Source organism: Paramesorhizobium deserti (assembly GCF_001558695.1).
GTDB lineage: Bacteria > Pseudomonadota > Alphaproteobacteria > Rhizobiales > Rhizobiaceae > Paramesorhizobium > Paramesorhizobium deserti.
The window spans coordinates 570,406-626,520 of record NZ_LNTU01000023.1 but is presented as its reverse complement, the minus strand read 5'-3'; the positions used below and the strand labels follow the sequence as shown (position 1 = coordinate 626,520).

Annotated in this window: 55 protein-coding genes and 1 tRNA gene (2 of these 56 cut by a window edge); 30 read left to right on the top strand and 26 right to left on the bottom strand. The window is 60.8% G+C overall.

Annotated elements, in window-relative coordinates; all coding sequences use genetic code 11:
* The 3 genes in view from ATN84_RS15860 to ATN84_RS15850 are tightly spaced (at most 24 nt apart) and all read right to left on the bottom strand, a layout consistent with a single transcriptional unit that may run on beyond the window.
* Positions 1 to 217: the beginning of an MlaD family protein gene (locus tag ATN84_RS15860; RefSeq protein ID WP_068882582.1), read on the bottom strand. 779 nt of this gene lie to the left of the window's left edge; only the first 217 of its 996 coding nucleotides appear in the window; its start codon is at positions 215 to 217; its stop codon lies off the left edge, out of view.
* 24 nt (positions 218 to 241) lie between these two features.
* Complete coding sequence (locus ATN84_RS15855; protein ID WP_068882581.1) at positions 242 to 1,090, bottom strand: ABC transporter ATP-binding protein; 849 nt, start codon at positions 1,088 to 1,090, stop codon at positions 242 to 244.
* A 9-nt stretch (positions 1,091 to 1,099) separates the two neighbouring features.
* Complete coding sequence (locus tag ATN84_RS15850) at positions 1,100 to 2,275, bottom strand: ABC transporter permease (RefSeq protein WP_068882580.1); 1,176 nt, start codon at positions 2,273 to 2,275, stop codon at positions 1,100 to 1,102.
* A gap of 69 nt (positions 2,276 to 2,344) precedes the next feature.
* Between ATN84_RS15850 and dgcA the strand changes: the two genes are divergently transcribed.
* Together dgcA and ATN84_RS15840 are read left to right on the top strand one after the other, a co-directional pair.
* Positions 2,345 to 3,328 (top strand): N-acetyl-D-Glu racemase DgcA, encoded by a 984-nt coding sequence (gene dgcA, locus ATN84_RS15845; RefSeq protein ID WP_068882579.1) that lies wholly within the window; start codon positions 2,345 to 2,347, stop codon positions 3,326 to 3,328.
* A gap of 137 nt (positions 3,329 to 3,465) precedes the next feature.
* On the top strand, positions 3,466 to 3,918 hold the full coding sequence (locus tag ATN84_RS15840) for a DoxX family protein (RefSeq protein ID WP_068882578.1): 453 nt from the start codon (positions 3,466 to 3,468) through the stop codon (positions 3,916 to 3,918).
* A gap of 79 nt (positions 3,919 to 3,997) precedes the next feature.
* On the opposite strand, the gene ATN84_RS15835 is transcribed toward ATN84_RS15840, so the two are convergent.
* Together ATN84_RS15835 and ATN84_RS15830 are read right to left on the bottom strand one after the other, a co-directional pair.
* Entirely contained in the window at positions 3,998 to 5,023 is a 1,026-nt protein-coding gene (locus ATN84_RS15835; protein ID WP_068882577.1) for a glycosyltransferase family 4 protein, read from the bottom strand.
* Positions 5,024 to 5,249: 226 nt separating this feature from the next.
* Positions 5,250 to 6,101, bottom strand: coding sequence for a UDP-2,3-diacylglucosamine diphosphatase (locus ATN84_RS15830; RefSeq protein ID WP_068882576.1), 852 nt, complete (start codon positions 6,099 to 6,101; stop codon positions 5,250 to 5,252).
* Between the two features lie 177 nt (positions 6,102 to 6,278).
* On the opposite strand from ATN84_RS15830, the gene ATN84_RS15825 reads away from it, so the two are divergent.
* From ATN84_RS15825 to ATN84_RS15815, 3 genes are all read left to right on the top strand, one after another.
* Positions 6,279 to 7,058 carry an SDR family oxidoreductase gene (locus ATN84_RS15825; RefSeq protein ID WP_068882575.1) on the top strand — a complete coding sequence of 260 codons (780 nt, stop codon included), beginning with the start codon at positions 6,279 to 6,281 and terminating at the stop codon, positions 7,056 to 7,058.
* A 77-nt stretch (positions 7,059 to 7,135) separates the two neighbouring features.
* Positions 7,136 to 9,448 (top strand): NADP-dependent malic enzyme, encoded by a 2,313-nt coding sequence (locus tag ATN84_RS15820; RefSeq protein ID WP_068882574.1) that lies wholly within the window; start codon positions 7,136 to 7,138, stop codon positions 9,446 to 9,448.
* 209 nt (positions 9,449 to 9,657) lie between these two features.
* Positions 9,658 to 10,896, top strand: a complete 1,239-nt coding sequence (locus ATN84_RS15815; protein WP_068882573.1) for a DUF2865 domain-containing protein — start codon at positions 9,658 to 9,660, stop codon at positions 10,894 to 10,896.
* On the opposite strand, the gene gltX is transcribed toward ATN84_RS15815, so the two are convergent.
* The 8 genes from gltX to rpiA form a co-directional block, all read right to left on the bottom strand.
* On the bottom strand, positions 10,814 to 12,187 hold the full coding sequence (gltX, locus tag ATN84_RS15810) for a glutamate--tRNA ligase (RefSeq protein ID WP_068882572.1): 1,374 nt from the start codon (positions 12,185 to 12,187) through the stop codon (positions 10,814 to 10,816). The genes ATN84_RS15815 and gltX overlap by 83 nt on opposite strands.
* Before the next feature lie 103 nt (positions 12,188 to 12,290).
* Entirely contained in the window at positions 12,291 to 13,970 is a 1,680-nt protein-coding gene (locus ATN84_RS15805) for an NAD+ synthase (protein WP_068882711.1), read from the bottom strand.
* A gap of 94 nt (positions 13,971 to 14,064) precedes the next feature.
* A complete protein-coding gene (locus tag ATN84_RS15800) occupies positions 14,065 to 14,415 on the bottom strand; it encodes a diacylglycerol kinase (RefSeq protein ID WP_068882571.1) in 351 nt (116 codons plus the stop codon).
* Positions 14,416 to 14,511: 96 nt separating this feature from the next.
* Complete coding sequence (locus ATN84_RS15795; RefSeq protein WP_068882570.1) at positions 14,512 to 14,919, bottom strand: GFA family protein; 408 nt, start codon at positions 14,917 to 14,919, stop codon at positions 14,512 to 14,514.
* An 87-nt stretch (positions 14,920 to 15,006) separates the two neighbouring features.
* The gene (locus ATN84_RS15790; protein WP_068882569.1) at positions 15,007 to 16,386 is read right to left on the bottom strand and encodes a class II 3-deoxy-7-phosphoheptulonate synthase; all 1,380 of its coding nucleotides are present in this window, start codon (positions 16,384 to 16,386) and stop codon (positions 15,007 to 15,009) included.
* A gap of 196 nt (positions 16,387 to 16,582) precedes the next feature.
* A complete protein-coding gene (gene gor, locus ATN84_RS15785; RefSeq protein WP_068882568.1) occupies positions 16,583 to 17,971 on the bottom strand; it encodes a glutathione-disulfide reductase in 1,389 nt (462 codons plus the stop codon).
* Between the two features lie 113 nt (positions 17,972 to 18,084).
* A complete protein-coding gene (locus tag ATN84_RS15780; RefSeq protein ID WP_068882567.1) occupies positions 18,085 to 18,606 on the bottom strand; it encodes a DUF2059 domain-containing protein in 522 nt (173 codons plus the stop codon).
* A 73-nt stretch (positions 18,607 to 18,679) separates the two neighbouring features.
* Complete coding sequence (gene rpiA / locus ATN84_RS15775) at positions 18,680 to 19,375, bottom strand: ribose-5-phosphate isomerase RpiA (protein WP_068882566.1); 696 nt, start codon at positions 19,373 to 19,375, stop codon at positions 18,680 to 18,682.
* A 183-nt stretch (positions 19,376 to 19,558) separates the two neighbouring features.
* Between rpiA and ATN84_RS15770 the strand changes: the two genes are divergently transcribed.
* Positions 19,559 to 20,242, top strand: coding sequence for an HAD family hydrolase (locus ATN84_RS15770; RefSeq protein ID WP_425287409.1), 684 nt, complete (start codon positions 19,559 to 19,561; stop codon positions 20,240 to 20,242).
* Positions 20,243 to 20,551: 309 nt separating this feature from the next.
* Complete coding sequence (locus ATN84_RS15765) at positions 20,552 to 20,812, top strand: hypothetical protein (protein ID WP_425287408.1); 261 nt, start codon at positions 20,552 to 20,554, stop codon at positions 20,810 to 20,812.
* A 12-nt stretch (positions 20,813 to 20,824) separates the two neighbouring features.
* Here the strand turns inward: ATN84_RS15765 and ATN84_RS15760 are convergent, their stop codons facing one another.
* The 5 genes from ATN84_RS15760 to ATN84_RS15740 form a co-directional block, all read right to left on the bottom strand.
* Positions 20,825 to 21,331: a DUF2165 family protein gene (locus ATN84_RS15760; protein ID WP_068882565.1), complete on the bottom strand. Its 507-nt coding sequence runs from the start codon at positions 21,329 to 21,331 to the stop codon at positions 20,825 to 20,827.
* 134 nt (positions 21,332 to 21,465) lie between these two features.
* On the bottom strand, positions 21,466 to 21,741 hold the full coding sequence (locus ATN84_RS15755; RefSeq protein ID WP_068882564.1) for an HU family DNA-binding protein: 276 nt from the start codon (positions 21,739 to 21,741) through the stop codon (positions 21,466 to 21,468).
* A 181-nt stretch (positions 21,742 to 21,922) separates the two neighbouring features.
* Entirely contained in the window at positions 21,923 to 24,352 is a 2,430-nt protein-coding gene (lon, locus tag ATN84_RS15750) for an endopeptidase La (RefSeq protein WP_068882708.1), read from the bottom strand.
* A 421-nt stretch (positions 24,353 to 24,773) separates the two neighbouring features.
* Complete coding sequence (clpX, locus tag ATN84_RS15745) at positions 24,774 to 26,048, bottom strand: ATP-dependent Clp protease ATP-binding subunit ClpX (protein WP_068882563.1); 1,275 nt, start codon at positions 26,046 to 26,048, stop codon at positions 24,774 to 24,776.
* Positions 26,049 to 26,402: 354 nt separating this feature from the next.
* Positions 26,403 to 27,050, bottom strand: a complete 648-nt coding sequence (locus tag ATN84_RS15740; RefSeq protein WP_068882562.1) for an ATP-dependent Clp protease proteolytic subunit — start codon at positions 27,048 to 27,050, stop codon at positions 26,403 to 26,405.
* 231 nt (positions 27,051 to 27,281) lie between these two features.
* Here ATN84_RS15740 and ATN84_RS15735 point away from each other — a divergent pair, with 231 nt between their 5' ends.
* Entirely contained in the window at positions 27,282 to 29,072 is a 1,791-nt protein-coding gene (locus tag ATN84_RS15735; RefSeq protein WP_068882707.1) for a chloride channel protein, read from the top strand.
* Positions 29,073 to 29,182: 110 nt separating this feature from the next.
* Entirely contained in the window at positions 29,183 to 29,641 is a 459-nt protein-coding gene (locus ATN84_RS15730) for a VirK family protein (RefSeq protein ID WP_161939580.1), read from the top strand.
* 5 nt (positions 29,642 to 29,646) lie between these two features.
* On the opposite strand, the gene ATN84_RS15725 is transcribed toward ATN84_RS15730, so the two are convergent.
* Positions 29,647 to 29,721 (bottom strand) — tRNA-Val (locus tag ATN84_RS15725).
* A 162-nt stretch (positions 29,722 to 29,883) separates the two neighbouring features.
* On the opposite strand from ATN84_RS15725, the gene ATN84_RS27510 reads away from it, so the two are divergent.
* Positions 29,884 to 30,027, top strand: a complete 144-nt coding sequence (locus ATN84_RS27510) for a hypothetical protein (protein WP_201026384.1) — start codon at positions 29,884 to 29,886, stop codon at positions 30,025 to 30,027.
* On the opposite strand, the gene ATN84_RS15720 is transcribed toward ATN84_RS27510, so the two are convergent.
* The gene (locus tag ATN84_RS15720; RefSeq protein ID WP_068882560.1) at positions 30,028 to 30,306 is read right to left on the bottom strand and encodes a hypothetical protein; all 279 of its coding nucleotides are present in this window, start codon (positions 30,304 to 30,306) and stop codon (positions 30,028 to 30,030) included.
* Positions 30,307 to 30,608: 302 nt separating this feature from the next.
* On the opposite strand from ATN84_RS15720, the gene ATN84_RS15715 reads away from it, so the two are divergent.
* The 5 genes from ATN84_RS15715 (at position 30,609) to ATN84_RS15695 (ending at position 35,137) form a co-directional block, all read left to right on the top strand.
* On the top strand, positions 30,609 to 32,021 hold the full coding sequence (locus ATN84_RS15715; protein ID WP_068882559.1) for a circularly permuted type 2 ATP-grasp protein: 1,413 nt from the start codon (positions 30,609 to 30,611) through the stop codon (positions 32,019 to 32,021).
* 81 nt (positions 32,022 to 32,102) lie between these two features.
* Positions 32,103 to 32,444 carry a four helix bundle protein gene (locus ATN84_RS15710; RefSeq protein ID WP_244491110.1) on the top strand — a complete coding sequence of 114 codons (342 nt, stop codon included), beginning with the start codon at positions 32,103 to 32,105 and terminating at the stop codon, positions 32,442 to 32,444.
* A gap of 60 nt (positions 32,445 to 32,504) precedes the next feature.
* Positions 32,505 to 33,446, top strand: a complete 942-nt coding sequence (locus tag ATN84_RS15705) for an alpha-E domain-containing protein (RefSeq protein WP_068882558.1) — start codon at positions 32,505 to 32,507, stop codon at positions 33,444 to 33,446.
* 59 nt (positions 33,447 to 33,505) lie between these two features.
* Positions 33,506 to 34,303 (top strand): transglutaminase family protein, encoded by a 798-nt coding sequence (locus ATN84_RS15700; protein WP_068882705.1) that lies wholly within the window; start codon positions 33,506 to 33,508, stop codon positions 34,301 to 34,303.
* A 105-nt stretch (positions 34,304 to 34,408) separates the two neighbouring features.
* Entirely contained in the window at positions 34,409 to 35,137 is a 729-nt protein-coding gene (locus ATN84_RS15695) for a proteasome-type protease (protein WP_068882557.1), read from the top strand.
* A 30-nt stretch (positions 35,138 to 35,167) separates the two neighbouring features.
* Here ATN84_RS15695 and ATN84_RS15690 read toward each other — a convergent pair whose 3' ends face one another.
* On the bottom strand, positions 35,168 to 37,168 hold the full coding sequence (locus tag ATN84_RS15690) for a L,D-transpeptidase scaffold domain-containing protein (RefSeq protein ID WP_068882556.1): 2,001 nt from the start codon (positions 37,166 to 37,168) through the stop codon (positions 35,168 to 35,170).
* A 285-nt stretch (positions 37,169 to 37,453) separates the two neighbouring features.
* Here ATN84_RS15690 and ATN84_RS15685 point away from each other — a divergent pair, with 285 nt between their 5' ends.
* Complete coding sequence (locus ATN84_RS15685; RefSeq protein WP_201026383.1) at positions 37,454 to 39,073, top strand: fumarate hydratase; 1,620 nt, start codon at positions 37,454 to 37,456, stop codon at positions 39,071 to 39,073.
* Between the two features lie 103 nt (positions 39,074 to 39,176).
* Here ATN84_RS15685 and ATN84_RS15680 read toward each other — a convergent pair whose 3' ends face one another.
* On the bottom strand, positions 39,177 to 40,085 hold the full coding sequence (locus tag ATN84_RS15680; protein WP_068882555.1) for an alpha/beta fold hydrolase: 909 nt from the start codon (positions 40,083 to 40,085) through the stop codon (positions 39,177 to 39,179).
* A 125-nt stretch (positions 40,086 to 40,210) separates the two neighbouring features.
* Here ATN84_RS15680 and ATN84_RS15675 point away from each other — a divergent pair, with 125 nt between their 5' ends.
* Complete coding sequence (locus ATN84_RS15675; RefSeq protein ID WP_068882554.1) at positions 40,211 to 40,675, top strand: MarR family winged helix-turn-helix transcriptional regulator; 465 nt, start codon at positions 40,211 to 40,213, stop codon at positions 40,673 to 40,675.
* A 136-nt stretch (positions 40,676 to 40,811) separates the two neighbouring features.
* Here the strand turns inward: ATN84_RS15675 and ATN84_RS15670 are convergent, their stop codons facing one another.
* Positions 40,812 to 41,420: a pyridoxamine 5'-phosphate oxidase family protein gene (locus ATN84_RS15670; protein WP_068882703.1), complete on the bottom strand. Its 609-nt coding sequence runs from the start codon at positions 41,418 to 41,420 to the stop codon at positions 40,812 to 40,814.
* A 9-nt stretch (positions 41,421 to 41,429) separates the two neighbouring features.
* Positions 41,430 to 41,789: a gamma-butyrobetaine hydroxylase family protein gene (locus tag ATN84_RS15665; RefSeq protein WP_068882553.1), complete on the bottom strand. Its 360-nt coding sequence runs from the start codon at positions 41,787 to 41,789 to the stop codon at positions 41,430 to 41,432.
* A 207-nt stretch (positions 41,790 to 41,996) separates the two neighbouring features.
* Here ATN84_RS15665 and moaA point away from each other — a divergent pair, with 207 nt between their 5' ends.
* From moaA to ATN84_RS15625, 8 genes are all read left to right on the top strand, one after another.
* A complete protein-coding gene (moaA, locus tag ATN84_RS15660; RefSeq protein ID WP_068882702.1) occupies positions 41,997 to 42,986 on the top strand; it encodes a GTP 3',8-cyclase MoaA in 990 nt (329 codons plus the stop codon).
* Positions 42,987 to 43,141: 155 nt separating this feature from the next.
* Positions 43,142 to 44,041: a DMT family transporter gene (locus ATN84_RS15655; protein ID WP_342027685.1), complete on the top strand. Its 900-nt coding sequence runs from the start codon at positions 43,142 to 43,144 to the stop codon at positions 44,039 to 44,041.
* A 1-nt stretch (position 44,042) separates the two neighbouring features.
* Positions 44,043 to 44,702: a molybdenum cofactor guanylyltransferase MobA gene (gene mobA, locus ATN84_RS15650; protein ID WP_068882551.1), complete on the top strand. Its 660-nt coding sequence runs from the start codon at positions 44,043 to 44,045 to the stop codon at positions 44,700 to 44,702.
* Positions 44,699 to 45,205 (top strand): molybdopterin-guanine dinucleotide biosynthesis protein B, encoded by a 507-nt coding sequence (gene mobB / locus ATN84_RS15645; protein WP_068882550.1) that lies wholly within the window; start codon positions 44,699 to 44,701, stop codon positions 45,203 to 45,205. Before mobA ends, mobB begins: the two co-directional genes overlap by 4 nt.
* A gap of 235 nt (positions 45,206 to 45,440) precedes the next feature.
* Complete coding sequence (locus ATN84_RS15640) at positions 45,441 to 46,247, top strand: ABC transporter substrate-binding protein (RefSeq protein WP_068882549.1); 807 nt, start codon at positions 45,441 to 45,443, stop codon at positions 46,245 to 46,247.
* Positions 46,248 to 46,375: 128 nt separating this feature from the next.
* A complete protein-coding gene (locus ATN84_RS15635; RefSeq protein WP_068882548.1) occupies positions 46,376 to 47,101 on the top strand; it encodes an ABC transporter permease in 726 nt (241 codons plus the stop codon).
* Positions 47,101 to 47,931: an ABC transporter permease gene (locus ATN84_RS15630; protein ID WP_068882547.1), complete on the top strand. Its 831-nt coding sequence runs from the start codon at positions 47,101 to 47,103 to the stop codon at positions 47,929 to 47,931. The genes ATN84_RS15635 and ATN84_RS15630 overlap by 1 nt, the downstream gene beginning before the upstream one ends.
* Before the next feature lie 18 nt (positions 47,932 to 47,949).
* Positions 47,950 to 48,570 carry a glutathione S-transferase family protein gene (locus ATN84_RS15625; protein ID WP_068882546.1) on the top strand — a complete coding sequence of 207 codons (621 nt, stop codon included), beginning with the start codon at positions 47,950 to 47,952 and terminating at the stop codon, positions 48,568 to 48,570.
* A gap of 217 nt (positions 48,571 to 48,787) precedes the next feature.
* Here ATN84_RS15625 and ATN84_RS15620 read toward each other — a convergent pair whose 3' ends face one another.
* Positions 48,788 to 51,247 carry a penicillin acylase family protein gene (locus tag ATN84_RS15620; RefSeq protein WP_068882545.1) on the bottom strand — a complete coding sequence of 820 codons (2,460 nt, stop codon included), beginning with the start codon at positions 51,245 to 51,247 and terminating at the stop codon, positions 48,788 to 48,790.
* A 79-nt stretch (positions 51,248 to 51,326) separates the two neighbouring features.
* Here ATN84_RS15620 and ATN84_RS15615 point away from each other — a divergent pair, with 79 nt between their 5' ends.
* Together ATN84_RS15615 and ATN84_RS15610 are read left to right on the top strand one after the other, a co-directional pair.
* Positions 51,327 to 52,196, top strand: a complete 870-nt coding sequence (locus ATN84_RS15615) for an NAD(P)-dependent oxidoreductase (RefSeq protein WP_068882544.1) — start codon at positions 51,327 to 51,329, stop codon at positions 52,194 to 52,196.
* Entirely contained in the window at positions 52,193 to 52,888 is a 696-nt protein-coding gene (locus ATN84_RS15610; RefSeq protein ID WP_068882543.1) for a DNA alkylation repair protein, read from the top strand. Before ATN84_RS15615 ends, ATN84_RS15610 begins: the two co-directional genes overlap by 4 nt.
* A 6-nt stretch (positions 52,889 to 52,894) precedes the next feature.
* Here ATN84_RS15610 and ATN84_RS15605 read toward each other — a convergent pair whose 3' ends face one another.
* Complete coding sequence (locus tag ATN84_RS15605; protein WP_068882542.1) at positions 52,895 to 54,427, bottom strand: HAMP domain-containing sensor histidine kinase; 1,533 nt, start codon at positions 54,425 to 54,427, stop codon at positions 52,895 to 52,897.
* A 163-nt stretch (positions 54,428 to 54,590) separates the two neighbouring features.
* On the opposite strand from ATN84_RS15605, the gene ATN84_RS15600 reads away from it, so the two are divergent.
* The 3 genes from ATN84_RS15600 to ATN84_RS15590 form a co-directional block, all read left to right on the top strand.
* Positions 54,591 to 55,289, top strand: a complete 699-nt coding sequence (locus ATN84_RS15600; protein ID WP_082766313.1) for a thermonuclease family protein — start codon at positions 54,591 to 54,593, stop codon at positions 55,287 to 55,289.
* Positions 55,290 to 55,329: 40 nt separating this feature from the next.
* Positions 55,330 to 55,968, top strand: coding sequence for a uracil-DNA glycosylase family protein (locus ATN84_RS15595; RefSeq protein WP_068882541.1), 639 nt, complete (start codon positions 55,330 to 55,332; stop codon positions 55,966 to 55,968).
* A gap of 94 nt (positions 55,969 to 56,062) precedes the next feature.
* Positions 56,063 to 56,115, top strand: the 5' end (the start) of a protein-coding gene (locus ATN84_RS15590) for an Lrp/AsnC family transcriptional regulator (RefSeq protein ID WP_068882540.1). 427 nt of this gene lie beyond the right edge of the window; the window shows 53 of its 480 coding nt (coding positions 1-53); it begins with the start codon at positions 56,063 to 56,065; the stop codon falls past the right edge of the window.

Sequence of the window (56,115 nt, the reverse complement as noted above, 5' to 3'; positions counted from 1 at the left end):
CGAGCAAAAGCCTGCGCACGTCGCCGACCTTGATGCCGTTGAACAACACCTGTCCGCCCACGGAAAGCCCGGTGACGGTGCCGGGAATGCGCACGTCGAGCTCCACCGTATCGCGGCTTTCGCCATAACGGGCGATCCAGTAGACGAAGCCGAAGGCCGCCAGGCTCACCAGCAGCGTGAAAATTCCCACCAGAACGTAATTGGCTTTGGTTTCCATGATTTATCCAGTGGTTTCCATGTCTTATCCGGCCTGGCGGGGGCCGGTTTCCGCCCGGCGCCTGGTCGGCGCCGCCGGATCGATCTGGCGCGCGCGCTTGCCACGAAAATAGGATTTTACCCAGGGATCATCAACCGTCAGCATATCCTCAATGGTCCCTTCAACCAGAACCCGTTTTTTTCCGAGCACGGCAATGCGGTCGCAAACGGCGAACAGGCTGTCGAGATCGTGTGTAACCATATAGACGGTCAGCCCCATCGTGTCGCGCAGATTGGCGATCAGATCGTCGAATTCGGCCGCGCCGATCGGATCCAGCCCCGAGGTCGGCTCATCGAGAAAGACGACATCGGGATCGAGCGCCAGCGCTCGCGCAAGTGCGGCCCGCTTGATCATGCCGCCCGAAAGCTCGGACGGGAACTTCTCCGCCGTGTCGGGCGTCAGACCGACGAGATCGATCTTCAGTCGCGCCAGTTCATCCATCAGCTTGGGCGACAGATCGAGATACTCGCGCATCGGCACCTGGATATTCTCCAGAACGTTCAGCGAGGAGAAAAGCGCACCATGCTGGAACAGCACGCCCATGCGCATGTCGATCGCCATCTTCTCGGTTTCCGTGACATTATCAATGTTACGGCCGAATATCCTTATCTCACCGGATGCCTTGCGGTTGAGGCCGAGAATGGTGCGCATGAGCACCGATTTACCCGAACCGGATGGACCGATGAAGCCCAATATCTCGCCCGGAAAAATATCAAGGCAAAGCTTGTCGAGAACAGTCTGGCTGCCGAACGAAACGGTGACGTCGCGTACTGAAATCACCGGCTCGCGAGAGCGCTGTGCCTGATCGGGTGCGGGATTGACCACGTCGCTCATCCGGCCATCCTAGAAGTCGATCGCCGCGTAGAACATCGCGAACAGCCCGTCCACGACGATCACCACGAAGATGGATTTAACGACCGACGCGGTAACGCGGCGCCCCAGCGATTCGGCGCTTCCTCCAACTTTCATGCCCTCCACCGAAGCCATGATGCCGATGATCATCGCCATGAACGGCGCCTTGATCAGCCCGGCCAGATAGGTGGAGATATCGATGGCGTCGCGCAGGCGCGCCAGGAACGCGGTCGGTGGAATATGCGAATAGGTCCACACTACGAACCCCGCCCCGACCAGAGCGGCAAGATCGGCGATGATCGTCAGAAGCGGCAATGCGATGACCAGCGCTACCAGACGGGGAAAAACCAGGACGCCGACAGGATTGAGGCCGATGACCGTCAGCGCGTCCGTCTCCTCGCGCATTTTCATCGATCCGATCTCGGCGGTGATCGCGCTGCCCGAGCGCCCCGCCACCATGATAGCGGTCAGAAGAACGCCCAGTTCGCGCAAGACCAGAATGCCGACCAGATCGATGACGAATATCTCCGCCCCGAAATAGCGCAGTTGGAATGCCCCCTGCTGCGCAACGATGCCGCCGACGATCGTCGACATCAGCAGCACGACCGGTATCGCCCCTACCCCCATGCGATCGATCTGGTTGGCGATGGCGGCGAAGTTGATGCCGCTGCCCCGTCCAAGCTTCATCTGCGATCCTCGGATGGTCGCGCCCAGAATATGCATCGACATCATGAAGTCGTCGCGCACCGCATAGGTGAACTTGCCGAGTTCCTCGAGAAAACCGATGAGAAAGAACTGCCGCTTCGGGCGTGTCGCGCGGCCGTTGCGCTCCACCGCTTCGCCGACAGCCTCCAGCAGCGGTCGCCATGCCTCTCGCGCACCGTGCAGCGTGACGCCGATATTGCGCGCCCTGAAGGACTGGCTGATCCTCTCGATCAGCCAGGCACCGGCCGTGTCGAGACCGACGACATTGGTGAGATCGATCGACACGCTCGAAAAGCCGCTCTGGCTCTGCAGCTTGCGCATGGCGTCATCGACTAGGTGAACCCCGTGCGACGTCCAGCGACCGCCGAGCGCGATCGTGGCGCCTTCGGCACCCGTCGTCACCTCGATCCGGGGAGCAGTATCGGGGGCGGCTCTTGAATTGTCCGCAGCGTCGGTCAACATGTCTTATTCTTATCGAGTCTTTCAGGCCGTGTCACTTGACAGTGCAGCCAGCCTAATCCGGGTCAATCAATGCGTATAAATCTGCAAATACAGCGTGATCGCTACCCCATCGCAGGCAAATTTACAATCTCGCGCGGCTCCAAGACCGCAGCCGATGTGCTCGTCTGCACGCTGAGCGACGGCAAATATGAGGGACGCGGCGAATGCGTGCCCTATGCCCGCTACGGCGAGAGCCTCGAAAGCGTCACCGCCGAGATCGGAGCTGTGCGCGAGGCGATCGCCGATGGCGCCGCCCGACACGATCTCCTCCGGCTGATGCGTCCCGGCGCCGCACGCAACGCCGTCGATTGCGCCTTGTGGGACCTGGAAGCCAAGCGGATGGGCAAAAGGGTGGCGGAAGCGATTTCATCCGAGCCCCCTCGCCCATTGACGACCGCGATCACCATTTCCATGGGCACTCCTGAAGCCATGGCCGAGACCGCCCTCGCCCTCTCCAGCCACCCCGTCATCAAGGCGAAAATAGGTGGGGAAAACGATGCAGCCCGCATCCGCGCCGTGGCAAAAGCGGCACCATCGAGCCGAATCATTCTCGATGCCAATGAAGGCTGGACGGAGGAAAACTTCCGCAAGAACATGATGATCGCGGCAGAGGCCGGCATCGCGCTGATCGAGCAGCCGCTCCCCGCCGGCAAGGACGAGCTTCTGGCGGCGACGCCCCGCCCCGTGCCGGTCTGTGCCGACGAAAGCGCCCATACGTCCGAAGGGCTGGAGGCACTGGCCGGGCGCTACGATGCCGTAAACATCAAGCTCGACAAGACGGGCGGGCTGACAGAAGCGCTCGCCATGCGCAAACGCGCCCGCGAGCTGGGGCTCGGCGTCATGGTCGGCTGCATGGTCGGCACCTCGCTCGCCATGGCGCCCGCCGTGCTGCTCGCGCAGGATGCCGATTATGCCGATCTCGACGGTCCGCTGCTTCTCGAACGCGACCGCTCTCCAGGCCTCACTTATCAGGGTACGATCGTCTACCCACCCGAGCCGGATCTGTGGGGCTGACGATTTCGTGATCGCTGGGCCTGGCCACATCAAAACAATTTTACTTGATCTGATTCATCATGTTTTTATCGCCAAAATATGTTGGTGCTGATCATTGCGGCCAACATTGATTGCCGCCAACCTCAGAGGAAAGAACCTTGAGCGATCTCCGTATCAAAAACAGCCCAAAACTCTTCATTCCCACCTTGAACGGTATCTATTCATCGCTGCATGAATTTGCCGAAACGCTGCTGCGTTTCATCGGCGGTGCAGCGCTGGTGACCCACGGTTACGGCAAGATCCTCAATCCGTTCGGCGCGAGCGGAATGGTGGAAAGCCTCGGTTTCTATCCCGGCGCGTTCTGGTCGCCGCTGCTTTCGGCTACGGAGTTTTTCGGCGGCATTCTGCTGGCCATCGGCCTTTTCACCCGTCCGGTGGCCTTTGCGACGCTGATCGTCCTTCTCGTTACCGTATGGTTCCATTGGGGCGTGCAGGGCCAGGGCTATTCGGGCGCGGAAAAATCGATCCTGTGGTCGGCGATCCTCTTCTTCTTCCTCATCCGCGGCGCCAACCGCCATTCGGTCGACGCGAAGATCGGCAAGCAGTTTTAAGGGAATAGGGAAGTAGGGGAATAAGGGAATATGTTTTACGGTAACATACTCCCCTACTCACTTATTCCCCTATCTCCACTCAGGCCGCTTCCACCTCTTCGGAAGCAAGGATCGGCGTCAGCACGCCCTGGAAGATATCGGCGCAATGTTCCCAGGTGAAATCTTCGAGCGCCTTGTCGGGATCGACGCGCCCCATCTTGAGGGCATCAAGGCAGGCCGCACCCAGGTCCTCCGACAGAACGCCCGCGCCTGTCGCCCCGATCACATCGCGCGAACCCGGCACCGGATAGGCCGCCACCGGCAGACCGCAGGCGATCGCTTCGAGCAGCACCAGCCCGAATGTGTCCGTCCGGCTGGGGAAAACGAAGACATCCGAGCCCGCATAATAGCGCGCGAGCTCCCCCCCTTCCTTCTTGCCGGCGAATACCGCATCGGGGTAGCGCGCCTTCAACTCACCGAGGCTCGGCCCGTCACCGACCACAAGTTTCGTCCCCGGCAAGTCGAGCGACAGGAACGCTGACAGGTTCTTCTCCGGCGCGACGCGCCCGACACAGAGAAAGATCGGCCTCGGCAGGCCGAGGTCGACATCCGGCTGCGGGTGGAACAGCGAGCGGTCGACGCCCCTAGTCCAGACCTTCAGATTGGTGAACCCGCGCGCGGCAAGCTCGTCCCGGATCGACGGTGTGGGCACCAGGCTGCACTCGGCGGCATTGTGGAAGCGCCTGAGAAATCCATAGGTCAGCGACAGCGGAACCGGGAAACGCTCATGCAGATATTCCGGAAAGCGCGTGTGGAAGCTGGTGGTGAATTGCCAGCCTTTTTTCAGACAAGCCCGCCGCGCCATAATGCCGAGCGGCCCTTCCGTCGCAATGTGGATATAGGCCGGCTGAAGCTTGGCCAGCGCAGCGCGAACGGCGGCCGGGCTCGTCAGGGCCAGCCGGATCTCCGGATAGGTCGGGCACGGCACAGAACGATAGTCCGACGGCGAAACGATGGTCACGGCATAGCCTCGCGCGCTCATCAGGTCGCGGATATGGGTCAGCGTCCGCACCACGCCGTTGACTTGCGGATGCCATGCGTCTGTGACAATGACCAGACGCTTCATTGGAGCTTTTCACTCCGAAGGAAAAATGCTGGCGGGACAGTACCCCCCTCTGGCTTGCCAGCCATCTCCCCCTCAAGGGGGGAGATTACGCCTTCATCAGTGCGCAATACCAGTTGCTGACGTTGCCAAATGAGCGTCGAGAGCCATGTCAGCCAACCTCCCCCCTTGAGGGGGAGATGTCCGGCAGGACAGAGGGGGGTGCCTAACGATCCCATTAAACGGCCGTCTAGGCGACATTCGCCGGCTTCGGCATGGCTTGGCGCGCCGCGGGGCGGTGGTCCTGCAGGTCGATAACGGGCGCGAAACCGGCCTTTTCACCGATCAGATGCGTCCAGGAGATCAATTCCATGGTGCCGTCGAAATGCTCCACGATTGCCGTGCAGCTTTCGACCCAATCGCCGGTATTGATATATTCCACCCCATCGATGGTTTCCATCGTGGCGTGATGGATATGGCCGCAGATGACACCGTCGACGCCGACGCGGCGCGCCTCCTCCGAAACGACGTCCTGAAACGCGCCGATGAAATTGACCGCCTTCTTCACGCGGAACTTCGCCCATTGCGAAAACGACCAGTAGCGCAGGCCGAGCAGGCGGCGCACCTTGTTCATGACCGTGTTGAAGGTGATGGCCGCGTCATAGGCCCAGTCGCCGAGATAGGCGATGAAACGTGCATTGCGCACCACCACGTCGAACTGGTCGCCATGGATGACCAGGAATTTGCGTCCGTTCGCGGCTTCGTGCACGGTGCGGTTCATCACCTCGATGCCGCCGAAATGCGTACCTTGGAAATCGCGCAGGAACTCGTCGTGGTTGCCGGCGATATAGATGATATTGGCGCCCTTGCGGCTCTTGCGCAGGAGCTTCTGCACCACGTCATTATGCTCCTGCGGCCAGTGCCAGTTGCGCCTGAGCCGCCAGCCATCGACGATATCGCCAACGAGGTAGATCGTTTCCGCATCGTGAAAACGAAGGAAATCGAGGAGAAAATCCGCTTTCGCCCCTTTGGAGCCCAGATGGACATCCGAAATGAAAAGGGTGCGGTATTTCTTTGCGTCTTCGCCTGCGTTCTTGCCCATCGCCAGCTTCCGTCCGTCTTGTGATGGCGTTTAGGCGGCATAAACACGATTCATGTCACAAACGTGTGACGGTCTCTTTCGGTCATCTCGTCGCGGCGGTGCGCCGAAGTGCGTTTTGGCGATTTGCAAAGCGCTTTCTTTGGCCTATCAGAACCCTGAAACAAGATGGAGTTAGCCATGGATCTGGGATTGAAAGGCCGCAAGGCGATCGTCTGCGCATCGAGCAGAGGGCTTGGCAAGGCCTGCGCAATGGCTCTGGCGCAAGCCGGATGCGATCTTGTCATCAACGGCCGCGACGAGAAGGTGCTCGCCGCAACCGCCGAAGAATTGCAACGTGCCACGGGCGTGTCCGTCACGCCGGTCCTGGCCGACGTCTCCACCCCGGAAGGGCAGAAGCAGCTCCTCGCCGCCTGCTCCGAGCCGGATATCCTGGTCAACAACAATGGCGGCCCGCCGCATCGTGATTTCCGTGAACTCGACCGCCAGGCGATCCTCGACGGCGTGACGCAGAACATGGTCACCCCGATCGAGCTGATCAAGGCGGTCATCGACGGTATGGTGGCGCGCGGCTTCGGCCGCATCGTCAATATCACCTCCACTTCGGTCTATAAGCCCATAGCCGGGCTCGACCTCTCCTCGGGCGCCCGCGCCGGGCTCACATCCTTCCTGGCGGGCGTCGCCCGCACCGTCGCAAGGGACAACGTGACGATCAACAACATCCTGCCCGGCGCCTTCGATACGGACCGCCTGCGCAGCGGCATCCGCTTCGGTGCGGAAAAGGCAGGGCTGGACCCGGAAAAGGCGGCGGAACAGCGCATGTCCAGCATCCCGGCCGGACGCTTCGGCGAGCCGGATGAATTCGGCAATGCCTGCGCTTTCCTCTGCTCCAGCCATGCCGGCTATATTACCGGCCAGAACCTGATCATCGACGGCGGAGCCTATCAAAGCGCCTTTTGAGCGGATCGCCTGCCGCCGCCGGCGTGCGGCGGCATATCATCCGCCTCGTATCCCGCCTCTCCGGAAAGTAACGCACCATGAGCAAGACCGACAAACCCGCCCTCTCCGATTTCGAAGAAGCGGCCCTCTTTTTTCACCGCTACCCCAAACCGGGGAAGCTGGAGATCCAGTCGACGAAATCGCTGGGCAACCAGCGCGACCTGGCGCTCGCCTATTCTCCCGGCGTCGCCGCACCCTGTCTGGCCATCCGTGACGACGCCTCGACAGCCGCCGAATACACCGCGCGCAGCAATCTCGTGGCCGTGGTATCCAACGGCACGGCGGTGCTGGGCCTTGGCAATATCGGACCGCTCGCCTCCAAGCCGGTGATGGAAGGCAAGGCGGTTCTGTTCAAGAAATTCGCCGATATCGACGTCTTCGATATCGAGATCGATGCGATGGAGATCAACCGCATCGTCGATGTCGTGGCCGCGCTGGAGCCGACCTTCGGCGGCATCAATCTGGAGGATATCAAGGCGCCGGAATGCTTCGAGGTGGAGGAGCAGCTGCGCGCCAAAATGAAAATCCCGGTCTTCCATGACGACCAGCACGGCACGGCCATCATCGTGGCGGCGGCGATCTTGAATGGGCTGGAGCTGGCCGGCAAGGATATTGCCTCGGCCAAGATCGTCGCATCAGGCGCCGGCGCGGCGGCGCTCGCATGTCTCAATCTTCTCGTCACGCTCGGTGCGAAACGCGAGAATATCTGGATCTGCGATATCGAAGGCGTGGTCTATGAGGGCCGCACCGCGTTGATGGATCGCTGGAAAGCGGTTTACGCGCAAAAGACCGACGCGCGCGTGCTCGCCGACGTGATCGGCGGCGCCGACGTGTTCCTCGGCCTTTCAGCCGCCGGCGTTCTGAAGCCGGAACTCTTGAAGCAGATGGCCGACAAGCCGCTGATCATGGCGCTCGCCAACCCGACGCCGGAAATCATGCCGGAGGAAGCCAGGCAGGCCCGCGCCGACGCGATGATCTGCACCGGGCGGTCGGACTTCCCCAATCAGGTCAACAATGTGCTCTGCTTCCCCTATATCTTCCGCGGCGCGCTCGATGTCGGCGCCATGGCGATCAATGAAGAGATGAAGCTCGCCGCCGTCAAGGCGATCGCAGCCCTCGCCCGCGAGGAGCCGTCGGACGTCGCCGCGCGCGCCTATTCCGGCGAGACGCCGACCTTCGGCCCCGACTATCTCATCCCCTCGCCCTTCGATCAGCGCCTGATCCTGCGCATTGCGCCCGCCGTTGCCAGGGCTGCGATGGAGACGGGCGTCGCCACCCGCCCGATCGAGGATATGGAAGCATATCTCGACAAGCTGAACCGCTTCGTCTTCCGCTCCGGCCTCATCATGAAGCCAGTCTTCACCGCCGCCCGCTCAGCGGAGAAGAAGCGCGTCATCTATGCCGATGGCGAGGACGAGCGCGTGCTGCGCGCTGCCCAGGTGGTTATCGAGGAAGGCGTCGCAATCCCGACGCTGATCGGCCGCCCACAGGTGGTCGAAACCCGGCTCAAGCGCTATGGCTTGAAGATCCGTGCCGGCACCGATTTCGAACTCATCAATCCGGAAGATGATCCGCGCTACCGCGATTATGTCGAGCTCTTCCTGAAATATACCGGACGCCAGGGCGTGACGCCCGAGACGGCGCGCACCATCGTGCGCACCAATTCGACCGCCATCGCGGCGCTGGCCGTCATGCGCGACGAGGCCGATGCCATGATCTGCGGTCTGGAAGGCCGGTTCGAGCGCCATCTGCGCCTGGTCGGTCAGATCATCGGTAAATCGGGCGGCTTGCGCGATTTCTCCGCGCTCAGCCTGCTCATCTCGCAGCGCGGCACCCTTTTCCTGACCGACACTTATGTCACCGTCGATCCGGATGCCGAGGAGATCGCCGAGATGACCATCCTCGCCGCCAACGAAATCCGCCGTTTCGGCATCGAGCCGAAGGCCGCGCTGCTTTCGCATTCGAATTTCGGCTCGAAGGATTCCGAGAGCGCGGAAAAGATGCGCCGTGCCACCGCCATCCTCAGCGAACGTCATCCCGATCTCGAGGTGGACGGCGAAATGCATGGAGACGCCGCGCTGAGCCAAGCCTTGCGCGATCGCGTCTTCCCGGCATCACGGCTGACCGGCGAGGCCAATCTCCTGGTCTTCCCCAACCTCGATGCGGCCAACATCACCCTCAACGTCGTCAAGAGCGTCACCGATGCGCTGCATGTTGGACCGATCCTGCTTGGTGCCGCACGGCCGGCCCATATCCTGACGCCATCGGTCACCTCGCGTGGCATCGTCAATATGACGGCGCTTGCCGTCGTCGAAGCATCTCAACGCCTCGATACGGAAAAACAACTATAAAGCAACTATAAGTCATTCCCTACTTATCAAAGGACTGATTGTTGGTGACATCTTAGGAGAATAAAGTTAGCTTTCACCCCGGAGCGACGGATTCGGGGCAAAACTTGGGAAAATCATCATCAAAGCCTCGATGTTTCGAAGAACTACGGTTTTAACTGCCGGGTTTACCGAAAGATCAGGGTTGACGGATGATGAATAGAATTTTTCTCATGATCGCCATGGCGAGCCTGACGATCGGCGCCGTTGCCGTATCGACAAGCGACGGCAAGGCCGCCTCCGCCGTATGCGCCAAACTGCAGCGGCAGTTGACTTCCGCATCGGGAGGCCGGAGCCGGTCCGCCTCCAGCCCGGCGATCCGCCAATTACAGGGCCAGGTGACCCGCGCTCGCATCGCGGCGCGGCAAGCCGGCTGCACAGGCGGCCTGTTTTCGCGACCCTCCAGCTCGCCGCAATGCACCAGCATCAATGCCTCCATCGATAGACTGCTGGGAAGAATTGCCGAATTGAAACAGGGTGGAGGCGGTGGAGGAGCGGACCGCCAACGCATTCTGGCGGCGTTGAACGCCAATGATTGCAACGCGCCGCAACGCTCCCGCGGTTTGCTCACCAAGCTTTTTGGTGGTTCCAAGGCGCGGGAGGTGGTCGAGGAATCCGCCCCCGCACGCGCCGCTCCATTGGCGTCACGCACCAGGGTTTCCAAAAAAGTTTCCACCACGGTCTCTAGGTCCGCGCGCGACAACGAACGCGCACCGGTGAAACGGAGAAGCCAAAACGTGGCCGCAACCAACGAGGGCGCGGCACCGATGCGAAGCTATACCGTGAAAAGCGGCTACCGCACCCTTTGTGTGCGCACCTGTGACGGCTATTACTTCCCGATATCCTTTTCCACCCAACGCAAATACTTCGCCCGCGACGAGAAGGCCTGCTCCGCCATGTGCCCCGGCACGGAGGTGAAGCTCTACTATCATGACGTCAAGGATGAGGAATCCGAGGACATGGTGTCCGTCGACACCAATATGCCTTATGCGGCGCTGCCGGCGGCCTTCGACTATCGCACGCTGGGAACCAGAACACCGTCGGGATGCACCTGCCAGGCCCCGCAGCAGAGCACGCCCTTCGGCGATCTTTCCGCGCAGGATCAAAGCAGCCCGGGCACGGGCAACTTCACGATGCTGGGCTACAGCGCCGGGCAGAAAGCAGCGGCGGACAAGATGTCCACGTTCATCGGCATCCCGCGCCAGCGCCCCGATCCGGCGGCCGATCCCGAAACCATGCTCAACACCGAAGGCGGGCTCAATAGGGGTGACCTGCTAAGGCTGACGGAAAAGGACTCCTCCGTCGTCACGAGCTCGACGGGAGCGAAGATCAGGGTCGTCGGGCCAACGTTCCTTCCCGACCCAAAACAGGCAAAAGGTCTGCGAGTTCCGGGCCAGCCGGAAGCCCGGTGAGCGCCAAGCGCAGGGGCATGAACAGCGCCTTGCCCTTGCGCCCGCTCTTTTCCTTCACCGCATCGGTCCAGACCTTCCATGTCTGGCGGTCCCATGGCTCCGCCGGCAACAGGTCGAATGCCTCGCGCACGAAGGCGACATCCTCCTGCGACAGGTCAGGAGCGGTTTGAACGCCCTCGTTGACGATCTTCCACCAGAGGGAAGCATCGCTGACGCGACCGAGATTGCCGCGAACGGCGAGCCAGAACGCCTCCGCCTTGTCGCCCTCTATGCCGAGCGCGGCAAGACGCCCGCGCACAGCCTCAAAATCAAGCGCGTGGACAAGCGCGCGATTGAGCGTGTCGAGCTCGGCGGGATCGAATTTGGCCGATGATTTGGATGCCGCCGCCAGTTCAAAATGCTCGGCCAGTACCTGCATGTCGGGCGCGGCGATGACATTTTCCGACGTTCCGATCAGCACGGCGAGCGAAGCGACCGACATGGGCTCGTAGCCCACCTCGCGCAGCGCGCGGATCGAAAGCGCCCCCGTCCGCTTGGAAAGCCCCTCGCCCGAGATGGTGGTCAGCAGGTTATGGTGCCCGAACTGTGGCGGCTCGGCGCCGAGCGCCCGGAAGATGGCGATCTGAGCACCTGTGTTGGTGACGTGATCGTCGCCGCGGATGACATGCGTTACCCCGAGGTCGATATCGTCGACGACGGATGGAAACGTATAGAGATAGCTGCCGTCCTCGCGCACCAGCACCGGATCGGACATCGATGCGAGATCGACCGTCTGCGGCCCGCGCACCAGATCATCCCAATGCACCTCCGTGCGCTCCGGCGAAAACGGATCGTCCTTGAAATTCGGCAGGAGGAAACGCCAATGCGGCTTGCGGCCCTCCGCTTCCAACTTCGCCCGCTCCGCGTCGGTCAGCTTCAACGCCTCGCGCCCGTAGACCGGGGGCAACCGGCGCGCCAGCCGCAATTTGCGCCGGAGCTCGAGCTCTTCCGCCGTCTCGTAGCAGGGATAGAGCAGCCCGGCACTTTTCAGCCTCTCCGCCGCCGCATCATAGATGGCGAAGCGCTTCGACTGGTATTCCACCCTGTCCGGCTTCACGCCGAGCCAGTCGAGATCCTGGGCGATCGCTTCCGCATATTCGCTCTTCGAGCGCTCGATATCGGTATCGTCAAAACGCAGGATGAAACGCCCGCCATTCTTCAGCGCGAACAGCCAGTTGGACAGCGCTGTCCGGGTATTGCCGATATGGATATAGCCCGTCGGAGACGGGGCGAAGCGGACGGTGACGGTCATGATATACCTAAACTAGAGCCTATTACTTTAGCTGGAAACATTGGCGGGACAGAGGGAGCGCCTAGCGATTCCACCAACCAATAATCGCTCCAAGACGTCTAAACTACGACCTATCCCGAAACCGGTTGGTAATCGGATAACGCCGGTCGCGGCCGAAATTCTTCTTGGTGATCTTCACACCCGGCGCGGATTGCCGGCGCTTGTACTCGGCGATGTAAAGCAGATGTTCGACGCGATGCACGGTATCGCGGTCATGGCCGCGCGCGACGATATCATCCACGCCCATCTCGTTCTCCACCAGGCATTCGAGAATATCGTCGAGCACCGGATAAGGCGGCAGCGAATCCTGGTCCGTCTGGTTCTCCCGCAGCTCCGCCGAGGGCGCCTTGTCGATGATGTTCTGCGGAATGACCACGCCCGAAGGCCCGAGCGCTGTCGGCGGCACATGGCTGTTGCGCCAGGCGGACAGCGCATAGACCTGCATCTTGTAGAGATCCTTGATCGGATTGAAGCCGCCGTTCATGTCGCCATAGAGCGTGGCATAGCCCACCGACATCTCGGATTTGTTGCCTGTCGTCACCACCATCGAGCCGAATTTGTTGGAGATCGCCATCAGGATCGTCCCGCGCGTGCGGCTCTGCAAATTCTCCTCGGTGATTCCTTCCTTCATGCCGTCGAAGATCGGCCCCAAGGCCTTCATGAAGCCTTCCACCGGCTCGAAGATCGGCACGATATCGTAGCGGCAGCCGAGGGCGCGCGCGCAGTCCTCGGCATCCTTGAGCGAATCCTTCGACGTATAGCGATAGGGCATCATCACGGCGTGAAGCCGCTCCTCGCCGAGCGCATCGACGGCCAGCGCCGCGCAGAGCGCCGAATCGATGCCGCCGGAAAGACCGAGCACCACATTCTTGAAGCCGTTCTTATTGACGTAGTCGCGCAGGCCCAGCATGCAGGCGCGATAGTCCGCCTCTTCCTTCTCCGGGATTTTCGACATCGGCCCGTCAACGCAGACCCAGCCGTCGCCGTTCCGCTTCCAGGTGATGACCGCCAGTTGCTCCTCGAACTGCGACATCTGGAAGGCAAGCGTCTTGTCGGCATTGATGCCGAAGGAAGCGCCGTCGAAAATAAGTTCGTCCTGTCCGCCGAGCTGGTTGGCGAAAATGAGCGGCAATCCCGTTTCGATCACCTGCCTGATCGCCACTTGATGGCGCACATCCACCTTCGCCCGGTAATAGGGCGAGCCATTGGGAACGAGCAGCAGTTCCGCCCCGCTTTCGCTCAGCGTCTCGCAGACGCCCAGATCGCCCCAGATATCCTCGCAGATCGGAATGCCGATCCGCACCCCCCGGAAATTGACCGGACCCGGCATCGGCCCGGCCAGGAAGACACGCTTTTCGTCGAACTCGCCATAATTCGGCAGATCGACCTTGAAGCGTTCGGCGATCACCTTGCCGCCGTCGAGCACCATCACCGAATTGTGCAGGCCCGTTTCGCGCTTCAGCGGCGTGCCGATGATGACGCCCGGGCCTCCATCGGCCGTATCAGTGGCGAAATCCCGCACCGCCTTCTCGCAAGCCGTCGTGAAGGCGGGCTTGAGCACAAGGTCTTCCGGCGGATAGCCAGAGATGAAAAGCTCGGTGAAGAGGATGAGATCGGCCCCCTGGCGCGCCGCATCGGCGCGCGCCTCGCGGGCTTTGGCGAGATTGGCCTCTATATCGCCGAGCACGGGATCGAGCTGGGCTACGGCGATGCGCAAAATATCGGGAGCGGCAGGCTTGGTCATCATGGGGAAATCTTTAGCGCGGGGGCTTGAGTGTTGCAATCTGGTCTGTGAGGGATTGGGCGCTGAGGAGCTCCGTGTCCGTTTGGAAAACGGATCAGGCCCAGAAGGCTGTGAAAAGCGCATAGCCCCATACCGCTGCCGCCAGGATGATGGAGATCAGCACCGCCAGCGAGCCGCAATCCTTGGCGATCTGGATATCCTTATGAAATTCGCGTGAAAGCGCATTGCAGGCCGCCTCAATGCCGGTATTGAGCACTTCGATCATGATCAGGAACAGGATTGCGCCCGTCATGAGCAGGAACATCAGCGCGCTCTCCGCGATATAAAGCGCCACGGGAATGGAAATGACGAAGAGCGCCAGTTCCTGCTGCACCGCCTTTTCGTGGCGCGCCAGCCAGCGCAGCGCCCGCATCGAATTGATGAAAGCCAGCCAGATGCGATGCATGTCTTCCCCGTCCGTCCGATAAGCCGATTGTGCCTTGTGTAACGCGCCTGAACGAAGGCGCGAAGACGGCTATAGTGGAAAAGCTTTAGGGAAAGATCAAAATCTCGGATAGTTCTCTAGATACTGCGGCAAATCGTCGTTGATGCCGTAATAGTCGCCCTTGTCCGCGGTATAGATATGCTTTTCGCCGCGCAGCCCGCTCGGCTGGTCGAACGCGCCCGCCATGACGGAAACATAGTCGAGTCCGTCATGCTTCCAGAACAGCACAGAGCCGCAGTTCCGGCAAAAGCCGCGGCGCGCCGTCTCGCTGGATTTATACCAGGTGATGTTCTCGGCACCGTCCATGCGGATATTCTCGTCGGCGACATTGGTCGCGGCGTAATGGTGCCCCGACTGCTTGCGGCATTGCGTGCAGTGGCAATAGATGATGCCGCGCAACGGCCCTCGGGTCTCGAAGCGCACCGCCCCGCACAGGCATGATCCGGTGTGATAGTCTTCAGCCAATGACGTCCCCCTCTCCTCGAAATGCAACAGGGCGGGAGTCTAGACTCCCGCCCTGTGATGGCAATCGACAAAAACTGAACGAATGCTTCAGCCGTTCACAACCTTCTTCTGCGGCTGGGCATCCCGCTCCTTCTTCAGAAGCTCGGCGACCAGGAACGCCAGTTCCAGCGCCTGGTCCGCATTGAGGCGCGGGTCGCAATGGGTGTGGTAGCGATCCGACAGGTCCTCCGCCGAGATGGCCCGCGCGCCGCCGGTGCATTCGGTGACGTTCTTGCCCGTCATCTCGATATGGATGCCGCCAGGGTAGCTGCCCTCGCCGCGATGAACCGCGAAGAAGGTCTCCACCTCTTTGAGAATCCGGTCGAACGGCCGCGTCTTGTAGCCATTGGCGGTGATCGTGTTGCCGTGCATGGGATCGCACGACCACACCACCTTGCGCCCTTCCTTCTGCACCGCGCGGATCAGCTTCGGCAGATGATCGGAAACCTTGTCGTAACCGAAACGCGCGATCAGCGTCAGCCGGCCCGGCTCGTTTTCCGGATTGAGAAGGTCGATCAGCTTGAGAAGACCGTCCGGATCGAGCGACGGACCGCATTTCAGGCCGAGCGGGTTCTTGATGCCACGGCAATATTCCACATGCGCATGATCGGGCTGGCGCGTGCGGTCGCCGATCCAGATCATGTGGCCGGAAGTGCCGTACCAGTCGCCGGAGGTGGAATCGACGCGCGTCAGCGCCTCCTCGTAGCCCAGAAGCAGCGCCTCGTGGCTGGTGTAGAAATCCGTCTCGCGCAGCCGGGCATTGCTCTCCGACGTAATGCCGATCGAGCGCATGAAATCCATCGTCTCGGAAATGCGCTTGGCCAGCGCCTCGTAGCGCTCGCCCTGCGGGCTGTTGCCGACGAAGCCAAGCATCCACTGATGCACGTTTTCCAGATTGGCATAGCCGCCCTGCGCGAAGGCACGCAAAAGGTTCAGCGTCGCCGCCGACTGGCGATAGGCCATATCCTGCCGGTTCGGGTCGGGAATACGCGATGCCGCTTCGAAATCGATGCCGTTGATGATGTCGCCGCGATAGGCCGGCAGTTCGACGCCGTCCTTGATCTCGACATCGGACGAGCGCGGCTTGGCGAACTGCCCGGCTATGCGCCCGACCTTCACCACCGGCTGCGAAGCGCCGAATGTCAGCACCACCGCCATCTGCAGGAACACGCGGAAGAAGTCGCGGATATTGTCCGCGCCATGCTCGGCGAAGCTCTCGGCACAGTCCCCGCCCTGCAGGAGGAATGCGCGGCCATCGGCGACTTCACCCAACTGACGGGTGAGCTTGCGCGCCTCGCCTGCAAAAACCAGCGGCGGATACGAACGAAGACGGGACTCCACATCGGCCAGAGCCTGCGCGTCCGGATAAAACGGCACCTGCTTGATCGGCTTGCCTCTCCAGGATTGCGGTGTCCAGTTCTTCGTCATTGCAGCACCTGTTTGCAACTGTCCGCCCATTTTTGCGGAATACCAAGATTGCCCGCGTACCGGATGGTACGCAGGATGCGCTCATATAGAGCAAAGCTGCAGATTATACTAGGCTGGAATCGACCGGATTGCTATCGATCGCGCCACCTACCTCATCCTCCGATCAAGCCCTGAAAGATGACAGTGGCCGCCAAGATCACACCCGCTCGCCTTTCACGATCCGGTAGCTCGGCTGGTACATCGTCACCAGTTCTTCCGATGCCGTCGGATGCACGGCCATGGTGCGATCGAGATCGTCCTTCGTCGCCCCCGATTTCAGCGCAATGCCGAGCAGCTGCGCCATCTCGCCCGCATCGGGACCGAGGATATGCGCGCCGAGCACCTTGCGGCTCAACCCGTCCACCACAAGCTTGGTCAGCATCTTCTCCTGCCGTCCGGAAAGCGTGTTCTTCATCGGCCGGAAATGCGCGCGATAGACTTCCACTTCCAGATATTTCCCGGCCGCCTCTTCTTCCGACAGGCCGACCGTACCGATTTCCGGCTGCGAGAAGACGGCCGTGGCGATCAACTGATGATCGGGCTTCGTCGGATTGTTCTTGAAGGCGGTTTCGAGAAAGCACATCGCTTCATGGATCGCCACCGGGGTCAGTTGCACCCGGTTCGTGACGTCGCCCACCGCCCAGATGTGCGGAACGTTGGTGCGCGAGTAATCGTCGACGTGCACCGCACCCACGACGTCGGTTTCCACGCCGGCCTTCTCCAGCCCGAGATTTTCCGTGTTGGGAATACGCCCGAGCGCCAGCATCGCCTGATCGACGAGCAGTATCTCCCCGCCCGAGAGCATCACGTCGAGCCGTCCGTCGGTGCGCCGCGAGACCCGCTCGAACACTTCTCCGCAAAGCACGCGAATGCCCTTGGCCTCCATCGCCTCATGCAGGAGCCGGCGCAGATCACCGTCGAAACGCTGCAAGATCTCGCGACCGCGATAGACCAGCGTGGTCTCGACGCCGAGCCCGTGGAAGATGTTGGCGAACTCGACAGCGATATAGCCACCGCCGGCAATCACGATCGATTTCGGCAACTCGGCCAGGTGGAACGCCTCGTTGGAGTTGATGCAGAGCTCGTGTCCGGGCAGCGCCAGATGCGGATTGGGCCGCGCGCCCGTGGCAATCAGTATCTGCTCCGCCGTCACCTTCTTCCGCGACGAGACGATCTCGATCGTGTGCTCGTCCACAAGCACGGCCCGGCTGTCGAAAATCTCGACCTTCGAATTATCAAGCCCCTTGCGGTAGAGCCCCTCCAGCCGCGCGATCTCGCGGTCCTTGTTGGCGATCAGCGTCGGCCAGTCGAAGGAGGTCTCACCGACGCTCCAGCCATAACCGGCGGCATCCTCGAAATGCTCGCCGAACTGCGAGGCATAGACGAACAGCTTCTTCGGCACGCAGCCGCGGATGACGCAGGTGCCGCCCATCCGGTATTCCTCGGCAAGCCCGACACGTTTTCCCATGGCGCCCGCCAGACGCCCGGCGCGCACACCGCCAGACCCGCCACCGATGACGAAGAGATCATAATCGTAGGATGCCATGAAAAACCCCGGAACCTTTGAATCGAAATCGGACCAGACATATAGTCTGCCGCAGGAATAAAAAAGCCCGGCCTGATCAGCCGGGCTTTCAATGTCGCGTGAGATGCAGGCGCTTACTGCTGCGGCTGAGCCGCATCTTCCTGCTTGGCAAGAACATCGCCGACCGACTGGGCCAGATCGCGCGCAATGCCGTTCTGCCAGATATTGGCCGCTTTCAGCACTTCGCGGGTGACGATCGGTCCCTCGGAAATCAGCTTCTTGCCCGCCGGCGAACCATAGAATGCCGAGATCGCCTTCAATTCCTCTTCCGAAAACGTGTTGGCGTATGCACGCGCGGCTTCCGTTTCCAAATCGGCGCGGCGCGAGGCAAGGGTCAGTGCCTGCTCATCAACGGTCTTGGTGATCAGATCCTCCAGGTTCGGATCCTTCTGGATCAGCTCCGCCTTGAGCGCCTGCGCGGCACGCGGCAGGATCGCATCGAACTGCTCGGTCGCATCGATCGCGGCGATCGCCTGACGCGCGGCAGCCAGATGGGATTCGGAAATTTCCTGCGCCTGAGCTGCGTGAATACCTGCCATCACGGCCAGCGCCGCCAGGGGCGCAATCAAACGGCGAAAGCCAGTTGCCTGGGTCATAAGGTCGTTACTCCGTTGTCTCTCCAAGCATGATCCCCAAAAGTCGAAGGCTTTTTGGACGAGATCATGCGATTTAAGCTATCGTCATGGTCCGGATACCGCCAGGGCCGGCGATGATCGCGGCGCTGGCCAGCCCCAGGAAAAGTCCATGTTCCACGACGCCCGGAATGGCGTGCAGAGCGCTGGATAAAGCTCTTGTATCGGGAATGCGGCCAAAAGATGCATCGAGGATGTAATGTCCGCCATCCGTGACGAATGGTTCCCCATTCTTTTGCCTCAGGATCACCGGTCCGGCAAGGCCGAGATCTGCGCACGCCTTGGCGATGGCGACCTTAGTCGCCCCGAGGCCGAAACGGTTGACCTCGATGGGCAGCGGGAACCTGCCCAGCGTCTCGACGACTTTCGTCTCGTCGGCGATCACGATCATCTTTTGCGATGCAGCGGCCACGATCTTTTCGCGCAGCAGCGCCCCGCCCCCGCCTTTGATCAGCGACAGCGCGCCGTCCACTTCGTCGGTCCCGTCGATGGCGAGGTCGAGTTCCGGCACCTCGTCGAGCGTGGTCAGCGGAACGCCCAATTCCACGCAAAGCCTGGCGGTGCGTTCGGATGTCGGCACGCCGATGATGGTCAGTCCGGTGGCGACCTTCTCGGCCAGAAGGCGCACGAATTCTTCCGCCGTCGAGCCGGAGCCGATCCCGAGCCGCATGCCATCGCGCACATGGGTCAGTGCTTCGGCTGCCGCCTCGATCTTCAGCTTGCGTGCATCCATGCGCTCTCCCCAATCCCGGTTTGCCGTCCCACGGCTGATTTGCAGCTGCATCTAACATGCGAATGCAAATGCACAAAGCCTGTTTTGCGGCTTATTGACCCGCTTCGTGTCCAGAACTTGAGCGAAGCGACGCGATCCGATACGTGTTATTGCAGAACAATCGTCCTCATCCGGATTTCATCAATGACGAAGCCCATTGTCGTGTTCGACCTCGACGGAACGCTGGTCGATACAGCGCCCGATCTTCTCGACAGCCTCAATCATTGCCTGAGCCAGTCGGGCATGGAGAAGGTCGATCCGACAGCGCTGCGCCGTTTCGTCGGCCATGGCGGGCGGGTCATGATCGAACGCGCCTTCGAAGCGCAGAAAAAGCAGCTGTCGCCCGAACAGCTCGACTGGCTGGTCGGGCTGTTCCTGGAGCATTACGGTGCCCATATGCCCGGCCGTTCTGAGCTCTTCATCGGCGCTGCCGAGGCGATGGACCGGCTCGCGGCGGATGGCTACACGCTCGCTGTCTGCACCAACAAATTCGAGACGCTGTCGGTGAAGCTTTTGACCGAGCTCGGCCATGCCGACCGCTTTGCCGCGATCTGCGGCGGCGACACCTTTAGCTTCCGAAAGCCCGACCCGCGCCATCTCACCGAAACCATCCTGCGCGCCGGCGGCGATCCGGGCCACGCCGTAATGATCGGCGACAGCCGGACCGATATCGATACTGCCAAGGCGGCGGGTATTCCGGTCGTAGCGGTCGATTTCGGCTATACCGATCTTCCGGTCCATACCTTTGAGCCGAGCCGGGTCATCTCGCATTTCGACGAACTGACAGTCGATATGACCAAGGGCCTGATCATGGCGGCAGCGCTTTAAGACCATCACCAGCTGGCACCTATGTCCGACCGCTGGTGGCGTGGCGATGTTCAGGAATGGATCCTCGGGTCTAGCCCGAGGATGACGATTGCAGGGATGGTTTCCGCCAATCGTCAACGTTGAACCGAGCGCAAACCTTTCCAGTCCCTCATCCTCTCCAGTCCGTCATCCTCGGGCTGACCCGAGGATCCATTCCGGAACGGTCCCAATGGAAAACCGCTTCGCAGCTTCGGCACCCTGCCCGAAACATTTCATATAAATACAGCACCAACGGTTCCATCTTGAAGTGAACCATTCTAAGCTCGCGGTATGCGGAACCGACTTGTTCAAATGCTTTTCCTCATGGTCGCAGCCGGCGCGCTCGGCGCCGGTGCTTCACTCGCCGAAGAGAACAAGACCTTGCCTGGCGTGAAACCGCCCAAGGCGATCGTCACCGCCCCGCCTCCCGAACCCGATCAGATGACTGACCCGTCGAAGCCGAACAGCTTCCGGATCGGCAACACCGACGTCACCATATCCGGCAGCATCACCATCGATGTCGGCACGTTCAAATCGCCGTCGCGGCGATAAGCCGTCTAGTTTTCACGCCTCTGCCCTGCCCTCCGCATCAGGCATGCTGACATAGATCAGCACCGCGATGATCGTGATGAAGAAGCGGAAGGCGCTGTCGATGCCGTTCCACTGATGCGACATCCACATGCCGAACCACTCTCCGCCGATCGACATGAAGCCCACCTGCCAGGTGAGGAAGCCGAGCGTCAGTCCGGCAATTGCCCATTTCTTGGCGTTGTTGAAGGCAGCAGCGGGAGCGCCGAGCTTCGTCAGCATCGCATAGGTGCCGATCCAGCACAAAATCGCCGTCAGCGTTTCGGCGGCGATGATCAGGATATAGCCGGCCGTATGAAGTGCCGGACTGGTGATGGCGCGGTATTTGATCGTCGAGTTGGGAAAGATGGTGTCCATGTCGAAGACATGCTGGACGAATTCGTAATTCGTTCCGTAATCGGTGATGTTCCCAAAGGAAACGAGCGATGCGAAAAAAGCGATGGCGGCGACAAGCGCCACCTTGGACAGCCGTGTGATCTGCATTTTCCTCTCCTGAAATCTCGGCCCCGCCAGAGGCGAATCTGTCTCCCATGACCGAATGAGGCTGAAACATCGCCGGAAAAAAGCAATAAAAAAGCCCGGCATCGCTGCCGGGCTTTTTTCGACCCCTTAAGGGATCAGCCGTTGACCGCGTCCTTGAGGCCCTTGCCGGCCGAGAATTTCGGCACGTTGCGGGCGGGAATCGCGACTTCCTTACCCGTCGAAGGGTTACGGCCAGTCGTGGCAGCGCGGTGCGAAACTGAGAAAACGCCGAAGCCCGGGATACGGACATCGCCGCCGGATTTCAGCGTTGCGGTAACCGATTCAATGACGGCATCGACGGCCGAAGCGGCGTCGGTCTTCGTCAGACCAGCCTTTTCCGCAACCGCGGCGACCAATTCGTTCTTGTTCATAGGGGCATTTCCTTTCTCTCAATTGCCGGAACTTGCGACTCGACCGGCACGCGCGGAGTTTATTCGAATCAGTCGGCAAACCAAGTCACGCAAGTCAAAAAACCCCGGAAAACCGGGGTTAAACACAGAAATGCCGGGCAAAATGCCCGGCATTATCGTCAATCTATGAGGGAACGAGGCCTCAATGCGCCACCGTGGAGGCCGTGTCCTCGTCTCCAGCCCCCGGAAGAGGCGTGCCGGAGGTCTCCGGCTCGGTCCACTCGATGGGCTCCGGCATCCGCACCAGCGCATGCTGGAGAACCTCGCCGACACGGCTGACCGGCACGATTTCAAGACCGTTCTTCACATTGTCCGGGATTTCCGCCAGATCCTTGGCGTTCTCTTCCGGGATCAGAACTTTCTTGATGCCGCCGCGCAGCGCCGCAAGCAGTTTCTCCTTCAGCCCGCCAATCGGCAGCACCCTGCCCCGCAGCGTGATCTCGCCGGTCATCGCCACATCCTTGCGGACGGGAATGCCGGTGAGAACCGAAACGATGGCCGTCGCCATGGCGGTGCCGGCAGACGGTCCGTCCTTCGGCGTCGCGCCTTCAGGCACGTGGACGTGGATGTCGCGCTTGTCGAACACCGGCGGCTCGATGCCGAAATCAACCGCCCGCGAGCGGACATAGGATGCCGCCGCCGAGATCGATTCCTTCATCACGTCGCGCAGGTTGCCCGTCACCGTCATGCGGCCCTTGCCGGGCATCATGACGCCTTCGATGGTCAGCAGTTCGCCGCCCACTTCCGTCCAGGCAAGCCCGGTGACCACACCCAGCTGGTCCTCGCCCTCGATCTGGCCGTAGCGGAACTTCTGCACGCCCAGGTAATCGGCAAGGTTGGCTTCCGTGATCTTCACCGTCTTCTTCTTGGTCTTCAGAATCTCGGTGACCGCCTTGCGCGCCAGCTTCATCAGCTCCCGCTCAAGATTACGCACGCCCGCTTCCCGCGTGTAATGGCGGATGACGGCGCGCAGCGCATCCTCGCTGACCGAGAACTCCTTCGGCTGCAGGGCATGATCGCGGATCGCTTTCGGCAGAAGATGCCGCTTGGTGATCTCCAGCTTCTCATCCTCGGTGTAGCCGGCGATACGGATGATCTCCATGCGGTCCATCAGCGGCGCAGGGATGTTCAGCGTATTCGCCGTCGTCACGAACATCACGCTCGACAGGTCGTATTCGACCTCCAGATAGTGGTCCATGAACGTCGAGTTCTGCTCGGGATCGAGCACCTCCAGCAAAGCGGAGGACGGATCGCCGCGGAAATCCTGGCCCATCTTGTCGATCTCGTCGAGAAGGAACAGAGGGTTGGACTTCTTCGCCTTCTTCATCGACTGGATGACCTTGCCGGGCATCGAGCCGATATAGGTGCGACGGTGACCGCGGATCTCGGCCTCGTCACGCACGCCACCCAGCGACATACGGACATACTCACGGCCCGTCGCCTTGGCGATCGAGCGGGCGAGCGAGGTCTTGCCGACGCCGGGAGGTCCGACGAGGCAGAGGATCGGTCCCTTAATCTTGGCCGAGCGCGCCTGCACGGCGAGATATTCGACGATGCGCTCCTTGACCTTGTCGAGGCCGAAATGCTCCTCATCAAGCACTTCCTGAGCATAGTTCAGGTCCTGCTTGACCTTCGACTTCTTGCCCCACGGAATGGAGAGCAGCCAGTCGAGATAGTTGCGCACGACGGTGGCTTCCGCCGACATGGGGCTCATGTTGCGCAGCTTCTTCAGCTCCGCATTGGCCTTCTCGCGCGCTTCCTTCGAGAGCTTGGTCTTGTTGATGCGCTCTTCCAGTTCGGCTGCCTCGTCGCGGCCGTCCTCGCCGTCGCCGAGCTCCTTCTGGATCGCCTTCATCTGCTCGTTCAGGTAATACTCGCGCTGCGTCTTCTCCATCTGGCGCTTGACGCGGCTGCGGATGCGCTTCTCCACCTGAAGCACCGAAATCTCGGCTTCCATGAAGGAGAGCGCCTTTTCCAGCCGTTCGCGCACGGAAAGGATCGAGAGCATCTCCTGCTTCTCGGGAATCTTGATCGCCAGATGCGAGGCCACCGTATCGGCGAGCTTCGAATAATCCTCAATCTGGCTCGCGGCGCCCACGACCTCTGGAGAGATCTTCTTGTTGAGCTTCACGTAGTTTTCGAAATCGGCGACCACCGAGCGGGACAGCGCCTCGATCTCGACCGCGTCCTCTTCCGGCTCTTCGAGCGTGGAAGCATGGGCTTCGTGATAATCCTCGCGGTCGGTGAATTTCGTAATCTTCGCGCGCGCCGTTCCCTCGACCAGCACCTTGACCGTACCGTCGGGGAGCTTCAGGAGCTGTAGCACATTGGCGATGGTGCCGATGTCGTAGATGGCATCAGCCGCCGGATCGTCATCGGCCGCGTTCTTCTGCGTTGCAAGCAGGATCTGCTTGTCCACGCCCATCACTTCCTCGAGTGCGCGGATCGACTTTTCCCGTCCCACGAAAAGCGGGACGATCATATGGGGGAAGACCACGATATCGCGCAGCGGCAGGACTGCATAAAGCCCGTCGTTACCACCCGCCAAAGTCTTCTTCTCTATACCCGTCATCATCAGTCCTTTCTGGAGCATGATCCCGAAAAGTTGCAGACTTTTCGGATGAGATCATGCGGCTAAAGCCCGGAGGCCTTCTGGCCGATTGCCACGCTTGCGCTCCCTCGAACAGTCATCGGCAAGTCACAAACATGCATCAGTATCCACTAATTGGCGACCCGGACGTTCCAATTCAAGCGTTCACACAGAATCGTCGGATCCATCCTGCGCCGCCGTGGCCTCAAGTGCAATCGAAGTGCTGTCCCCGCCCCGATTGTCAGCTTCTTGCGGCATTCAATATATGCTTCGCCCTCTGAATTGGGGCGGAAAAGCAGGATTCCCGGAGTTTTCCAGATCCCTTTTTTCAAGAACTCCGCCCCCTTCATGAAAAAGGGCCGCGATCCGCAGCCCCTCTCACATTTCTTTTACTTGAAAGCCCTCAGGCGGAGGCGTTGCCCTTTTCCTCCTGCCGCTCGGCGTAGATATAGAGCGGGCGGGCGTTGCCGTCCACCACATCGCCCGAAATCACCACTTCCTGCACGCCGTCGAGCGTCGGCAGGTCGAACATGGTGTCGAGGAGGATCTTTTCCATGATCGAACGCAGGCCACGAGCGCCGGTCTTGCGTTCCACAGCCTTGTTGGCGATGGCGCGCAACGCGTCCTCATGGAAGGTCAGCTCGATATTCTCCATCTCGAAGAGACGCTGATACTGCTTGACCAGCGCGTTCTTCGGCTCCGACAGGATCTGCACGAGAGCATCGATATCCAGGTCTTCCAGCGTTGCGATAACAGGCAGACGACCAACGAATTCGGGGATGAGACCGAATTTCAACAGGTCCTCCGGCTCCAGCTCGCGGAAGATCTCGCCGACGCGGCGGTCGTCCACAGCCTTGACGTTGGCGCCGAAGCCGATCGAGGTCTTCTCGCCGCGTGCCGAGATGATCTTGTCGAGGCCGGCGAAAGCGCCGCCGCAGATGAACAGGATATTGGTCGTATCCACCTGCAGGAACTCCTGCTGCGGATGCTTGCGCCCGCCCTGCGGCGGAACGGAAGCGACCGTGCCTTCCATGATCTTCAGCAATGCCTGCTGGACGCCCTCGCCCGACACGTCGCGGGTGATCGACGGGTTGTCCGACTTGCGGCTGATCTTGTCGACCTCGTCGATATAGACGATGCCGCGCTGCGCCCGCTCGACATTATAATCGGCGGCCTGCAGCAGCTTGAGGATGATGTTCTCGACATCCTCGCCGACATAGCCGGCTTCCGTCAGCGTCGTCGCGTCGGCCATGGTGAACGGCACGTCGATGATGCGGGCGAGCGTCTGGGCAAGATAGGTCTTGCCGCAGCCCGTCGGGCCGACGAGCAGAATATTCGACTTTGCCAGCTCGACTTCGTTGTTCTTCGACTGGTGCGCCAGCCGCTTGTAATGATTATGCACGGCGACCGAGAGAACCCGCTTCGCATGGCTCTGCCCGATGACATAATCATCAAGAACGGCCATGATCTCCAGCGGCGTAGGCACCCCCTCGCGCGACTTCACCATCGAGGATTTGTTCTCCTCGCGGATGATGTCCATGCAGAGCTCGACACACTCGTCACAGATAAAGACGGTCGGGCCGGCAATCAGCTTGCGGACCTCATGCTGGCTTTTCCCGCAAAACGAGCAATAGAGCGTATTCTTGGAATCGCCACCATTGTTGCTGACTTTGCTCATTGCAGTTTCCTTTCACTACCGGCCGCACCGCTCTTATCAACGATACCGCCGCAAACCCCGCTGCTCCTTCCGACATCCCGACCGAAAACGACGGATTTGCGGAGCAACCTATTCAGAACCCAAGCTTCTCAGAACCATCGTCACGAAACAAACACAAAACCAGCAACGCGGCAATGAATTCAGTGCATTCTCGCAGGTTACGCCCCTGAAAGCCAATAATCACTTAACGTAGCGGCTGCTGCGCTCCGTACAAGCCCGAAGCTTGGCTGTTTTGTGGCACAACGTCGCACTCCGATGCAGAATCGTACATCGGAGACGCAAAATCGGCTTCAAGCGGGCTAACCTGCAACGGGCTTACTTTGATCCGCCCTCGGTTTTCACCACGCCTTCGATCAGCTCGCGCGATTCGATGACACCGTCGATCAAGCCGAAATCCTTCGATTCCTGTGCTGTCATGAAGTGGTCGCGATCCAGTGTGCGCTCAATCGTGTCATAATCACGGCCGGTGTGCTTCACATAGATTTCATTCAAGCGGCGCTTCAGCTTGATGATGTCCTGGGCGTGACGCTCGATATCCGAGGCCTGGCCCTGGAAACCGCCCGACGGCTGGTGCAGCATGATGCGCGCATTGGGCAATGCGTAACGCATGCCGGTGGCGCCTGCCGTCAGAAGCAGCGAGCCCATGGAAGCCGCCTGCCCCATGCAGAGCGTGGAGACCGGCGGGCGGATGAACTGCATCGTATCGTAGATCGACATGCCGGAGGTCACCACGCCGCCGGGCGAATTGATATACATGTTAATTTCTTTTTTGGGATTTTCCGCTTCGAGGAAGAGGAGCTGCGCGCAAACCAGCGACGCCATGCCGTCTTCGATCGGCCCGGTGATGAAGATGATGCGCTCCTTGAGGAGCCGCGAAAAGATGTCATAGGCCCGCTCGCCACGATTGGTCTGCTCAACGACCATCGGCACGAGGTTCATGGTGGTTTCGATCGGATCTCTCATTGGGGCCTCTAAATCTGGAGATTGCATTTTCGGGTATCGCGGGCCATCGGTGCCCGCATGCCGGATTCGTGGTTGTTCCATACATAAGGTGACGCAGCCACGTTTCGCAAGATGGAGAAATCACCACAGGCACGATGTCGAGAGGCCCTCGCGATGTCGCATTCGGTAAGTTGTCGTTATCGATGACCGCGTTAGATTGGCATAACATCGGATTTGGCAATTGGACCGGTCGTGCTCCTCGAAGCTGATAAGATCATCAACCCGGGCAAGCTCCGCCTTCGCCTCCTCGCCCTGCTCCGCATTCTCAGTGCGCGCGGCATCGTCATCGTGCTTCTGGCCTGCATCGTCGGAGTGTTGGCCGGCGTCTCTGTCATCCTGATCGGCTGGATCGTCAATCAGTTGCACGCCTTCCTCTATGCGATCCCGCCCGGTGCTCGCCTCTCCGAGATGTTTTCTTTGTCCCGGCCCGAAATGGCGCTTGTTCCCGTCATTGGCGGAGCGCTGGTCGGGCTTACCACACTCTATGTCAGGCGCAGGAAGCTGCGCCATCCCATCGACCCGATCGAAGCCAACGCACTCTATGGCGGGCGCATGTCGATGACCGATACGCTGGTCGTCGCCGTCCAGACGATCCTGTCGAGCGGCTTCGGCGCCTCGGTCGGGCTTGAGGCAGCCTATACGCAGGTCGGTTCCGGCATCGCCTCGAAGATCGCCTGCACTATCGGCTTGCGCCGCAGCGACATCCGGCTGCTTGTTGGCTGCGGTGCGGGCGGCGCGATCGCCGCCGCCTTCGGCGCGCCGCTGACCGGCGCATTCTACGGCTTCGAACTCATCATCGGGGTCTATTCGATCGCCAATGTCGCCCCGATGATGGCGGCCGCGGTTTCCGCAACCCTGGTGGCGGGATATTTTGGCGTGACCTCCTTCCCGATCGAGCTGGGGGAGCTGCCTCCGATGCTGGTGGGACAATATCTGCCCTTCCTCTTGCTGGGCCTGGTCGCCGGAGGCCTTTCGATCGCCATCATGCAGCTGGTGACGCTGGTCGAACGGCTCTTTGCCAAGCTGGCGATCAGCAGCACTTTGCGACCGGCGATCGGCGGCTGCCTGGTCGGATTGCTGGCGCTCATGACGCCGCAGGTGCTCTCCAGCGGTCACGGCGCGCTCCACCGCGAACTGGCGATGAATTACGGGCTCTACGTCATCGTCGAACTCTTCCTCCTGAAGCTTCTGGCCTCCGCGGTTTCGATCGGATCGGGATTTCGCGGCGGCCTGTTCTTCGCTTCGCTGTTTCTGGGCGCGCTCGCCGGGAAGATTTTCGCCGAGATCATGATGATTGTCTCGCCTGAAACCGGCATCGATCCCGTCGTCGCGGCGGTGATCGGCATGACGTCGCTTGCCGTGGGTGTCGTGGGCGGGCCACTGACGATGACGTTTCTTGCGCTGGAATCTACCGGCGACCTCACCATCACCGGCGTCGTCCTCGCCGCCTCGATCATGTCGGCGATCCTGGTCAAGGAGACGTTCGGCTATTCCTTCTCGACCTGGCGCTTCCACCTGCGCGGCGAGACCATCCGCAGCGCCCACGACATCAGCTGGATGCGCGACCTCACGGTCGGTCGCATGATGCGCGAAAATATCCGCACCATACCTTGCGACATGACGGTGGCGCAGTTCCGCGAGGAAGTCCCACTGGGTTCCGTCCAGCGGATCATCGCGATTGAAGGAGACAGGGAGTATGTCGGCATGCTGATCGTGGCCGAGGTTCATGCCTTGCGGCCCGATCCGTCAAACGACGAGCGCCCGGTAGCGGAACTGATCAAATATGGCGACGTCATGCTGCTGCCGACGATGAACGTGAAAGTGGCGGCGGAAATGTTCGCCAAGACGGGGAGCGAGGAACTCGCCGTCGTCGACGATTACAAGAGCCGGAAGGTATGCGGCCTCCTGACGGAAGGCTATCTGCTGCGCCGCTATGCGGAGGAACTGGACAAGGTGAGGAAGGATATAGCCGGGGAACGCTGATCGTCCCTCAATCCTGCTACTCATAAGATGCAAGCGAGATTCCGGGATGGCAATCCCTGCGGGCTCGATGGATACTGCTCTTCTTTTGAAACATGCACCGGATTTTCATCATGCATTATTTCAAGCCATTCCTCGCAGCCCTGTTTCTTACCTCCGGGATGACGCAGGCACCGGCAGCCAGTCAGTTCGAGCAGTTGCGGGACCGGTTGCTCGCCGGGCATCCGACGATGTCCATCGTCGATCTAAACCAATGCAAGCAGCAGGCCGGGAAAACGACCGGCGCGGCCAAACCAATTGGCGGCCTGCTCATTCGTAACTTCATGATCACGCCGGCGCCAAATCCCAAAATCGCTTATGCCAACCAGCACCTTACGGTGATGGCTGATGGTCTGCCCATTCTTGAACTCATTCAGTATCGGATCATGCCGGACGACAGAGCGATCATTACGGCGCACAGACTCTCTCCGGAGAACTATAAGCCGCTGTCCGATCCACGGGTCTTTGAATGCCCGCTAGGCACCGGCCTTCATTTTGAGCCGGAAACGGGCGTCATTCCCATGATTAAATGATTGAATGGTGGGCGCGACAGGGATTGAACCTGTGACCCCTCCCGTGTGAAGGGAGTGCTCTCCCGCTGAGCTACGCGCCCGTCCGAAGCCAAGTGGCTGGAAGGTGCGGCGGATATACGTGGGACGGCATGGTCAGTCAAGCGCTGCCTGTCGCACATTTCTCAAGATGAGCGGAACATCACAGGGATTTCGCGGGAACTCTTCCTGTCGCGACCCGTTCTTTCTCGAAAAGAGAGGTCCGCATGACGAAAACAGTCAAAAGCGAGAAGGCGAAGCAGGGAAGATGGGGCACCTCCATCCTCGCCGTTCTGGTCGTTTCCCTGTTGCTGGCATTCATTATATGGGGAATTCTCGAAATCTACGGTCAGATGATCGCGCCGTCCTGATCAGACAGTGCGGGTAGGCTTGCCGTCGAAGTGAACCATGTAACCGGCGGCGATCGCATGCCTTGCGATCAGGATTTCCAGCTCGTCATCGCAAAGCGCGCATTCCGGGAATTTTCGGCGGATATACCCCATGGCCCGGACAAGCGAAACCGGCTGTCGTCTCGTGGGAATTCCGAAAAACAGATAGGTGCGGATTGCAATCGTCAGATCGTATGACGGCGGGTTCCACGATGGATTCCCCGGAACTGCCGCTGGAGCTAGTTCTTGGTCGACATGCATGTCTTCCCTCCCGGAAAATTAGGCTTCATCGATGGCCCTATGGGCAATGCGATCACCGGTCGTGAAGCGCGGATATGAGAGTGAAGTGCGCGGCCGGTGATGCGATGGGCGACTGTCGATAACAAGGCACATTTTGATGGCGCAAATTTGGCCATCGCCCTGCCGGAATATTCACCTCGCCGCGCCAAAATGCTTCAATTTTAGGCGATTATCACCCAGATCGCTCTAAATGGTCGATCGCGCTTGCTTTTTCCGCCGAACGCGCTTGAATGACATCAACAAAATAAAAAAAGGGGACATGAGTGAAGCCATTCGATGAAATGCTTGCTGAAGGTGACGGCGTCCGGCCGCCCTACAAAATTCTGAAAAAATGGCTCGAAACGCAAAATCCTGACAAACTGACGCAGAAGACGGTCGATGCCGAACATGTCTTCCGCAAGACCGGCATCACCTTCGCCGTCTATGGCGATGATCAGGCCGCCGAACGCCTGATCCCGTTCGACATCATCCCGCGCATCATCTCCGGCCGGGAGTGGCGGCGCCTGTCGCAGGGCATCGAACAGCGCGTCATGGCGCTCAACGCCTTTCTCGACGACATTTATCACCGCCAGGAGATCGTGCGCGCCGGGCGTATCCCGAAAGAGCTGATCGCCCATAACGAGGCCTTCGTACCGGAGATGATCGGTTTCCGCCCGCCCGGCAATGTCTATACCCATATCATCGGCGTCGACATCGTGCGCACGGCGGAAAACCAGTTCTACGTGCTGGAGGACAACGCCCGCACGCCATCGGGTGTCTCCTATATGCTGGAGAACCGGGAAACCATGATGCAGCTCTTCCCCGAGCTGTTCCAGCATGTGAAGGTCTGCCCGGTCGAGACCTATCCGCAATTGCTGCGCCAGTCCCTTTCCGCCGTCGCGCCGGCTGCTGCCCGGGGCGCGCCGACGATAGCGGTGCTGACCCCCGGCATCTACAATTCCGCCTATTTCGAACACGCCTTTCTTGCCGACCAGATGGGCGTGGAACTGGTCGAGGGAAGCGATCTGCGCGTCGTCGACGGCAGGGTCGCCATGCGCACGACGGAAGGCTTCCGTCCGATCGACGTGCTCTACCGCCGGGTCGACGACGCCTATCTCGATCCCCTCACCTTCCGCCCGGACTCCACCCTCGGCGTCGCCGGCATCATGGATGTCTACCGCGCCGGCAATATCACCATCGCCAATGCGCCCGGCACCGGCATTGCCGACGACAAGGCGATCTATTCCTATATGCCGGAGATCGTCGAATTCTATACCGGCCGCAAGGCGATCCTCGAAAACGTGCCCACCTGGCGTTGCTCGGAGAAGGACAGCCTCGCCTATGTTCTCGAGCACCTGGAGGAACTCGTGGTGAAGGAGGTTCACGGCTCGGGCGGCTATGGCATGCTCGTCGGCCCCGCCGCGTCCAAGAAGGAGCGCGAGGCCTTCTCTGAAAAGCTCAAAAGCCGGCCGAACAACTACATCGCCCAGCCAACGCTGGCGCTCTCGACCACACCCATCCTCACCGAAAAGGGGCTCGCGCCACGCCATGTCGATCTCCGCCCCTTCGTCCTCGTCTCCGACCGCATCCGCATCACGCCCGGCGGGCTGACCCGCGTCGCCCTCAAAGAAGGCTCGCTGGTGGTGAATTCCAGTCAGGGCGGGGGGACGAAGGATACGTGGGTGTTGGATGATTAAGAGGGGAATAGGGAGTAGGGAATAGTGAGTAGGGGGATTGAGAAAGAAGCTGTCCGGTCGACAGTAAACTCGTATAAGGATTTGCACGTTTGGAAGGCGGCCATCGAGCTTGCCGTAGATTGCTACTCCGCGACAAAGACCTTTCCGACCAGTGAGACGTATGGGATGACCTCGCAACTGCGAAGGTCTTCACCGTCTATCGCCGCCAATATCGCAGAGGGCTACGGACGAGAACATAGAGGCTCATACCTTCAATTCCTTCGAATAGCCCAGGGGTCACTGAAAGAAGTCGAAACGCATCTGATCCTCTGCGGAAGAGTGGGCTTGATGGTTGATACCGTCGTCACACGATTGCTTGTCCAAGCAGATGACCTTGGAAGGATGCTGCGCGCATTGATCCGTAGCCTGCAACAAAGGGCCTGATATGATTGTTTTTCTCCCCTACTCCCTATTCCCTACTCCCTACTCCCCTGAGGCCTTCTGATGCTCCTCGGACGCACCGCAAACGGCCTCTACTGGATGCACCGCTATATCGAGCGGGCCGAAAACATGGCCCGCATCGTCGATGCGGGACTACGAATGGCGCTGACCAAGACCTCTGACGCCCCGGAGGAATGGTCCTCCGTCGTCGTCAGCGCCGGTGCCGCAACCGGCTTCGCGGCCAAGCACCGGACCTATACCGCCGCCACCGTCTCCGATTTCCTCCTGCGTGACACGGACAACCCCTCCAGCGTCATGTCATGCATCGAGGCGGCGCGCTCCAATGCGCGTATGGTGCGCACGGCGCTCACCCGCGAAGCCTGGGAGAGCGTCAACGAAGCCTGGATGGTGCTGAAGAAATCGCTCTGCCGCCCCGTGCCGGAAAGCGACCTGCCGCCGGTTCTCGACCAGATCAAGCGCGAGACGGCGCTGATCCGCGGTGCGTTCCACGGCACGATGCTGAGGAATGAGATCTTCGATTTTGCCCGCATCGGCACCTTCATCGAGCGTGCCGACAACACCGCCCGCATCCTCGACGTCAAATATTACGTGCTTCTGCCCGCCATCTCCTATGTCGGGACGACACTCGACAATTATCAATGGGAATCGATCCTGCGCTCGGTTTCCGCCCATCGCTCCTATCGCTGGGTCTATGACGGCGATTACAAGCCGGCCCACATCGCCGATTATCTCATTCTCAACGGGCGCATGCCGCGCTCGCTGCATTTTTGCTACCGCAATATCGTCGATAATCTCGGCTATCTCGCCGCCGATTACGGCGCGCGCCACGCAGCCCAGGAAACGGCGGAGATGACCCACGAAACGTTGAAAGACAAGAACATCAGCGGGATTTTCGAGACGGGTCTGCACGAATTCCTGTCCGATTTCATCGTCAAGAACAATCGTCTCGGCACGGAAATCGCCGAAGCCTATAATTTCGATTAGCATTTTGCAGCCGGATGAAGTCCGGCGTCGCATAAATGCGACAAAATAACGAGCCTTTCATGCTGCTGACGATCCGCCACATCTCGCGCTATCACTATGATTTCCCCGTGCCCTACGCCGTGCAACGGCTGCGGCTGCGGCCGCAGACGGTGAACGGCCAGAAGGTGCTCGACTGGCAGGTGAGCGTGGACGGCGCCGATCCCGAGGTTTCCTATACCGACGGCTTCGGCAACAAGGTCGATCTTGTTCGCCACGCCCGCAGCGCCCATGACATCGTCATTATCGCGGCCGGACAGGTCGAGACCGAGGACCGGGCCGGCGTTCTGGGCGAGACAGGCGGTTTCGCGCCGCTCTGGCTGTTCTTGCGCCCCACCCCCCTCACCGAGCCGGGCGAAGCCCTGCGGGCCATGGTGACCGATATTCCCGCCGAGGACGACAGGCTGTCCCTCCTGCATACGCTGATGGGCGCCATCCACCGGCAGGTGGCCTATGTCCCCGGCGCGACCCATGTGGGAACCGATGCCGAAAGCGCGCTGAAGAACGGCGAGGGCGTTTGCCAGGATCACGCCCATATCTTCATTTCCGCCGCCCGCCTTCTCGATATTCCGGCGCGCTATGTCTCGGGCTATCTGATGATGGACGGCGTCACGGAGCAGACGGCAAGCCACGCCTGGGCGGAAGCGTATGTGCCGGGTTTGGGCTGGGTGGGTTTCGATGCCGCCAACTGCGTCTGCCCAGGCGAGCGCTATGTCCGCATCGCCAGCGGCCTCGACTATCGTGACGCGGCGCCGATTTCCGGCGTGCGCTTCGGCAATGCCGCCGAGAGGCTTGCGGTCGAAATCAATGTAGAGCAGTAATATCGGCGGCTTGGGCTGTCCCGGTTCCGATGGAATCGGCGAACCGCTGCAACGCCTCGTGTTTTGCGCAAGCGCGGCTTGTCGAAAAGGATTTGGAACTGCGAAATGACGTATTGCGTCGGTTTAAAGATGGATCGCGGCCTGGTCTTCATGTCCGATACAAGGACCAATGCCGGTCTCGACAACATCTCGACCTTCACCAAGATGCACACATGGTCGAAGACCGGCGACCGCGTGATCGTGTTGTTGTCGGCTGGCAATCTCGCCACCACACAGGGCGTCGTGAGCCTCATCGAGGAACGTTCGAAAGCGCCGGATGAGCGTCACCCTTCGGTTTTCGGAACACCGTCGATGTTCCAGACGGCAAGGCTGATCGGCGAAACCGTCAAGGAAGTCATCCGTGAGGCCGCACCGAGCGGCCAGAATGCCGATTCCTTCTCCGCCTCCTTCATCCTGGGCGGGCAGATCAAGGGCGGCGAGCCCCGCCTCTTCTATATCTACCCCGAAGGCAATTTCATCGAATCTTCGGCCGATACCCCCTTCTTCCAGATCGGCGAACACAAATACGGCAAGCCGATCCTCGTGCGCGCCTATAACCCGGCGATGACCTTCGAGGACGCCGTGAAGCTTCTCTTCGTGTCCTTTGATTCGACGCTGAAATCCAACCTTTCAGTCGGTCTGCCGCTCGATATGCAGCTCTATGAGGCAGATTCGCTGAAACTGGGCATCCACAAGCGCGTCGAGCGCACCGACCCCTATTACACGGCTATTTCCGACGGCTGGTCGGAAGCGCTCAAACTCGCCTTCCAAAGCCTGCCGTCGTTCAGTGAGTAGTGAGATAGAAATTTCTACTCACTATCTCACTTAGCTATTCGCCAGTCGTGACTGACGCGTCTTCTCCATCGCCTTGGCGAGATGGGCATCACGCTCATAAACATCGTCATAGTAGCGAATCTTGCCGGTCGAGGCGTCCGGCCAGGCGGTGAAATAGGCGATATAGACGGGGATCTGCTCCGGCACTTTCACGCCGCGCTCGTTCTTGCCGAAATATTTATTGAGGCTCTCCACCGGCACGTCGAGCACGGCGGCGGCCATGTCGCGCGGGCGTTCCAGGCGGATGCAGCCATGGCTCAGCGCCCGCATGTCCCGCTTGAAATAGGATTTGGCCGGCGTATCGTGCATGTAGATGTCATGGCTGTTGGGGAAGAGGATCTTCAATTCGCCCAGCGCATTGTCGAGGCTCGGGGTCTGGCGGATGCCGACACCGCCGCCGCCCGCTGCTACCCGCGACCAGTTGACCGAGCTCGCAGGCACCCGCTTGCCCCCGCTATAGACCTCGTAGCCGTTGCGTTCGAGATAGCCGGGATCGCGCAGGATGCGCGGCATCATCTCATTCAGGACTATGGAGCGCGGCACGCCCCAGGATGGGTTGAACACCACCGTCTGGATCTTGTTGTAGAAGAAATAGGTCTGATGCTGCGGTGAGCCGACCACGACGTTCATCGCCAGCTTCTCCTGCCCGTCCGCGAAATATTGCGCCCGGTAGGCAGGCTGGTTGACGAAGACATAGCGTTTGCCGAAATCGTGCGGCAGCCAGCGCAAACGCTCCATCGCATAAAGGATGCGGTCGCGCTTCACCGCCACGGATTCGCCCTGCAGCGTCGCGATCGTGTTGCGGCCGATCACCCCGTCAGGCGCCTTGCCCGCCTGCTTCTGGTAATCCTTGATCGCCGCCACCAGCGCCGCGTCATAGACGGTGGCTCCCTCATGCTCGGCTAGAACCGCCTCATGCTTTGCCAGATAATCGGCGGGCGCCTTCTTCAGGATCAGCGCCACCACATTGGCGATCTCCGGATTGTCGTCTCCGGGGCGGATCAGCGTGCCGGGCGCAATGCGCACCTGCACCTCGTTTTCCCTATCTTCCAGATCGGCGAGGCTCTTCTTCAGGTCCGCGTACCATTTGTTCTGCGGCTGGAACGAGGCGAGATAGGCGGCCGGATCGTCCGCCACGACCAGTTTCTCCAGCACATCACGGATGTTCACCCGGTTTCTCGGCAGATCATGCATCTCGCTCAGCCGGTCGGCGATGATACGCCCCTCGCCCGCGTCGACGGCATAGCGCAAGGCCCGCGCCGTAAGCGCGACCTCGAATTCGGCCAGCTTCTGCAGGCGCGCCTGCTTGTCCGCCTCATCGAAACCATCCGCCGGGATGATGACGGCGTATTCTTCCGGATCAAGGCCTTCTTCGCCCGCCCTGGCGAAGAACGCGGCCACATCCTTTGCCTTCGGTTCGACCTCCAGGTCCTTCGACCAGAGGAACTTCTGATGTGTGGAATAGAAATCGACGACCGCATCGGCGATTTTCTTTTCGGCGCGCACATCGGTCGTTTTCAGATGCTCGATTGCCTCGGCGAAAACGCTCTCCCCGCCCGAAGGCTCCACCTTCGTCGGCAGGGGCGGCATGCCGGATGTGATCGCATCGATGTCCGACCGGTCTGCATCCTCGGTGGCCGCCGTCATCTGCATGTCGAACTTGGTGAAATCGATCCGGACCAGCGCTTCGGGCTTATAGTCATAGACCTGCGGCCCCTTCACGGTGATCCGTTTGATGGGGGCTGCCGGCTGACTGGCGCTGGCCCGCGGCTGCACCGGAGGAGCGGCGCGCGGCGTCCGAACCGCGGCTGCCGGCCTTGATGGCTGGGCGGGTTCGGCGGGTGGCTGGCTTTGGACCTGGTTTCTCTGTCGGAAGAGTTCCAGAAGCGTACTGGCGGCGAGCGCGTCGGTTGTCGTCAACGCCGTCGAAACGGCAAGCACGACGCCGGTAGCCGCTGCAGCCAGAGCTTTGTTTCTGGAAGGAAAATGCATGATGTCCGCCCGTTGAGTTTTGTCGTGACTGACGGCGATCGCTGAACGTGATTCCGTCGGAAACCCCACCTTTGCGAAAGGGTCGTATAGATTCTTTTAACGGGAAAGCTTTCTTTGCCGGCCGGCGCCCGCTCCCCTTCACATTCGCTTGAGGCGTGACCTTTCTGCATCTCCTCTGGAATGAGCGCGGCGCGATCTGCCGCAGTGGATTTCACCGGTTGGCGCGGATAAAAGCCCCTGCAAGGAGCCGCCCGCAGGGGCAGATTACAAAACGGGGTAATGCAAATGGCTGACGCGATCGCCGCCGATCTCTTTCCTCTGGGCCCGGACGAAACACCCTGGCGCAAGCTCACCGACGACCATGTCTCGGTTGACAGCTTCAAGGGGCAGGAAATCCTCAGCGTCGATGCGGAAGGGTTGCGGCTTCTCTCAGAGACGGCCTTTGCCGATATCAACCATCTCCTGAGCCCCGGGCACCTCCAGCAGCTTGCAAAAATCCTCGAAGACCCGGAGGCGACCGACAATGACCGCTTCGTCGCCTACGATCTCCTGAAGAACGCAAACATCGCCGCTGGCGGCATCCTGCCCATGTGCCAGGACACCGGCACGGCGATCATCATGGGCAAGAAGGGCCGTCGCGTGTGGACCGAAGGCGGCGACGCGGAAGCGTTGGGCGCCGGCGTACTCGATGCCTATGAGAAGAAGAACCTGCGCTATTCGCAACTGGCCCCGCTCTCGATGTTCGAGGAAAAGAACACGAAGAACAATCTGCCGGCACAGATCGACATCTATGAGGAAGGCGAGGACGCATACAAATTCCTCTTCGTGGCCAAAGGTGGCGGCTCGGCCAACAAGACCTTCCTTTACCAGGGCACGCCATCGCTTCTCAGCCACGATCGGATGATCGACTTCCTGAAGGAGAAGATCCTGACGCTCGGCACCGCCGCCTGCCCGCCTTACCATCTGGCCGTGGTGATCGGCGGCACGTCGGCCGAGATGAATCTGAAGACGGTCAAGCTCGCCTCGACGCGCTATCTCGACAACCTTCCCACAAAGGGCTCGGAAAACGGCCATGCCTTCCGCGACCTGGAGATGGAAGCCGAAATCCACAAGCTGACGCAGTCGCTGGGCGTCGGTGCGCAGTTCGGCGGCAAATATTTCTGCCATGACGTGCGCGTCATCCGCCTGCCCCGTCATGGCGCCTCGCTGCCGATCGGCCTCGGCGTCTCCTGCTCGGCAGACCGCCAGGCCAAGGGAAAAATCACCAAGGACGGCATTTTCCTGGAACAACTCGAGACCAATCCGGCAAAGTACATGCCCGATATCGACGAGGAAAAGCTTTCCTCGCACGTCGTAAAGATCGATCTGAACCAGCCGATGAGCGCGATTCTGAGCGAACTCTCGAAACACCCCGTAAAGACGAGGCTTTCGCTCTCCGGCCCGATCATCGTCGCCCGCGATCTGGCACATGCGAAGATCCGCGAGCGGCTGGAACGCGGCGAGCCGATGCCGGACTATTTCAAGAACCACCCGATCTATTATGCCGGCCCGGCCAAAACGCCGGCGGGCTACGCCTCCGGCTCCTTCGGCCCGACGACGGCGGGCCGCATGGATTCCTATGTCGACCAGTTCCAATCCTTCGGCGGTTCAATGGTGATGCTCGCAAAGGGCAACCGCTCGCGCCAGGTGCGCGAGGCCTGCGGGCGGCACGGTGGGTTCTATCTCGGCTCCATCGGCGGTCCCGCCGCGCGTCTCGCGCAGGACTGCATCAGACAAGTCGAAGTGGTCGAATATACCGAACTCGGCATGGAGGCGATCTGGCGCATCGAAGTCGAAGACTTCCCCGCCTTCACCGTCATCGACGACAAGGGCAATGATTTCTTCAAGGAATTGAATCTGGGGTGAGGTTATCGGGCGTTCTGGTTCCCCGGTTTGCTTCAGTAGATCAACGGAAATACTAGCGGGACAGCGCGCCCCTCTGTCCTGCCAGCATATCCGATTTGAAAGGCTACGCCGCCGCCACCGCCTCATCCCCCGCCACGAACCGCGCCACCCGCGCGGCCACCTCCGGACTGGCGATGATTCGCCAGTGACCGAGCCCGTCCGCCCAGTGGAGCGTGATGTGCGACCCTGCCTTGGCCTTTGCTTCCGCCGATTTCGCCGGCACCTCCTTGTCGTCACGGGCGTGGATCACCAGCGCGGGGATTTTCAGATACCGCAGGTGCTGGTCCGTATCGAAAGCGGAGAGTGGCTGGCATGCGATCCGCAGCACTTCGTCATCCATGGCGTTGCGCACCTCCGGCCGCAGCCCGACCATCCTGCCGAAACCGTCGAAGACCTCGGTCATCGAGTGCGGCGCGGCGATGGTGACGAGCCTTTCCGGCTTGCGCGCCCGGTAGCAGGGAACAGCCCCTGCCGCCACATTGACGATGACGGCGCCGCCGAAGGAATGGCCGATCATGGCGTGAAAAGGCCCATATTGCCGCCAGGCGGCATCCACCGCCGCGATCGCCTGCACCATGTTGAGCGCCCTGCCCGGCGAGGCGCCATGCCCCGGCAAATCGATGGAGACGACCCGCTCGCCCGCCTTGAGCAGCGCATCGATGATGGCGAGCATGTCGGCCGTGCGCGAGCCCCAGCCATGAACGACAAGGGAAGTCCTCGCCGAGGGCGTGGGTTTGTCAGGCTCGAAAAGATGAGACGTGAACAGGCCCCGGTCGATTGCCAGGTCCAGACGCCGCGCCTTGCGCATCTTGGCCTCGGCGCGTGCCAGCTTTTCCGCATGGGACTTGGTTTTCGGCTTGCGATCCGGCGTGCGGCAGAAAAGCCTGAAGGCGGCGCGGCCTGCTTGCTTTGGCGCGACCCGGCCATAGATATCGAAACCGAGACGGGTGACCTGGAAGACGAAGGGTGTCATAGTCGAAATCCCCTGAAGCAAGTCCAGGAAAAGTGCGAAGCGGTTTTCCCGGGAAAAACAGGAACCGTTTTCCCAGCGGACTTGTGCCGAAAAAAATGTTCAACTATGAACAATATTGTACAAGAATGAACAAAAAGCAAGACGTACCGAAACCGCTTCCCTGGGACAATCCGCGCTTCAAGAACTGGGTCGCGATGATGCGTGCCGAAAAGGCAGTGGGGCGCGCACTGAGCCGTGCGCTCGCGCCCCTCGATCTCAAGATCGCGCAGCTCGACGCCATGATCAATCTCTACCGCCATCCCGGCCAGTCGCAGCACGACCTCGCCCGCCGGCTGCTGGTCGGACGCTCCAACATCACCATGCTCCTGCCGCAACTCGAGACGCAGGGGCTTCTGCGGCGCGAGGGCGACCGCAAGGACAAGCGCGTGATGCGCCTCTACCTGACCGACGAGGGCGAGAAGAAACTGATGCAGGCGCTTGAGGTCTATACCGCACTGATCGACCGCGTGCTGAACCAGTCCACCCCCGAGCAATGCGACATGATGGGCGACATGATGCGCCGCATCACCGAAATGCTGAAGGAGGACTAGGTCGTTCTACCGAAAAACGAGCGGTTTTCCGTTTGAAGCGTTCCGGGATGGATCCTCGCCACTCCACCAGCACTCAGACCCAAGGCCATTGCTATTTAAACGGCCACGACACTATCAAGACAGCCGCTAATGGCGCCTACCACATCGTCGCCTTGGCCCGCTCCAGCCAAGCCGCGTCGTAAGCTTCGCCGTCGAAACCGGTGCTGGCGCGCTTCAGCATCTGGCCTGGAGTCGGCAAACTCTTGGGATCGACATGCTTTTCCGCGTTCCACAGCTCCGAGCGATGGATTGCTCGCGCGCACTGGAAATAGACCGCTTCGACATCGATGATCATCACGGATCGCGCTGCCTTTCCTTCCACGGCAAAGGAAGCGCACAATTCCGGATCGACCGAGACCGAGGCGCGGCCGTTGAGGCGCAGCGTGGTGCCTGAGCCGGGCACGAGAAAGAGCAGGCCGGCCCTGCCGTCGCGGATGATGTTCTTCAATGAATCGGCGCGATTGTTGCCGTGCCGGTCCGGCATCATCAAAGTGCGCTCATCATGGATGCGGACGAAGCCTGCGAGATCGCCGCGCGGCGAGCAGTCCAGCCCCTCCGGCCCTGATGTCGCCAAGGCGACGAAGGGCGAAGCCTCTATGAAAGCCGCGTATTCGGGGATGATATGGTCTAACTCCTTAACGAGCGATGTCTCGCCCGGCTTGCCGTAGAGCGCTTCGAGTTCCTCAACCGTCCTGATGATCGTCATATCCATCCCTCACCGCTCGCGACTGAGCCCTTTTTCCGCCAATTCATCGAGATAGGCCTGCCAGCGGTTTTCTTTTTCGCGGCCGAGTTCCCTGAGATAGGTCCAGCTGAAAAGCCCGGTATCGTGCATGTCGTCGAACGTGATGCGGACGGCATAATTGCCGACCGGTTCCATCTTCAGGATGGCCACATTGATCTTGCCGGGCACCGTCACCCGCTGTTCCGGCGAGTGGCCCTGCACTTCCGCCGATGGCGACAACACGCGCAGCATCTCGGCGGCAAGCGCATAGACCTCGCCATTGTCGAAACTGATCGTCAGTGTCCTGCGATCAGGCGAAACACGCAATTCCCTGGGCCAGACTTCGGCCATGACGCTCTCCTGCTTCCCACCCGGCAATTTTCCCTGTGATAGGCGGAATGAGCCCGGGCAGCAAGCCGTTCCCCACGGCCTCTTGACCGGCTTGTGACTGGACACATCCCGGCCGGCATCTTATCTCTGTTCAAGGAGGAGCAATTCTTGGACGAGACGACAGTGAATCATCCGGCAGATCAGAATGTCTTGAGCGCCGAAACGCCGATGATCGACCCCTTCGGCCGGGCGATCACTTACTTACGCGTCTCGGTGACGGACCGTTGCGATTTCCGCTGCACCTATTGCATGGCGGAAAACATGACCTTCCTGCCGAAGAAGGACCTGCTTTCGCTCGAAGAGCTCGACCGGCTCTGCACCGTCTTCATCGAGAAGGGCGTGCGCAAATTGCGGTTGACCGGCGGTGAGCCGCTGGTCCGCAAGAACATCATGCATCTGATCCGCGAGCTCTCGCGCCACCTTCGCTCCGGCGCGCTCGAAGAGCTGACCCTGACTACCAATGGGTCGCAGCTTGCCCGCCATGCAGCGGAACTTGCCGATTGTGGCGTGAAGCGCATCAATGTCTCGCTCGACACGCTCGATGCCGACAAGTTCCGCACCATCACCCGCTGGGGTGAGCTTGGCCGTGTTCTCGAAGGCATCGACGCCGCCCAGGCCGCCGGGATCAAGGTCAAGATCAATGCCGTGGCGCTGAAAGGCTTCAACGAGCATGAAATCCCGGAGATGATCCGCTGGGCCCATGGCCGCGGCATGGACATGACGCTGATCGAGACAATGCCGATGGGCGAGATCGATCTCGATCGCACCGACCAGTATCTGCCACTTTCCATGCTGCGCGCCTCGCTCGCCCGAGAATTCACCCTGACGGACATTCCCTATAAGACCGGCGGCCCCGCCCGCTATGTCGAACTCGGCGAAACCGGCGGCAGGCTCGGCTTCATCACGCCGATGACGCATAATTTCTGCGAAAGCTGCAACCGTGTGCGCATCACCTGCACGGGCACGCTCTTCATGTGCCTCGGCCAGGAGGATGCGGCGGATCTGCGTGCACCGCTGCGGGCTTCCGAGGGCAATGAGCTTCTTTCCCAGGTGATCGACGAGGCCATCGGCCGCAAGCCCAAGGGCCACGACTTCGTCATAGACCGCCGCCACAACCGCCCCGCCGTATCGCGCCACATGAGCGTTACCGGCGGTTGATTCCGCGACAACCTGTCCCAGCGGCGGAAAAACTTATCTTTCGCATCCCGCGATGACAAAATTCCGGTCGCGCGGAACCGCGACGCGCGATAAATGGATGATCAACCGGAATCATCATCGTGGCGCTTTCCCCCAACGTCCGCAGCTGTATTTTCATGATGCTCGCCATGGCGAGTTTCACCGTCAACGATTCCATCACCAAATATCTCTCCGAAAGCATGAATACCGGCCAGATCATGCTTTTGCGGGGCCTCCTCGCCACAACGGTAATCCTGCTCATCGCGCGGCAGCGCAGGGCCCTGATCCCGGTGCGCAAGGCGCTGCACCCGATGATCCTGCTGCGCGCCTTCGGCGAGATGGGCGCGACCATCGCCTATCTCGTCGCACTGGCGCACCTGCCTCTGGCTTTCACCTCGGCCGTCTTCCAGTCCGTCCCTCTCGCCGTCACCATGTGCGCCGCCCTGTTCCTCAAGGAGCAGGTCGGCTGGCGGCGCTGGCTGGCGATCACCATCGGCTTTGTCGGCGTCCTGATCATAGTGCGTCCGGGCACCGACGGCATAAGCCCCTATGCCCTTCTGCTTCTGGCAGGCGTCGCCTTCACCGCCTGCCGCGACCTGGCGACCAGGCGCGTGCCGGATGTCATCCCGACGCTGATGATTTCTGCGCTTACCTCTTTTGCCGTCACCCTGACCGGCGCGGCGCTAGTCGTTCCCATGGGAGGCTGGTCGCCGGTCGGCTGGAGTGAAATAGGTCTTCTCGTGATCGCCTCCCTTCTCCTGCTGATCGGCTATCATTTCATCATACTGGCGATGCGCGAGGGCGAAATCTCCTTCGTCTCTCCGTTCCGCTATACTAGCCTGCTGTGGTCGATCCTGCTCGGTTTCGTGATCTTCGGCGATATTCCCGGTCTGCCGACGATCATCGGTTCGGCCATCGTGGTCCTGAGCGGCATCTACACGCTCTATCGCGAAAGCGTCGTCGCCCGCCGCGGCCGGGTTGCATCTTCGGCGGTCAAGCTGCCTGATGAAGCTGCGGCGGCGGCCAGGGTGGAATAGGATGATGATCGAAAATGCCGCTCACGAACTGCTGGGAGTGATCCTCGCCGGGGGACGTTCGCAGCGCATGGGTGGCGACGACAAAGGCCTCCTGACGCTCGGCAAAAAGCCACTGATTGCCCATGTCATCGAAAAACTGCGCCCGCAGCTCCCTCTTCTGGTCATCAACGCCAATGGCGATCCCGCACGCTTCGCCCAATTCGCCCTGCCTGTCGTTGAGGACCGCATCACCGGCTATCACGGCCCCCTCGCCGGCCTGCAGGCTGCGATGCGCCATGCCCTTGATATGGATGAGGACGCAAGGCCCACCCATATCGTCACCGTTGCCGCCGACACCCCCTTCTTTCCCGCCGATCTGGTCTCCCGCCTCAAGGAGGCGCAGCGGGAAGAAGAAGCCGATATCGCCATGGCGGCGTCAGGCGGCAATCTCCATCCCGTTTTCGGGCTTTGGCCCGTCGCGCTCGAACCCGATCTCGCCGATTGGCTTGTCAGCGGCGAAAAGCCGAGGGTCAGCGCCTGGGCGAAACGGCATGCCGTCGCCGAGGTGCATTTCGATCCGCTGAAGACGGCGGACGGGCTGACCGTCGATCCTTTCTTCAACATCAATACGCGCGATGACCTTGCGCAAGCCGAGGAATTGCTGAAAAAACTTCACTCATGAGCAAACGCGTTTTCGGCATCACCGGCTGGAAGAATTCCGGCAAGACGACCCTGACCGTGCGCCTCGTCGAGGAACTGACGCGGCGCGGCTGGCGCGTCTCCACCATCAAGCACGCCCATCATGATTTCGACATCGACCATGAGGGCACCGACTCCTTCCGCCACCGCAAGGCCGGCGCCGGCGAGGTCGCCATCGTCTCCAATCGCCGCTGGGCGCTGATGCATGAGCTGCAGGATGAAAACGAACCCTCGCTGGACGAAATCATCGAGCGGCTCGCTCCCTGCGACCTGGTCCTCGTGGAAGGCTACAAGCGCGAACCCCACAAGAAGATCGAGGCGCGCAGGACGGAGGGCCGCAAGGGCGATCGACTTTCGGCAAGTGATCCGAATATCCTCGCCATCGCCAGCGACCATCCCGTTTCGGGTGAAACCATTCCCGTTTTCGATCTCGACGACATCGCGCGAACCGCCGATTTCATCGAGATGCAATCCGGCCTGCGCTGAACGCCAATTTTCGTGAAAATTGCAGGTTTCAGGGATGCCACGCAATAAAGTTGCGACGATTTGCCATGGATTTTGCATTATCACTCGCTTGCAACAGCCCGCTATTACCTGTTGCTTTTACAATGAAAAAAATGGGAATATTCCTTCCCAGGCGCGGGTGACCGCGACCTTCGCCCGAAGGCTGAACCAAAAAAATGGACGGGGAACAGCCGGGCTTTAACAGAAGAGGTATGACATGCGTATCATGAAGCGTTTCGCTCTTGCAGCGTCCGCGACCGCCCTTGCTTTGACGATGGGCGCGGTTGCGATGGACAACGCCCAGGCTCAGGAGAAGCTGAAACTCACCATCGCCTCCGAGGGCGCGTACCCGCCCTTCAACACGCTGACCCCCGATGGCAAGCTCGAAGGCTTCGACATCGATATCGCCAAGGCGCTGTGCGAGGAAATGAAGGCGGAGTGCACCTTCGTCGCCCAGGAATGGGACGGCGCCATTCCTGCGCTGCAGGCCGGCAAGTTCGACGCTTATATCGCCTCGATGTCGATCACCGAAGAGCGTCAGAAGCAGGTCGACTTCTCCAATAAATATTATAACACGCCGCCCGCTATCGCCGCGCCCAAGGATACCGACATCAAGGGCGTGACCAAGGAAGACCTCGCCGGCAAGACCATCGGCGTGCAGGGCTCGACCACCCACGCCAACTACTCTGAACAGACCTATACGGACAGTGAGATCAAGTCCTATCCGACCGCCGACGAATATCGTCTCGACCTCGCCAATGGCCGCCTCGACGCCGCCAATGACGACATCGTCACGCTTCAGGAGTGGCTGAATACCGATGCCGGCGCCTGCTGCAAGATCGTCGGCACGATCACTCCGGTGATCGAGATCCACGGCCCCGGCGCCGGTGTCGCCATCAAGAAGGGACGCCCCGAACTGGTGGAGAAGTTCAACGAGGCGATTGCCGCCATTCGCGCCAACGGCAAGTACAAGGAAATCAACGACAAGTACTTCGATTTCGACGCTTACGGCGGCGAGAGCTGATCGGACGATTGCCGATACTCGAGTGAAAGGGAGACGGCGGAAAGGATTTCCGCCGTTTTTCCAAAACAAGAAGAAAAGATCAGGGACGACCGATCAGGCTATCGGCGATCCCGAAGAGGGACAGGCGAATGGAGCATTACGCGGCGCTTCTGAGCTTCGGCGAAGGAGGCTGGGGAAAGAGCATAGCCAGCGGCGTGCTCATCACCGTATCACTCGCGCTAGCGACATTGCCTTTCGGCTTGCTGGCCGGATTCTTCGTCGCCCTGGGCAAGCAATCCAAGGAGCCGTCCTTGAGGCTTGCCGCCAATATCTACACCACCATATTCCGCGGACTGCCTGAGCTGCTGACGCTCTTCCTGGTCTATTTCGGCGCGCAGATCGGCCTTCAGAAGGCCATTGCGATGCTCGGCATCAATGCAACGGTCGAGATCAACTCCTACGCCGCCGGCATGCTGGCGCTGGGCGTGGTCTTCTCCTCCTACGCGAGCGAGGTTTTCCTGTCGGCTTTCCGCGCCATTCCCGTCGGGCAGTACGAGGCCGGCTATGCCATCGGCCTCTCGAACTGGCTGACCATGCGCAAGATCGTCCTGCCGCAACTGATCCGCATTGCGCTGCCGGGTCTCGCCAACCTCTGGATGGTCCTTCTGAAGGACACCTCGCTCATATCGGTCATCGGCCTTTCCGACATCCTGCGCCAGACCGGCGTGGCGGCGCGCGTGACCAAGGAAGCCTTCCTGTTCTTCGGCACTGCCTGCCTGCTCTACCTGATCCTCGCCATCATCTCGTCCTTCTTCATCACCCGCATAGAGAACTGGGCGTACCAAAGCCAGAATATGGGCAAGGAGCGCGCCTGATGCCGACTGGACGCACCACCGCCGAAGCCATGCTTCCCCCGCCCGCTCTGCCCCGCCCATGGACGGCAAAGCGTGTGGCGGGCTACGTCATCGTCGCCATCTGGCTGGCGTTTTTCACCGGCCTCGCCATCTATCTCTACGATGCCTGGCGCATCGACCTTTTCGAGACCTATGGCCCCCGCTACTGGTCGGGCTTGAAGACGACGCTGGCGCTTGTTTCCATCTCGGTCCTGCTTGGCGCCGTCGTTTCAATACCGGTCGCCGCGGGCCGCATGTCGAAGAACCGCATCTTCCGCGGGCTCGCATATGCCTATGTCTATTTTTTCCGGGGCACGCCGCTGCTCGCACAGACCTTCCTGATCTATTACGGCTTCGGCTCCTTCCGCCCCTTCCTGCAGGAATGGGGGTTGTGGGTATTTTTCCGCGACGCCTGGAATTGCGCCATATTTGCCTTCACGCTCAACACCGCCGCCTACCAGGCGGAAATCCTGCGCGGCGCCATCAAGAGCGTGCCCATCGGCCAGTGGGAAGGCGCCGCCGCCCTCGGCCTTTCCAAGCTGGTGATATTCTGGAAGATCATCATGCCGCAGGCCCTGATCGTGGCGCTCCGCCCCTACGGCAACGAGATCATCCTGCTGCTCAAGAGCTCGGCCCTCGTCGCCATCATCACCGTCTATGACCTGATGGGCGAGACGCGCCGCGCCTATGCACGAACATTTGATTTCCAGACCTATCTCTGGGCGGCTGTAATCTACCTCGTGATCGTGGAAATGCTGCGCAATGTCTGGGATCGGATAGAACGACGTCTTACGCGCCATCTCATCCGCTAAACAATCAGGAAACCGCATATGCTGAAAATCTGGGGTAGGCCCAACTCGACCAATGTAAAGAAGGCACTTTGGGCGGCGGCCGAGCTGGACCTGGAATACGAACACATCATCGCCGGCGGCGCACATGGCATCGTCGATACGCCGGAGTTCCGCGCGCTCAACCCCAACGGACTTGTGCCGGTGATCGAGGATGACGGTTTCATTCTCTGGGAATCCAACGCCATCGCCCGCTATCTCGCCGCGAAATACGGCGTGGGCAAGCTTTGGATCGACGATGCGGCCAGGCGCGCCGATGCGGAAAAATGGATGGACTGGGCAAGCACGACCCTCGCCAGCCCCTTCGTCGACATCATATGGCATACGGTCAGGCTGCCCGAGGACAAGCGCGATCCGGCGATCAAGGCCCGCGGCGTGACTGCGTTCGCCAAGGCTCTCGAAGTGCCGGAAAAGGCGCTCTCCGGCCAGCCATGGCTTTCCGGCGCCGAGTTCGGCATCGGCGACATACCGCTCGGCGTGTTCGTCTATGCCTGGATGGAGCTTCCGATCGACCGCCCCGAGTTTCCCCATCTCACCGCCTGGTACAAGCGGTTGCAGGAGCGCCCCGCCTATGCCAGGAGCGTGATGACGCCGCTGACGTAAGAGCGTTCAATTTCAGGTCGAAGGCGCTTCTATTTATAGAGCATGGTGCCGACAAATACGAAGCCTGTTTTCGGTTTGGGACGTTCCGGAATGGATCCTCGGGTCAAGCCCGAGGATCCATTCCGGAACATTGCCATTCCACCAGCGGTCAAGACATTAAGACTGCTGATTTCAGCGTCCGCGATTCATTAAGACAGGCCCCTCCAAACAACGCCCATCACTCCCGCGGCAACAGCCGCCACGTTCCGAGCAATCCGTCCTGATAGGCTGCTTCCGACACGGGAACGGCGATCGCCTCGATCCGGCCCCAGCGTTCCGCCATGTCGCGATAATGCGGCGACAGCGCATTGCCCGACTGGCCGGTCGTCTGGATATAGGTCGACCGGTCGAGATTGCTCAGATCGAATATGCCGCGATAGCTGGTGCCATGCGTCGCCCGGTAAGGATTGTCCTCGTCGTTCCAGTTCGGCGTGCCGCGATCGAGCGTGTAGGAGCCGCCGGACGCCGGCTCGTTGACGTCGAATATCAGGTCGAGCGGCTTGACCCGCGCGAAGGGTCGGTGCGCGCCATAGGCATAGTGCAGTGTGCCCCAATTCCACGTCTCCCGGTCTGAGCCGAGGCGCTGTTCGAGATCGGAGAGGGCGTCCTCCAAGGCAAGCGCCAGCACGTCGCCGCAGCTTTCGCGCTCCGCCGTGCGCCTGTCGTCGCACCAGTCGCGCGCGGGATGGGGCGACAGCCAGCGCAGCATCGCGTTGGCTCTTGCCCGCCAGAACCCGGGGAAGGCATCGCCGAGATCGTCCGAGATGATGCGCTTGGTGGCAAAGCGCAGCCAAGCCTCGAAGATCAGCGGCTCACCCCGTGTCTTGTCCTGCCGGTAGTCCCAGCGCCTCAGCGCCATGACATCCTCGCTGTTCACGTCGTTGCGCCCCTCGATGAGATCGAGCATGACCGGGCCCAGCGCGGCATAGGCCGGCGAATAATCGTCTCCCTGCGCCTGCCGGTTGGTTTCCATCGTCTGCTTTACGCTGCTGCCGAGCACCAGCGTGGCGATACGGTCGCGCCGCCACTCCTCGTCCCAGTCGAAGGTCAGGAAGGGCGCATAGCTAGCATTGACGATCTTGCTGTTGGCCGTGCCGATGGCTCCGCGTGGGGGATTATACTGGCGCGGAAGCGCCTCATAGGGGATATAGCCCTTCCAGTCATAGGTCGCATCCCAGCCGGGCACGGGTGCCCGCCCCATGATCTTGTTGGCGGGATCGCGCACTGGTACGCGGCCCGGCGCGATCAGTCCGATATTGCCATCGACATCCGCCACCACCATCGACTGCATCGGCGTCACGAAATCATGCATGCCATCGAGAAATTCCGAAACCGATTGGAAATCCCACAGCCGAAAGCCGGCCGACATCGTGGTATCGTCACGGGCGAGCGCCGTCCATTGCAGCGCCGGGACGGTTCCGCTGGGCAGATAGCGCTGAAGTCCGCGATAGCTCGCCGGCAGCACGGGGCCGTGGCGGGTGGCGCGGCGCTCGAAGGTCAGGTCCCGCCCGTCCTTCACGCGGATCGTTTCCACCCGCTTTTCGAAGGGCCTGTAGCCATCGGGCGTCAGATATTCATCGGGATTTGCCGGATTAATCCGCTCCACGAAAATGTCCTGCGTATCGGCTGCCGTGTTGGTGAAGCCCCAGGCAACGCGATCATTGCGCCCGAGGAAGACCAGCGGCGTTCCCGGCAGGGTGACGCCGACGAGATTGCGCGCGTCGCCATCCCGCCCCTTCACCTGGAGATGCACCAGGTACCAGAGCGAGGGCGCGGAAAAGTCCAGATGCGGATCATTGGCCAGGATGGGCTTGCCGGTCTCGGTCTTTTCTCCCGCAAGCACCCAATTGTTCGATGCGCCCTGCCCCATCATGCGGTCGAGCGCGGCGAAACGCTGCTCGGCCGGTCGAGCCGCACTGATCGGCCCGCTCTCCAGCCCGAGCACGGTCTTGAGATCCGGCAGGGGCGGCGGCGCGTCCTCCTTGAGCGGCGGCAGAAGGTCGTTGATTTCCGCGTCCGTCATCCCGAGACGCGCGAATTTGAGCCGCTCCATCTCCTCCGCGATATTGGCGCCGAGCGTTATCGACATCATCTTGACGGCGGCCACCACATCCGTGGTCCGCCATGGTTCCGGCCTGCGGTTAAGCAGAACGAATTCGGGCGAGAATTTCGAGGCGAACGGCCGGTCGTTCTGCTCGAGAAACGCGTTGACGCCGCGCGCATAGGCTTCGATCACCCCGCGGTCCTTCTCATTGAGCGCATCGAAGGAAGCGGCCGCCGCGCCATAGGTATCGAGCGTACGCAGGAACATATCGGTGGCGATCGTCGGCTCGCCGAAGACTTCCGAGAGCCGTCCCTGCGCGGCCATGCGCGCCACCTCCATCTGCCAGAGCCGCTCCTGCGCGTGGACGAAGCCCAGCGCCATGGCCACATCTTCCAGCGATGCGCCTGATATATGCGGCACAGCGTTTCGGTCACGCACCACCGTCACCGGCGCGGTGAGGCCCGCCAGTTGCGCTTCGCCGCTTGCTGGCGCGACCGACCGGGCGATCCAGATATAGATGATGACGATTGCGAGCAATGCGAGCGGAAGAAGGGAAAACACAAGCCACAAAAGGCCTTTGATGATCCGCCGCATTGGCCTAATTTCCCTCTCCAGATTATGGACTCGCAGGCGCTGAACAGCGCTCCCCACACTATTGAAGAGGAATTAGACGATGGCAACAGTGGCATTCATTGGTCTCGGCGTCATGGGATATCCGATGGCGGGCCACCTCAAGACGCGCGGCGGGCATGATGTCACGGTTTATAACCGGACGGAAGCCAAGGCGAAAAAGTGGGCGGAGCAATTCGAAGGCAAGCACGCCGCGACCCCGGCGGAGACCGCCAAGGACAAGGATTTCGTCTTTTCATGCGTCGGCAATGACGATGATTTGCGCTCGGTCACCATTGGCGAGAACGGCGCCTTCGCCACCATGAAGAAGGGCGCGATCTTCATCGACAACACCACCGCCTCGGCGGAAGTCGCCCGCGAACTGGCGGTGGAGGCCGAAAGGCGCGGCTTCCATTTCCTCGACGCGCCGGTCTCCGGCGGGCAGGCAGGGGCTGAGAACGGCGTGCTGACGGTCATGGTCGGCGGCGATGAGAAGGTCTTCGAGTGCGCCCAGCCTGTCATCGAGGGCTATGCACGCGCCGTCGGCCTGATGGGTCCCGTCGGCGCCGGCCAGTTGACCAAGATGGTCAACCAGATCTGCATCGCCGGCCTGGTCCAGGGGCTCGCCGAAGGCATCCATTTCGGCAAAAAGGCCGGCCTCGACATCGAAAAGGTGATCGAGGTCATCTCCAAGGGGGCTGCCGGCTCCTGGCAGATGGAGAACCGTTATAAGACGATGAATGCTGGAAAATATGATTTCGGCTTCGCAGTGGACTGGATGCGCAAGGATCTCGGCATCTGCCTCGAAGAGGCCGACCGAAACGGCGCGCTGCTGCCGGTAACCGCCCTCGTCGACCAGTTCTACAAGGAAGTGCAGAAGCTCGGCGGCAACCGCTGGGATACCTCCTCGCTCCTCGCACGCCTCGAAAAATGATCGGGCCGTCGTCGAGTGCCACAGACCTGATCGCGCATCTGAAGACCCTTCGCTCGGAAGAGAACATCGCCGGCATGGGGCGCTTCGGCATCGTCACGGAAACGGCGCTCGGCATCTCCAATCCCGACATGCAGAAGATCGCCCGGCTCGTAGAACGCAATCACGGGCGGGCGCTCGAGCTATGGCGAAGCGGCATCCGCGAGGCACGGATGCTGGCGATCTTTACCGCCGAGCCGAAGCGGCTGACGATCGGGGAGGCTCGCGCCTGGGCGGCCGATTTCAATTCCTGGGAGATCGTCGACGCTGCCGCAGACCTCTTCGTCGAGGCGCAGCTGGAACAGGAGCTTATCCCGGCCCTCGCCGCTGACGAGCGGGAGTTCGTCCGCCGCTCCGCTTTCGCGATAATCGCCGGCGCCGCCGTGCATCTCAAGAAGGAACCGGATGAAACGATCCTCGCCTGGCTACCGTTGATCGAGACCCATGCGAGAGACCCGCGCAATTTCGTCAAAAAGGCCGTGAACTGGGCGCTGCGCAACATCGGCAAGCGTAACCGCGCCTGCCATGCACCGGCGCTCACGCTCGCCCAGCGCCTGGCGGAACAGGCCGACAAGACCGCCCGCTGGATCGGCAAAGATGCTGTGAAAGAACTCGAATCGCCCAAAATATTGGAACGGCTTGCGGCGAAGGCGTGACTGCTCTTACGCAGCGGCGCGCGGCCGCTTCGCTGGTCGCGGCTTCGGCTTGATCGCCGGCATCGCCTCCATGACACGCGAGGCCGGGAAGATGGCGAGCCCTTCCGTGCCCTCGCGCAATTTCGAATAAAGCCGGAATTCGCCGCCATGCATCGCCATCAGCGCCTGCACGATAGGCAGCCCAAGGCCCGTGCCCTGCTCGGCACTCTTGATGGCGATGCTGCCCTGCCCGAAAGCCGACAGCACCACCGGGATTTCCTCCTGTGGAATGCCCGGCCCGTTGTCGCGAATGGAGATATATTGCCCGCCGCCCGCGGTCCATCCGACCTTGATCTGGATCTCGCCATTGGCCGGCGTGAATTTCACCGCGTTCGAAAGCAGGTTCAGCACCACTTGCCGGACGGAGCGGACATCAGCCCACAGGAACGGCAGGTCCTGTTCGAAATGCTCCGTCAGCTTGATGTTCTTCTTCTGCAGCTTGATCTGCATCAGGTGGATGCTTTCACCAACCACATCCACCAGCCGTGTCGGTTCCTCGTTCAAGGTATAGCGCCCCGCTTCCACGCGGCTCAGATCGAGGATTTCATTGATCAGGTTCAGGAGATGCTGGCCCGATGTATGGATGTCGCGCGCATAATCCTTGTAGGTCTCGTTGCCCATCCGCCCCAGGACTTCCTTCGACATCACCTCGGAAAATCCCAGGATCGCGTTGAGCGGCGTGCGCAACTCGTGGCTCATCGAGGCGAGAAACCGCGATTTGGCGAGATTTGCCTCCTCGGCACGCCGCCGCGCTTCGTCCGACATGGCGTTGGCCGTCTCGAGCTCGGCTATCAGCGAATCCTTTTCGCTCTGGAAAGCCAGTGCCATGCGCGCCGATCGGTTGAAATGGGTCGCGATGTAGGTGAAGAAGACGAGCGCCGCCACCAGCATCACCACCATCGTGCCATGGAAGGTCGGCGGCAGCTCCGTCCTGGCCGTCAGGCTGTAGGCAACGATCGGCAGAGCGAAGGCGGCAATGGTCGCCCCGCGCAAAGCCGAACAGATGATCGCGGTGGCCGCCATCGCCACCAGGAGCACCAGCGCCTGCGCAAAGGGAAAGAAGGCGACATCGCACGCCCCGCAGCGGATCGTGGCGAAATAGGCCCAGCCGATACCTGTTATTGCATGGCCGGCAAAGAAGATATTCTTCCAGTGCTCGATATCGATCTGGTCCGCCGGCGTCTGGCTGAATTTGCGGGTCGCCAGCGCCAGGATCCCATAGCATCCGATGGTCAGCAGCGCCCAGATGACCATCTGCCGTCCGAGACCGATCAGGAAGCCGGAAAAAGCCACGATCAGCACGAGAACCCCGACGGAGACGGCGCCGGCCGCCAGCGCGCGGGCATACATCAGCAATATTTCATATTCGTAATTGGCTTGTCCGGCCTTCTCCAGCAGCCGGTCGCGGGTCTTGCGCACCGCTTTCGCCAACTCGGCGTTGCGCGAGACGCGACGGCGATCGACGATATTCTTGTCGGCAAGCGTGGACCAAGACGGCATATCAGCAGTTTCCGCGCTAGATTCCACAGCCTGAGATTGAAGCCCTAAGATTACCCATGCCGAGGAGAATATGGAGCAATGATTAAAAGAACCTCAAGTTTAACGTTAGAATAAATATTTAAACTGTAATGATTTCCTGCCATCGCTGGTCGAAATGGATAAAATGAGAAACGCGCGGAAGGTCTTCAGGCGCAGATATGGAAGCCGCGGATGGTATCGCCGGAGGCCGGCCCCGCCGCGATCGCCACTGCGCCGCGTTTTCGACTGGCTGCTGACGATCGCCTTCTTCATCCTCCTCGCGCTCATCGTCGCGCGGCTCAATACGCCCCTTCCCGGTCGCGGTCCGCCAGCGGGGCCTGCCTATGTCATCGATGGGGACACGCTGATCATCGACGGCCGGCATATCCGCCTGCAGGGGATCGATGCGCCGGAGATGAAGCAGATATGCCGAAGACAGGAGCGCGATTATGATTGCGGCGTGGAAGCCCGCAATGAGATGAAGAAACTGATCGGCGGACGCGCTGTGCGATGTTCCGCCTCGCGCAACGACAGGTACAACCGGCTCCTCGGCGATTGCCGGGTGGGCGAGCTTGATCTCAACCGCGCGATGGTGGAGACGGGCTGGGCGGTCGCCTATGGCCACTATGCCAGCGAGGAAGCAGTGGCCCGCAGGGAACGGCGCGGCATCTGGGCCGGAAGTTTCGAGCGCCCGCAGGATTGGCGGAGGGAGCATGAAGCCCTGCAGGAAACGCCGCATAAAGGTCCCTCACCCCTCGAAACGGCCATGGAAAATCTCTATCTCTGGCTGAACAAGCTGGTATCGACCCTGTATGATCAGGTGCAAAAGAATAACGCTCCCTGAGGACGGACAAGCCAGCGACCCAGAGCCTGAGCGGACAAAAATGCATGAAAAAGACACGGCCACGCTGTTGGCCGAAATCGCGCAATGCCGCGTCTGCCGGGATGCCCCGCGTCACGGAAAGCCGCTCCCGCACGAGCCCAGCCCCGTCTGCGTGATGTCGCGAACGGCGCGCATAGCCATCTGCGGCCAGGCGCCGGGCATCCGCGTGCACAATACCGGCCTGCCCTTCAACGACCCCTCGGGTGATCGCCTCAGGCAATGGCTTGATGTGACACGGGATGAGTTCTACGATCCCGCCCGCTTCGCCATCATTCCGATGGGCTTCTGCTTTCCGGGCTACGACGCCCATGGCAGCGATCTGCCGCCGCGCCGCGAATGCCGGGAATTGTGGCACGGCCGCATCTTTGCCGGCATGCCGCAGATCGAGCTGGTCATCGCCATCGGGCAATATGCGCAGGCCTATCACATGGGCAACCGCCGCAAGGCCTCGATGACCGAGACCGTTCTCGACTGGCGCTCGGCGCTCGAAACGCCGACGGAGAACGGACGCCGCGTTCTGCCCATGCCGCATCCTTCATGGCGCAACAGCGGCTGGCTGAAGCGCAATCCGTGGTTTGAGCGCGAACTCATCCCGGAACTCCGACATCTTGTCCGAGAACTCACGAATGATGGAAAATAATTTCCTTTATATTGCTCATATGTAGAAAGGCTTTCTTGAATCCATTAGCATTCTTGCTGCATAAGGTATTCTATTTTTCATAAGAGGCCATGCCATGGACAGACTGGATCGGAAAATTCTGCGGCTCCTGCAGGAGGATGCCACGCT

Bases quoted from the DNA above. Each gene is read 5' to 3' on its own strand.
- ATN84_RS15855 (WP_068882581.1), bottom strand. From the start codon at position 1,090: ATGAGCGACGTGGTCAATCCCGCACCCGATCAGGCACAGCGCTCTCGC.
- ATN84_RS15850 (WP_068882580.1), bottom strand. From the start codon at position 2,275: ATGTTGACCGACGCTGCGGACAATTCAAGAGCCGCCCCCGATACTGCT.
- dgcA (WP_068882579.1), top strand. From the start codon at position 2,345: ATGCGTATAAATCTGCAAATACAGCGTGATCGCTACCCCATCGCAGGC.
- ATN84_RS15835 (WP_068882577.1), bottom strand. From the start codon at position 5,023: ATGAAGCGTCTGGTCATTGTCACAGACGCATGGCATCCGCAAGTCAAC.
- ATN84_RS15830 (WP_068882576.1), bottom strand. From the start codon at position 6,101: ATGGGCAAGAACGCAGGCGAAGACGCAAAGAAATACCGCACCCTTTTC.
- ATN84_RS15825 (WP_068882575.1), top strand. From the start codon at position 6,279: ATGGATCTGGGATTGAAAGGCCGCAAGGCGATCGTCTGCGCATCGAGC.
- ATN84_RS15820 (WP_068882574.1), top strand. From the start codon at position 7,136: ATGAGCAAGACCGACAAACCCGCCCTCTCCGATTTCGAAGAAGCGGCC.
- ATN84_RS15815 (WP_068882573.1), top strand. From the start codon at position 9,658: ATGATCGCCATGGCGAGCCTGACGATCGGCGCCGTTGCCGTATCGACA.
- gltX (WP_068882572.1), bottom strand. From the start codon at position 12,187: ATGACCGTCACCGTCCGCTTCGCCCCGTCTCCGACGGGCTATATCCAT.
- ATN84_RS15805 (WP_068882711.1), bottom strand. From the start codon at position 13,970: ATGACCAAGCCTGCCGCTCCCGATATTTTGCGCATCGCCGTAGCCCAG.
- ATN84_RS15800 (WP_068882571.1), bottom strand. From the start codon at position 14,415: ATGCATCGCATCTGGCTGGCTTTCATCAATTCGATGCGGGCGCTGCGC.
- ATN84_RS15790 (WP_068882569.1), bottom strand. From the start codon at position 16,386: ATGACGAAGAACTGGACACCGCAATCCTGGAGAGGCAAGCCGATCAAG.
- gor (WP_068882568.1), bottom strand. From the start codon at position 17,971: ATGGCATCCTACGATTATGATCTCTTCGTCATCGGTGGCGGGTCTGGC.
- ATN84_RS15780 (WP_068882567.1), bottom strand. From the start codon at position 18,606: ATGACCCAGGCAACTGGCTTTCGCCGTTTGATTGCGCCCCTGGCGGCG.
- rpiA (WP_068882566.1), bottom strand. From the start codon at position 19,375: ATGGATGCACGCAAGCTGAAGATCGAGGCGGCAGCCGAAGCACTGACC.
- ATN84_RS15770 (WP_425287409.1), top strand. From the start codon at position 19,559: ATGACGAAGCCCATTGTCGTGTTCGACCTCGACGGAACGCTGGTCGAT.
- ATN84_RS15765 (WP_425287408.1), top strand. From the start codon at position 20,552: ATGCGGAACCGACTTGTTCAAATGCTTTTCCTCATGGTCGCAGCCGGC.
- ATN84_RS15760 (WP_068882565.1), bottom strand. From the start codon at position 21,331: ATGCAGATCACACGGCTGTCCAAGGTGGCGCTTGTCGCCGCCATCGCT.
- ATN84_RS15755 (WP_068882564.1), bottom strand. From the start codon at position 21,741: ATGAACAAGAACGAATTGGTCGCCGCGGTTGCGGAAAAGGCTGGTCTG.
- lon (WP_068882708.1), bottom strand. From the start codon at position 24,352: ATGACGGGTATAGAGAAGAAGACTTTGGCGGGTGGTAACGACGGGCTT.
- clpX (WP_068882563.1), bottom strand. From the start codon at position 26,048: ATGAGCAAAGTCAGCAACAATGGTGGCGATTCCAAGAATACGCTCTAT.
- ATN84_RS15740 (WP_068882562.1), bottom strand. From the start codon at position 27,050: ATGAGAGATCCGATCGAAACCACCATGAACCTCGTGCCGATGGTCGTT.
- ATN84_RS15730 (WP_161939580.1), top strand. From the start codon at position 29,183: ATGCATTATTTCAAGCCATTCCTCGCAGCCCTGTTTCTTACCTCCGGG.
- ATN84_RS27510 (WP_201026384.1), top strand. From the start codon at position 29,884: ATGACGAAAACAGTCAAAAGCGAGAAGGCGAAGCAGGGAAGATGGGGC.
- ATN84_RS15720 (WP_068882560.1), bottom strand. From the start codon at position 30,306: ATGCATGTCGACCAAGAACTAGCTCCAGCGGCAGTTCCGGGGAATCCA.
- ATN84_RS15705 (WP_068882558.1), top strand. From the start codon at position 32,505: ATGCTCCTCGGACGCACCGCAAACGGCCTCTACTGGATGCACCGCTAT.
- ATN84_RS15700 (WP_068882705.1), top strand. From the start codon at position 33,506: ATGCTGCTGACGATCCGCCACATCTCGCGCTATCACTATGATTTCCCC.
- ATN84_RS15695 (WP_068882557.1), top strand. From the start codon at position 34,409: ATGACGTATTGCGTCGGTTTAAAGATGGATCGCGGCCTGGTCTTCATG.
- ATN84_RS15690 (WP_068882556.1), bottom strand. From the start codon at position 37,168: ATGCATTTTCCTTCCAGAAACAAAGCTCTGGCTGCAGCGGCTACCGGC.
- ATN84_RS15685 (WP_201026383.1), top strand. From the start codon at position 37,454: ATGGCTGACGCGATCGCCGCCGATCTCTTTCCTCTGGGCCCGGACGAA.
- ATN84_RS15680 (WP_068882555.1), bottom strand. From the start codon at position 40,085: ATGACACCCTTCGTCTTCCAGGTCACCCGTCTCGGTTTCGATATCTAT.
- ATN84_RS15675 (WP_068882554.1), top strand. From the start codon at position 40,211: ATGAACAAAAAGCAAGACGTACCGAAACCGCTTCCCTGGGACAATCCG.
- ATN84_RS15670 (WP_068882703.1), bottom strand. From the start codon at position 41,420: ATGACGATCATCAGGACGGTTGAGGAACTCGAAGCGCTCTACGGCAAG.
- ATN84_RS15665 (WP_068882553.1), bottom strand. From the start codon at position 41,789: ATGGCCGAAGTCTGGCCCAGGGAATTGCGTGTTTCGCCTGATCGCAGG.
- moaA (WP_068882702.1), top strand. From the start codon at position 41,997: ATGATCGACCCCTTCGGCCGGGCGATCACTTACTTACGCGTCTCGGTG.
- ATN84_RS15655 (WP_342027685.1), top strand. From the start codon at position 43,142: ATGATGCTCGCCATGGCGAGTTTCACCGTCAACGATTCCATCACCAAA.
- mobA (WP_068882551.1), top strand. From the start codon at position 44,043: ATGATGATCGAAAATGCCGCTCACGAACTGCTGGGAGTGATCCTCGCC.
- mobB (WP_068882550.1), top strand. From the start codon at position 44,699: ATGAGCAAACGCGTTTTCGGCATCACCGGCTGGAAGAATTCCGGCAAG.
- ATN84_RS15640 (WP_068882549.1), top strand. From the start codon at position 45,441: ATGCGTATCATGAAGCGTTTCGCTCTTGCAGCGTCCGCGACCGCCCTT.
- ATN84_RS15635 (WP_068882548.1), top strand. From the start codon at position 46,376: ATGGAGCATTACGCGGCGCTTCTGAGCTTCGGCGAAGGAGGCTGGGGA.
- ATN84_RS15630 (WP_068882547.1), top strand. From the start codon at position 47,101: ATGCCGACTGGACGCACCACCGCCGAAGCCATGCTTCCCCCGCCCGCT.
- ATN84_RS15625 (WP_068882546.1), top strand. From the start codon at position 47,950: ATGCTGAAAATCTGGGGTAGGCCCAACTCGACCAATGTAAAGAAGGCA.
- ATN84_RS15620 (WP_068882545.1), bottom strand. From the start codon at position 51,247: ATGCGGCGGATCATCAAAGGCCTTTTGTGGCTTGTGTTTTCCCTTCTT.
- ATN84_RS15615 (WP_068882544.1), top strand. From the start codon at position 51,327: ATGGCAACAGTGGCATTCATTGGTCTCGGCGTCATGGGATATCCGATG.
- ATN84_RS15610 (WP_068882543.1), top strand. From the start codon at position 52,193: ATGATCGGGCCGTCGTCGAGTGCCACAGACCTGATCGCGCATCTGAAG.
- ATN84_RS15605 (WP_068882542.1), bottom strand. From the start codon at position 54,427: ATGCCGTCTTGGTCCACGCTTGCCGACAAGAATATCGTCGATCGCCGT.
- ATN84_RS15600 (WP_082766313.1), top strand. From the start codon at position 54,591: ATGAGAAACGCGCGGAAGGTCTTCAGGCGCAGATATGGAAGCCGCGGA.
- ATN84_RS15595 (WP_068882541.1), top strand. From the start codon at position 55,330: ATGCATGAAAAAGACACGGCCACGCTGTTGGCCGAAATCGCGCAATGC.